Below are 57,671 nucleotides of genomic sequence, written 5' to 3'. Positions count from 1 at the left end.
CAAGCCGGAAGATCGACGCCCGTATCGCCCCGCGCGGCGCGAAGACCCCGATCCAGACCGGAGGCCGGTGGGTCGTCGAGCGCACGAACTCCTGGATGAACAACTTCGGCAAACTCCGGCGCTGCACCGAACGCCGGAAAGCAGCCGTCGAGTTCTACCTCGCCCTGGCAGCCACCCTCATCACCCTCCGCAGCCTGATCCGACACGCCTGGACCCTCTACCGCTGGAACACCCGCCCTCAAAGCCCACGGATCCGATGACCTACCGGCGGACGCCCTTAGGGCCTGTCTTCAATTGATCTTGAGTGGTGGATCATGGTCGGATGATACGTCGTCATGAATTGTCCGATGCGGAGTGGGAGTTCCTCCGTCCGCTGTTGCCCGGGGCTTCTCGTGGGCGGAAGCGCTTGGACGACCGGACCGTGCTCAACGGGATCGTGTGGAAGTTCCGGACGGGCACGGCCTGGCGAGATGTGCCCGAGCGGTACGGCTCCTGGCACACCTTGCACACCCGTTTCCGCCGGTGGGCCCTGGACGGCACCTTCGAACGGATGCTCCAGGCCGCACAGGCCCGCTCGGACGCGGCAGGAGAGGTCGGCTGGCTGGTGTCGGTCGACTCCACCGTCGTACGCGCCCACCAGCATGCGGCCGGGGCCCGAAAAGGGGGCACCGCGACCGGGCACTCGGACGCTCCCGAGGTGGGCTGACCAGCAAGATCCACCTGGTCTGCGACGCCTTCGGACGCCCGCTCGCCTTTGTCCTCACGAGTGGCAACACCAACGACTGCACCCAGTTCGCCGCCGTGATGGAAGCGATCAGGGTGCCGCGCGTCGGCCCGGGCCGCCCCCGGACGAGGCCCGCGCACGTGCTGGGCGACAAGGGCTACAGCTCCCGCGCGATACGCGCCTGGCTGCGACACCGAGGCATCAGCCACACCATCCCCGAGCGTGCCGACCAGATACGCAACCGGCTCCGGCGCGGCAGCCGGGGCGGCCGCCCGCCGATCTTCGACAAGCAGCTCTACAAGCAGCGCAACGTGGTCGAACGGTGCTTCAACCGCTTGAAGCAGTGGCGCGGCATCGCAACCCGCTACGACAAGACCGCCGAGTCCTATCACGCAGCCGTCACCCTCGCCTCGCTCCTGATGTGGGCGTGACATTTGAAGACACCGCCTAGGCCACGACTTCGTCGGGGGAACCGAGAACGGTCAGGGTGCCGACGTGGTCGAGCGCGACCTCGTCGTGCGTGGGCGTAATGGTGAACAGGCCCGGCTTCACCGCGTGGCCAGCGAGGGCGAGGTGGCCCCCGATCTCTACGGCATCCTGGACTACGTCCAGGGCGAAGGCGCGGCGACCGGCGGCCGCCGCGCTGTATCCGGCGCTCAGGAACAGGCTTGTGCGGGCCGAGGACCCGGTCGTGCCGGTGCACGTCACCGGGTCGAGCCCGGTCGCGGTACGGGCGAGGAGGCCGACGGCCGTGCGGCGCGCCCGCTGCACCGCCACGTGAGGCCATGGCCCGGGCCGCGTCCGCGAGGACCAGAGGGTTGCCCGAGGCACGCGTCGCTTTCAGCGCCCGGTCAGCGAGGGCTCCCGCTTCGCCCGACTGCTGCTTGACGGGCCAGGATGTACGGGCGGGCGACGGCGGCCTGCGCGCTCCCGAGCGCCCTCCGCTGCTCTCCCGCGAGACCTCCGCGACGGCGATGAGATGCGGCAGCATTCCCGCGAGCATCGGGTAGCGCACGCGGATAAAAAATCTCTGTACTTCTCCGAGGCCGCGACGAAGGTCGCGCACGGGCGCTGGGCGGACGGCCGGTGGGGGAGCGGCGACGACGGGCGCGCCGATCAGCCTCGCCCCCGCTCCCGTTGCCGTTGCCGCAACAGCCAACAGCGTGCGCCGATGCGTCGTCTCTCCTGCCCGCGATGTGTCGGCCGCCGAGGGGCGAGAGCGGCCAGCACGCATGTACCAACGGGAAGGCGGCCGGTGCTCAGCTCGCGACGGCCAGGGCGTGCCGAGTGCGCTCGGCGAACGCGGCAACGCGCTTGTCCCCCCTGTGGGGCCCCAGCGCGCACGTCAGGTCGTGCACATACCATGGGCCTTGCGGAGCGGACCTGCGAGAGGAGGTCCACCGAGCGGCCGGCGACCGCGAGGGACTGGTCCAGGTCGCCGTTGTGAAGGTGCGCGGACGCCTGGACTGCGAGGCGGATGCGCACCGCGCGCCTGTAGCGCGCGGACGGCATGGTCTGCGCCCGCCGGCTCCAGGCGAGCGCGTCACGAGGGCGTGCCAGGTCGCGGTAGATCTCCGTGGCGTCGGTGGCCAGACGCATGTGCGTGTAGTAGGCCATCCGCGCCGGGGCGGGACTCGTCCGCGCCTGGTCGAGCAGGTTCTCTGTGAGGACGAGCGCGGCCGTCGCCTCACGCGTCGACCCGGCACGGGCGTGAGCACGCACCTGCGTCAATTTCGCGAACGAGCACGCCTTCGCGGAACCGGGTACGTTCCCCGAGGAGACGCGCGTCTTGCGCCGCCTGCGCCTGCTCGGCGTCGAAGAGTCCCAGGGCGAGCGAGCCGAGAGCACCACCTACCACGTCAACGGCTTCGGCCTGCGCTACCAGCTCTCCGCCCTCAACGCCGCGATCGGGCTCGCGCAGCTCGGCCACTTCGACAAGACCGCCGCAACCCGCCGCAGCCTGTGGCGCACCTACCGCGCCGCCCTCACCGACGTGCCAGACGCGACCCTCATCGACGTCGACATCGACCGCGCGGTCCCGCACCTGTGCCAGATCCTCATACCGCGCCAGGACAAGGTCTTCGCGCGCCTGCGCACGGCGCACATCTGCGCGGGCGTCCACTACCCGCCCAACCACCTCCAGCCGGCCTTCGCGCCCTGGCACCGGCCGCTGCCCGCCACCGAGCGGACCAGCGCGGAGATCCTGAGCCTGCCCTTCCACCCGTACCTCACCAAGGACGACATCGCCCACGTCGTACGCGCCGTACGCGACGCGGTCACCACGGCTCCCAGCGGTACGTAAGCAGGACCGGGCAATCACCCGGATGCGGCGGCCAGCAGAATCTCCACCAACCTGTCCGCCGCGTCCGGGCGCCCCTGCGCCCGCGCCGCCGCCCCCATGGCCTCCCTGCGTACCGGGTCTTCCAGCAGCGGCGCCACCGCCGAGCGAAGACGCTCACCGTTGACATCCCCCACGAGCGCGACGGCCGCGCCGGACTCCTCCAAGCGCCGGGCGTTGTGCGCCTGCTCGTTCCCGGCCGCCGACGCCAACGGCACGAACACGGCGGGCTTGCCCAGGGCGGTCAACTCGGCGAGCGTGCCCGCCCCGCTGCGCGAGATCACCAGATCCGCCAGGGCCAGCACATCGGGCAACTCCGCCCCGACAAACGGCGTCACGTGGTACCGCATCCCGAGGCGACCAGGAAGCGCCGCCGCGCGCGCGGCCAGCGCCTCGTAATGGGACGCCCCGCACTGGTGCAGCACGTTGGCACGCTCCAGCAGCCACGCCAACTCACCGCCCACCACGTCATTGATCTGCTGCGACCCCTGCGCCCCTCCGGTCACGTACACCGTGGGCAACGTCCGGTCGAAGGCAAGTCCCAGGGCGACCAGGGCCTTGTCCGCGTGCCCACTCAGCACCTCGGGCCGCACCGGGTCCCCGGTCACGACCGCGAGCGCGCGAACGCTCACGGGCAGCAGCGGCAGGGTTGACTCCGAGGACACGGCGATCCGCGAGGCGCTACCGGCGAGCCTGCGGTTGGCGAGCCCCAGCCGCACGGTCTGTTCATGGAGCACCAGAGGGACCTTCAACATCCGGGCTGCCAACCCGGTCGGCACGGCCACGTACCCGCCCGTGGCCAGCACCACGTGCGCCTCGAAGTGCGCGACGGCCTTGCGCGCCTGGGCCACCCCCAGGGGGACCCGCGCCATGTCCCGCACATTCGCTGGCGAAACCATCCTCAACGGATTCGAGGAACGCCTCACCTTCCCGGTGGCCACCGCCGTGAAGGCGATCCCCTCCGCATCGGCGACGCGCGCCTCCAGACTGTCGGCACTTCCGATCCACAACACGTCCAGGGAACGCCCCTGCCTCATCAACCGCTCGCGCAACGTACGAACCGCGGTGAGAGCCGGATAGGTGTGCCCGCCCGTACCGCCCCCCGTGACGATCAGGCGGAAGACGGCCGGAGGTTGAGAGGAAGTAGCCACGCGGGCACTCTAACGGCCGAGGTCGGGCAGGGTGCGTGAATCGTCCGAGCCCGTGTACATGCCGCCTTGCGCCTACCTGCCCTTCTGGAACAGCCTGTCTCGCCGATACGCCCCTCGATCCGCTCACGGCCTCCTGGACCACCACCTTGGATGGCTTGCACCTGGACGTCGGCAGCGGACGCGCGCACTCCGACTGTGCCGCTCCAAGCAGCACAGCCAGCTCCGCCTCGTGGGCGCCGCGTCCGAGGGGGTCCGCGTGGATACGGAGGCGAGGCAAACGGCCAAGGCGACGGGGCCCAGGGCCTGTGGCCCAGTCGGCCGTCCCCCCGTCACGGACGAGTTCGACCAGGCTCCTCGGGCGCGACGGCGACGGGCGCGGGTGTCGCATCGACGGGCGGATTCGCCAGGTTCGAGCTCGCGCTGCTCATCGGTACCTTCCGTTCCACGCACAGGTGCAGATTCTGGATCGTCCCTCCTGCACTCGTCGATCTGGATCTTCGCGATCTCCCCGGTGGCCCGGGCCCACCGCGTACGCTCCGAGAGCCCCGGGCGAAGAGCGTGACGGCCTTCGCCCGGGGCTCCCGGGCCGCTCGTTCCCCCTCGAACGGGCGCATCGGCTAGCGGAAGGTGCCGCGCCTCCCGGCGAGCTTCGCGAGGTCGCACGTCGCGCTGCCAACGAGGCAAGTCAGGTTCGCGTACCGGCGCTTGTACACGTCCGTTACTTTGCCGCCGTTGTAAATGTAAATGTGGTGGTTCGGCATGAGTCGGTGCTCACCGGAGCGGATGGCCCAGGTGCCGCCCTTGCCCACCTCCATGGTCAGCGCCCCGTCGATCGCGCCCTTGATGCTGCCCAGCCCCTCGCAGAACGGGTTGGTGGCGTGCAGGACCATGCGGACATCGACGCGGTTCTTGCCCGACCCCGCCTTGCGTGCGCTCAGCTGCTTCGCGCTCGCCGTCCTCGTTCCGAGGAGCCGGCCGGTCTTCTTCACGTACACGTGCGTCGCGCTGACCGACCGGTTCTGCGTGACGCCCTTCTTCTTCCAGTCGATCGTGGCGTTCAAGGCCGCCCGGTACTTGTTCGACTTCCAGTCGAAGCCATGACCGTCGCCGCCGTACTGGACCTTGGCACCGTTGTACTCGCACCCCGTGAGGGGGCCGTCGATGCGCTTCTGTGGGATAAACGCCACCCATGTCACCGTGGTCGTCGACGTCGCTGCTGCGGCGCGCGCCCGGCTCGCGGCAGCGCGCCGCACATCCCGTACGGACCCCGACGCCGGGGTGACCGCCCGCACCCCCCACGTACGGGCCACCGAGGCCGCCCTCGAACCTGGAGGCAGGAGCGGCACGACCTGGTACTCGTACTCCCCGCCACCGCGCACCCCCGTATCGGTGAAGGAGCCCGCGCCCGGTGCCGTCGTTGCCACCTGCCTGCCTTCTCGGACGATCGAGTAGCGGACCTCCGGGCCGTACGGCCGCCAGGCCAGCGTCACGGAGGACTCCCCGGAGAGCGTGGTGAACCCCGCGTCCGACATCGAGGAATCCCGCACCACGAAACCGCGCCCGGACCGGGCCACCTCGTAACCCTCGGCCCGCATCACCCGGTCGAGGGCCGCCTCACGTCCCCATCGCGTCCCGCCCTCCGCCTCGGCCGCGCTCGGCGCAAGCCCGTAGAGCAGCGGCACCAGGAGCCCCGACACCATCACAGCCACCCTCGTACGCTTCATACGTCCCCCATCAGATGATTGAGGGGGCACACGCCAGCCTTCGAGGCACGGTCACCCCCGTAATGCATGAAGGTGACATTATGAGCAAGCTGGGCACTGGCGGATGTATGCCGCGCACGTAGCCATCGCAATCACAGGAGAACCATGGGCCGCACCGACACCCACGCCGACATGACGTACGCGCAGCCCGCGCCCTACCTAGGAGCCCTCAGCCTCCTCCTGGTCGCCCTCGGCTTCGTCGGCATCCCGACAGCGATCTTCGGCCTCCTCGGCGGCGCCGTCACCGTCGTCATCAGCGCGATCGCCCTCGCCAAGAACGAGAACACCCGCCGGTCGATGATCGGCCTGCTCGCGGGCATCCTCGCCTTTCTCGTGCCCGCCCTCGGGCTCTTCCAGATGGCCTGAGCGTCCGCACTCGAACCCACTGACGCCCGCGGAGGAGATCACGCCGCCGCCGAGAGCGCCCCGTTCGCCGCGCGAGGACGCTCGCAGCGCGAAAAGCCCAAAGCACCCCCGCGAGGCGGCACCGAGCCCATCCGGCCCCGATCGCAAGATCACCCGAAGGAAGCCGCCCGCTTTCGACGCTGACGCACCCGCCCGGGCCGCCCTGCCGTGACAGCGGTACACAAATCCCGGCCCGGCGCCCATCTCCGCGACCGGGAAAATGAGCCGCAGCGACCCTCCACGAGGCACTGCTCATCGTCCGCACCCCGTTGCGAGCACACCTCGAACTCGTCCCCTGCTTCGCGCACGACCGCATACCTCAGCCGGCCCGGGTCTCTCTGCGACAGCCGTCCCAGCAGCCTGAAACCGGCTGTCGCGGGCACCCCGGCACAGGCCTCGCGCTCCGCCCGGGGCTTCGGCCTCGGCCACGTCGGCGTAGAGGCCTCGCACGGCCGTCGGCCTCCTCACGATCGCCCGGACCACTGCGGCCACCCGCGCTCCCGCCGGTCGTCTCCCATCTGCCCCGTAGGGGCCGTCCTCCTCCCCCTCCTCCCCCTCCGCCTCGCGGGAGCGAGCGGCCGCCCGAGGCTGTGATGAAGCCGGGCGAAACTCGCGCCCAGCTCGCTGCGGCCAGACTCCTGCGGGCGTGCCCGACGAAGGCGTTGACGGACTTGTCACTCCGGGGGGCGCGAACGCGGTCGTCTGGTCGTGCACGCACCCGTGGGCCTGGCGAACCGGACCTTGGGCAGGAGGCGCACCGAGCGATCGCCGAGAGCCCTTGGCTCAGATCACCCACGTGCACCCCCGCGGCCTCCATCGTGAGCGGGTGGAGTGTGCGGAAGAGTTCATCCGCAAACTGTGGGGCTGAGGTATGGAGGCCGCCTGCCGAGGATCCGCTCGGCAGGCGCCTTGCCGTAGGCGGCTTCGACGGTCTCGGCGGCCACGAGCCGATTTGTATCGAGCTCTTCACCTAGCTCGTGGGAAGCGCCCAGACGCTGGCTGATCGGGGCGTGGCGGGTGTCCGACGTGTTGCTGTCCGGGTTCGTTCCCGCTCGGCTACCGTGAGCAGGTGAGCTACAACTACCCGGCCGACCTTCTCACCCTCCAGCGTGATCTGACTGCCGCGCGCGCCGAGCTCGGCGCTCTGCTGAACGCGCTGCCGTACAGCGTTGACCCCCTGGACGCATGGGAGCGGCCAGAGGGGTACTGGGCGGGGGCGCGCACGGTCCCGGCCTCGCCGGGCTGGACGCCCGAGCAGCAGCAGGAGGTCGCCGCGTTGCGCGAGCAGGTCCAGCACCTGGCGATCGAGGCGGTCACGCACCCGTACTGGGAGACACTCGACCCGGCCGACCGCCTGTCCGCGCGGGACGGGCTCAAGCACCAGGACGAGCCCGCGGCCGCGTGACCGCACGATGCCCGCCTGTCCTTCTGGGGTGGTGCTCGGAGCGGGACTCGAACCCGCACGGCCACAGGGCCGGGAGCTTTTAAGAAGTCATCTCATTTGGTGAGTCTGCGGTAGCAGATGAGGGTGCAGGCGATGCTGGTGAAGGCGAGGAAGTGGTCGGCTTTGCGTTCGTAGCGTCGGTGGAGTCGTCGGCAGCCGGCGAGCCAGGACATGGTGCGTTCGATGGTCCAGCGGTGTCGGCCGAGTCGCTGCGAGGTCTCGACGCCTTTGCGGGCGATGCGATGCCGGATTCCGCGTCCGGACAGCCATTGCCGCAGGTGGCGGTAGTCGTATCCCTTGTCGGCGTGGAGCTTTCCGGGTCGGCGTCGACGGGGGCCCCGGCGGGAGCTGATAGGCGGTATGCCCTTCACGAGCGGGATAAGGGCTTGGCTGTCGTGGACGTTGGCACCGGAGATTGCGACGGATATGGGCAGACCGGTCCGCTCGGTGATCAGGTGGATCTTCGACCCGTACTTGCCCCGGTCGACAGGATTCGGACCTGTCAGGTCCCCCTTTTCAAGGCCCGCATGTTCACCGAGTCGATCGCGCACCGCGACCAGTCCAGCTCCCCGCGCGTACCGAGCTCGTCGAGGACCAGGCGGTGGAGCTTGGCCCACACCCTGGCCTTCGACCACTCCGAGAACCGCCGGTGGGCAGTCGCTCCGGACGGGCCGAACGACGCCGAAGGCAGCTGCTGCCAGGTACAACCCGACGTGGCCACGAAGACGATCGCGGCCAGCACTTCCCGGTCACCGTGCCGACGCCGACCACCACCCTGCGGCCGCGACGGCGCCTCAGGCACCACCCGCTGGAACAACTGCCACAATTCGTCCGGCACCAGCCGCTCAACAAGCCCCACCATGACTCATAGACTACCGAGTCACCCAAATGAGATGGCTTCTAAGCATGCCCTGTCACGTTAAGTAGTCCGCAGAAGGGCCTTGGCCTGCCGAGTCCTTGATGACGCTGCGGCTTCGGCCAAGCCGGGCACCGATGCCAAGGCCAGGGATAGTCCAAGCAACTTTTAGCCGGTACGACGCTATTCGGCGGGGCGAGCCTCGTGCGCGAGCTTGGGGATGGCGGACTCAGCTTGCACGGCAGACCGATCGGGGATGGTCGGCGCGGCCCGGCGGAAGTCCAGGTCGTCGAATTCTCCTATTGCGTCGGCGAGCTGGTCGCCGATGATGTCGCGCAGCACCTTGATAGCCGTCACCAAGAGATACCTGTGTTCAGGGGTGAACAGATGGTCGAAGGCGGCCTCGGTGTAGGCGAGGTCGCCGCAGCATGCGTCGAAGCAAGCCAGTTCGGCGGTTTGGACGAGGTCCCGCGCAATCGCGGGGTTGGCTCGCAGCTTGGTGACCAGGTCGATGTAGCGGTCAAGCCACTCGGGTACTTCGGCGACAATGGATTTGAGGCTGGCGACGGCGATGTCCTGCCGGGTAGCGCCGCCCTTGGTGTAGCTGTCGTGGATGCTCCGGACTTGGTGTTGGACGAGTTCGTCTGCCTGGCTGAGAATTGCCAGGATCTGGCTGTTGTCGGGATCTCCGAGGGTGACCGCGCGGGCGGCCCGTTCCTTCAGGTCGCTGGCCGTGACAACATCCAGGCGGGAGGCGTCGCGGATTGAGGCCAACAACAGCACGATCAGGGCGTGGCTGGCCAGGATCTGTCAGGTCGGATTCGGGACAACGCCCTGGCGTGTAGCGGAGTTCAGCGCAACCAGCGCGTTAAGACATTCGGGCGAGTCGGCCAGCAGGCTATCGGCACGCAGAAACGCCACCAGTCCACCGGGGATGTTTTTGAGTCCCTTGAGCTGCGTGTCAGTGCGACGTTCCGCCTGTTCACAGCCCATGCCCTGGATATGGGCGAATCGTTCGGGTACCCAGGCGTGGCCCTCCTCCCTGGAGGCGAGGGTCTGCATGTCCATAATCTGCAGATCCAGCGCCTGGGCGATGGCCCGACCCCGGCGGGTGATGGTTTGGCGAACGAGGACGGCTCGTTGGGTGCCAGTCAGGCGCTGCAGTCCGGAGAGCCACAACAGCCGATCCGGCTCGCCAGCCTGTCCCTTGGTGGTCTTGCATTCCAAAACGGACAAGCTCGTCCGCAGCCGGCCGTCGATGTCGACCGCGAGCACGTCAAGGTCGGTCAGGATGTCGCGCCCCCGGTCGGCGGCTACCCGCAACGGGACCCGCAGGCGAGCTAGGGCGCCCTCAGCGAACTCGAGGCGTCCCACCCGCCGCTCCAGGTCCGCGCCTGGGTCCTCGGGACGAGCGCGGTTCGCCTGGGTCGCCGCCACTAGAAGTTCCTCCGGGCCGTCGTGTCGCGCAGTGCTGACATGAACCGCCGCGAGTCGGCGTCGTCCAATACGACTGCGGTGGCGACCTGGGCGCGCTCGCGTTCCAGGTGGTTGTACGAGCGTTGCTCGCCGATCCCGGCAAAAGTCGTGTTCTCGCCCCCAGCGGTGTTCCCGCGTGCGTCGAGGATCGCGAGCGCTTGCTCCGCGACGTCGGCCTGCAGCAGGCGCATCCGAGCATTGCGGCCGTCGCCTACGACTTCGATGGTTCCAGCGGTTTCGAGCATCGCGTAGTCCTCCGCGATGCGCTCGTGGCGGCCGGCTTCTCCATCGCGGATGAGGGTGTACAGGAACGCGCCTGGGCTATTGAGCTTCCAGGACGCGAACGTCGATGCGTAGATCATGCTGCCGACGAGCTGACGGATGTGGCCGGATGGGTCGCGGGGGTCGGTACAGAACGGGTCTCGATGCAGGTGTGGTGTAAAGAGGAGTTTCTTGTCGCTGGTGGCGACGACCTGGGACCGCTCGACCAACCCAGCACTGACGGCGAAGTCGATGTCACGTCATGCCAATAGCCTGCTCATCCTCTTCCCGGATGAGAGTGCGCAGCAGGGCGACGTGTTCGTTGGGTCCTGTGACCTCTTCGACGAGGTCACAGAAGCTGCCCAGGGCGTCGTGATCGCGCAGATCCGGTACCTGGCCAGGTGTTTTGAGGACCGCGCGCACGGTCGGCCAGCACTCCGCCCAACGCTTCAGATGCCAGGCGAGCAAGTCGTCGAGAAAGGCCAGCGCAAGGCCGGTGTCGTTCCAGTCCTGCTGTTTGGTGAGGGAGCCTCGGCTCATCAGAACGCGCTCGAAGCACCACGGCAGCGCGAAGTGCGCCTCCTGCACATCCAGGGCCTGGATGGTGGCCCCGGATCGCATTGGTACTCGAGAGCTACCAGGCCGCCATGCGGCGCATCGGGGTGTGACCGGGCGCAGCGGGCCTTGCGGGACTCCGCGACCGGCCACCTGTCTCTCGCCCACCCGCACGTCCATACAGCGGGCCGAGTCGCTGCACCGGCCTGCACGGTTGGATGAATTCGAGGCCAGGCACGCCGAACAGACGTCAGCCAGTCAGACGAACCCATCAACTGCCACGTTTACCCTGGCCGGAGAATCATGGCCCGCCGCACAAGGGGCTCGTCGGCGCCATCAACGCCGAGTCCGTGGGACGTTCGATGTTTAACGACTGCATCACAATCGTGATCCCAGCGGAGCCAAGAGGTGCGCCTGGCGTCGAGCGCGGACGCGCCACGGCTGACGTCGTATCAGGCATTTTGTACGAGAGTGTCAACGCGATCTCCCTCCCCACGGGGACCGCGGGTATGCCTTCCGGTCTGTCGTGTCAACCCCCTTAAAGGAATGTGGAGATGGTTTGTAAAGATTGTGATCTAGCTACAAGATTTCTTTCGTAGAAATTTGCGCTTGGATCTCCCCTTGGCGGCTCATGGTGCGCCGTCGAGTGATCACAGGAGTTGTGATGAGGCTCAAGGGGAGATGGGTCCCGGGCTCAGGGGGGCGGGCAAGACCCTCGCACGCTGCGCTGGGACGCACGGCGTTGGCGGTTGCCGTGGTGCTCGCGGCCGAGACGGCGCTGGTGTCGCTGGAGTCCGGGGCGGTGTTCGCTGCGGACTCGGGAACCACGGAGGTGACGGCGGCCTCGGATACGAAGTCGGCCGCTTCGTCGGCGGATTCGGTGGCGGCCGCACTTTTGATGGCCCGCCTGCAGGACCGGAAGATCGAGGTGACCTCGGAGCGCACGGAGACGTCAACGACGTACGCCCTGCCGAGCGGTGAGCTGCAGACGTCCATGTATGCCGGGCCGGTCCGGCAGCAGGTGGACGGCAGTTGGCGCGACATCGACACCACATTGTCGGACAGCGGCTCGGTGCTGGAGCCGGAGGTGACGGCTGCCGATATCCAGGTGTCGGACGGCGGGGACACGGCGCTGGCGTCGGTGGCCAAGGGCGACAAGTCCTTTGGCATGGGCTGGGAGTCGAAGCTGCCGACCCCGTCGGTGAAGGGCGACACCGCCTCGTACGACCTGGGGGGGCGACCAGACGCTGACGGTGACGGCTCTGGCCCAGGGTTTCAGCCAGAACGTGCTCCTGGACACCGCGCCGGAGGAGGCCCCGGAGTACCGCATTCCCTTGGATTTGAAGGGAATTGAGCTGTCTGTGGCCGACTCGGGCCATCTGCTTCTCAAGGACTCCGACGGCAAGCTGGTGGCCGAGGCGCCGGCGCCGATGATGTGGGACTCCTCCAAGGGCGACGCTTCCGGCGAGTCCGAGCATCAGGCGAAGGTAGCGACGAAGGTCGAGACCGCCGCCGACGGCAGCCAGACGCTCGTGCTGACCCCGGACGCCGACTACTTCACGCAGGATCTGACCTATCCGGTGACCGTGGACCCGACCTCGACCCTGGCGGTCACCACGGACACTTGGGTGGCCACCAACTACACCGACTCGCAGGTCTCGTCGACCGAGCTGAAGTCGGGTACGTACGACGCGGGCACTACGAAGGCGCGCTCGTATCTGAAGTTCGATGTGTCAGCGTTCAAGGGCAAGCACATCACCGACACGAACCTGGCGCTGTACTCGTACTACTCCTCGACCTGCCAGACCACCGGGGCGGGCACGCAGGTGCGGCGGATCACCTCGTCGTGGTCGTCGTCGGACATCACCTGGTCCGCTCAGCCGTCCACCACGGCCACGGGTGCGGTGACGAACACTGCGGCCAAGGGCTATTCGAGCACTGACTGCCCGGCCGGCACGATGAACTTCGACATCGACGCCATCGTGCAGGCGTGGGCGGACGGCTCGTCCAACTACGGTCTGCGGATCGCGGGCGCGTCCGAGACCGACTCCTACACCTGGCGGCGCTTCCGGTCGGCGAACTACGTCTCCGGTGACGGCTCGACCGAGCCGCACCTGACCGTGACGTACAACTCGTACCCGGCAAAGCCGAGTTCGTTGGCGATCTCGCCGTCGCAGGTCAACGCCTACAACGGCAATCGGTACGTCACCTCGCTCACCCCGACGCTGTCCGCGAAGGTGACCGACCCGGACGGCTCGAACGCCAAGGCCCAGTTCGAGATCACTGCCGACCCGGCGTACGCGGACACCACCTACACCTACACCGGCACCAGCTCCGCGGTGTCCTCCGGCTCGACGGCGAAACTGACCGTGCCCTCTGCCAGCGCGCTGCCGGCGGGCAAGCACCTGCGCTACCGGGTGCGGGCATACGACGCCACCGACTACGGCTCTTGGACCGGCTACACGACGTTTGTGCTGAACACCGCCAAACCGAATGCCCCGGCAGTCTCCTGCGACACGTACGAGGAGAACGGCTGGATGGCGAAGGCCGACGGCGCCGTGTCCTGCACCGTGGACACGGATTCCACCGACGGCGCGGGCTACCACTGGGGCCTGGACGACACGTCCATGCCGAACAGGAAGCTGGACACCACCAACGGCACCGGCGGCGACAAACTGACCATCAGCATCAACCCGGCCAACGGCTGGCACACCCTGTACGCCAAGACCGTCGACTCCGGGGGAAACCTTTCCGCAACCACCACCGCGTACTCCTTCGGTGTCGGCGCTGACGGCGCCGCGATCCTCTCCCCGCAGGACGGCGACGACACCGCCCGCCGCCTGACCCTGTCCGCCAAGGGCCTCACCTCCTACACAGGAGTGACCTGGCAGTACCGCCGCGGTGAGGAGGACTCCTGGCACGCCGTCCCAGTCGGCGACGTAACCGCCTCGGGTGACGCGGTCACCTCGTGGCCGGTGAAGGTTACCGACGGCACCGCCACCAAGCTCGTGTGGAACGTAACCGATTCGCTGGACGAGGACGGAGTGGTCGAGCTGCGGGCCGCGTTCAGCGACGGCACGAGCACCGGGCACTCGCAGACGGTCGACGTAACCCTCGACCGCGACGCCGGCTATGCGGCCTCCAGCGAAGTCGGGCCCGGTGAAGTGAACCTCCTCACCGGTGACTTGACACTGTCCCAGACCGACGCCGAGGCGTTCAACAGCGCAGTGGAGCGGACGTTCTCCTCCCGTGCCAACAACACGGACGACGAGGGCATGGCCGAGATCTTCGGCCCGGGCTGGACCTCCTCCGTGGTCGGCGACACGGCGGACGGCGATCACACGCAGATCCGAAAGACCTCGGACACCTCAGTAGAACTGCTGGCCGCTGACGGCAGCGCGATCGCCTTCACCGCGACCAGCGGTGGCGGCTGGGGACCCGAAGCAGACGCAGATGGCCTGACGCTGACCGGCAACCTGTCCGGCAACAAGTTCACTCTGACGGACACCGACGCGAACGTGACGGTGTTCGCCAAGGCGGACAGCAGCGCCTCGACGTGGACCTTCGCCTCGAGCGCGGCCGCGGTCGACGACTCCACCATCACGGTGGCCTCGGAGACAGTCACGGTCGGCGGTAACACGCTGACACGGCCCAAGTACGTGGTCGCGCCCGACGGCGCGGTGCAAGCGTCGACCTGCCAGACAGAGCCGTCGACCAAGGGCTGCCGGGTCCTCGAGTACGTATACGCCGACTCCACCACGGCCACCGACAGCTCCCTGGGGAACTACAAGGACCAGGTTCAGGCCATCAAACTGTGGACTGCCGATCCCGGGGCCAACAAGGCTACGGCCGAGACGGTCGCCCAGTACGTCTACGGCTCCTCCGGTCGTCTGCGCCAGGTGTGGGACCCCCGCATCAGCCCCGCGCTGAAGACCACCTACACCTACGACGCCGACGGCCGCGTCCAGACCCTCACGGATCCCGGTGAGCTGCCATGGACCTTCACCTACGGCAAGGCCGGTTCCGCGCTGACGGCCGGTGCGGGCATGCTGCTCAAGGCGTCCCGTCCCGCGCTGGCGGAAGGCTCGAAGACGACCACCTCCGGCACCGCGGCCACGACCGTGGTGTACGACGTGCCGCTGTCCGGGGACAAAGCGCCGTACCAGATGGACAAGGACAGGGTCGCCACGTGGGCCCAGGACGAAGCGCCCACGGACGCCACCGCCGTCTTCCCCGCCGACACCACACCTTCATCCAGCACCGGCAGCGACCTGAGTGCCGCCGCCTACGAACGCGCCACTGTCACCTATGTCAACGCCAACGGAGACGAGACCAACACGGCCTCCGCCGGCGGCGCACTGGACGTCACCGAGTACGACGTCTACGGAAACACCGTGGCCGTACTGTCCGCCGCCAACCGTGAACTGGCACTGGGCACCGCCGACGGTGCCGCGGCCAAGCTCGCCGAACTGGGCCTGACCGAACTGTCCACCGCCGAGCGGGCAGACTTCCTCGCCGATGTCTCGGTGTACTCGGCGGACGGTGAGGAACTCACCGACGAATACGGACCCTTGCGCCTGGTCACTCTGTCCGCGGACCTGGCGGGCACGGCCAGCGAGGCGACCTTGCCCGCGGGAACCGCAGTCCTGGCACGCAGGCACATGTCGTACGCGTACGACGAGGGGCGGCCGGACGATGCCGCGGTCTCCGGCCTGGCGACATCCACCACGACAGGGGCATACGTCGAGGGTTACGCGAAGGACGCGGACAGCCGCACCTGGGCTACTCGTTATGACTGGTCCAACGGCCACCAGACGGCTGCCATCGAGGACCCGAACGGCAAGGCACTGACCACGGCCACGACGTACGACTCCGACGGACGGGCCGCCTCCACACGCCTGGCCGCCTCCACGGGCTCGGACGCCGGCACTCTCACGTACGACTACTACACCGCAGACGGCAGTGGCACCTGTGCCAACCGGCCCGAGTGGGCGGGACTGCTGTGCCGGACCGCACCGGCCGCCACGATCACCGGCGGCGGAGGCAACCCGAGCGAACTGGTCACCACCGTCTACACCTACGACCGGTGGGGACAGGTAGCGACCAAGAAGGAGACCTCCAACAGCGTTACCCGCACCACGACCACCACGACCGACGCGGCCGGCCGAACCACGAACCTGACGGTCACCGGCGGCACCGGCGAGAACACACCCGCAACCGAGTACATCTACAGCAGCACCACCGGCAAGGTCACAGCGATCCGCTCAGGCGGACAGACCGTCTCCTACGGGTTCGACGACCTCGGCCGACAGGTCACCTACGAGGACGGCACCGGCAACACCACCACGGCCGCCTACGACAAGCTCGACCGCGTCGTGAAGGTCACCGACTCGGCACCGTCCACCACGACCTACACCTACGACAAAGCCGATCAGGTCAAGACCCTCACTGATTCGGTCGCAGGCACCTTCAGCGCCTCCTACGACGCCGACGGCACGCTCACCACCGAGTCCCTGCCCGGCGGCCACACCCTGGCCGTCACCACGAACACCGAGGGCACGGTCACCGCGAAGGAGTACACCGACGCCGACGGCACGACCGTCCTGTCCGACTCCGCGTCCTACACGGTGCACGGACAGCAGGCCGGTCACAGCCAGACCGACGGTTCCACCACCGACACGGACTACACCTACGACAGCGTCGGCCGCCTGACCCGGGCCGCCGACACCACGGCCGGCGGCTGCACCACCCGCGCCTACATCTTCGACACGAACAGCAACCGCACCCAGCTGGCCACCGCCTCCGACGACTGCGACAGCAGCACCGATGACGCGACCAGCGACACCACCGCCTACTCCTACGACAGCGCCGACCGCCTGATTGCCGACGGCACCGCGTACGACGCCTTCGGCCGCACCACCAAGACCGGCGACACCACGCTGACGTACTACACCAACGACCTGGTCCACTCGGAAACCGTCGGCACAAGTCGCAAGACCTGGTCTCTGGATGCCGTCGGACGTCTCCACAAGGCTGTCACGCAGGCCAAGGCCGACGACGGCACCTGGACCACGTCGTCGACCGACACCAGCCACTACGGTTCCAGCGGCGACAGTCCCACCTGGAGCAAGGGCTCGGACGGCACCGTGACCCGCAACGTCACCGCTCCCACGGGCGGACTCGCTGCGATCACCTCCGCCACCGGAGACACGGTCCTGCAGCTGACCACCCTGCACGGTGACGTCGCCGTCCGGCTCCCGCTGGACGACACGAAGGCGGCAGAAGTCCAGCGCTACGACGAGTACGGCAACACGCTCGACGGCACCGCAGGCGCCACGTACGGCTGGCTCGGCGGCTACCAGAGATCGGCCGACACACTCAGCGGCATCACCCTCATGGGCAGCCGCCTCTACAGCTCCGACACAGGCCGCTTCCTGCAGACCGACCCGGTCTACGGCGGCAACACCAACGCGTACGTGTACCCGGCCGACCCCGTCAACGCCTACGACCTGGACGGACGCTTCGTCATCGCCATCCCGGTCTTCATCGCGGCGGAATGGGCCATCACAGCACTCATCGCACTGGTCGCCGCGTCCGCCACAGCATGGATCTGCCACATCTTCGGCTGCACGGTCACCGTCTCGGGAACCGGTGTGAAAGTTCCCTGGCCGGACAAGAAATCCAAGACGGCGAAGAAATACAAGAACAAGACCTACTGGGGCTACAAGATCTACCGCAAGAAAGGCGGAAGGATCTACAAGTATGGAATCACCAGAGCAGGGAACAGTCGCCCCAAGTCGCAGCTGAGAACATGCGAGAGGTATTACAACAGGGCGTGCGGCTATAAGATGATCTGGCGTGGCAAAGGGTGGTACAACGCCCGAGCGTGGGAAGCCATGAAGATCACGAAGTACGTTGCTCACCACGGGCACTGCCCGCCCGGGCAGCTGAAGAGTTGCCGCTGATCCGACGGAGTTGAATGGGGGTGCCCCGGCTCGCCGGGGCACCCCCACGGACATCTGAGAGGAACGAACCGTGAAGGAATCCCAGTTCTGGGCTGCCATCGACGAGCTGGAAGGGTGCGCCGACGAGGCATCCGTTCATGAACTCCATGAGCTGCTTCTGGGGGAAGAGGACGAGGATGTGGTCGCGTTTCAGCGGTACCTTGAAAAACACCTTTCCGAACTCCGTCGGCGGGCAGAAGAGGCCGGGAATCCCCTGGGTGAAGCGGAAGCGTGCGCGGTCGTGGCCGCCGGGAAGAGTGTGTACACGCTCATTCTGAATGAGCCGGCAAAGTTCCATGAACGCGAGTGGGACTGCGAAGAGTCAATTCTCCTCGAGCGGGCGGCACCCGAGGTACTGGGATTCCTTCAGAGACTTCCTGAATCGCCGGAAAGGGGAGGCTGGCTGGATGTCCGCTTCGGATCAGACTTCACCATCCCGCCCATCTACGAGAAATCGATCGAGCGACTCAGAGATCTCATTGAAGATTCCCCGGAGTGGTCCCGTTGGTGGGAGGCTGCTGAATCGCCCAGACTGTTCATCATCCTTGAGTTGATGAAGTCGCCGGAACTGCGCGAGCCTCCAAGTCTGCGCCGCAGGCACGACATCGTGGAGTTCAGCATGAGCATCGACCCGCAGCGTGTCCGTCGGCTGCGCTTGCCTGGCAAGGCCAAGCAAGCGGCTGAAGTGGCTTGTGACGATCTGGCGGCCTGCCTGATGCACGTATCTGACGCGCTGTCTCTGGGAGCGATTCCGTCCTTTCCACGGGCCGCCGAAGGCTGACCTCGGTTCGTCAGCAGTGATTGCTGCCGGGCATGCCATACACACAGCGATGGCTGCCGACAGCACAGCCGCGACCGCGCTGAGCCAGCCACAGACCCTCGGTCTCCCAGCCTTCACGCGTTTGGTGTGGAACACTCGCACAGCAGCCGGGCTGGTTCCCAACCCCCGTGGGAACCAGCCCGGTTTGCTATGGCCGGTCGGCTATCCGTTGCCCTCCGGCGCCGCCAGACGGTAGGTGCGCGGCTTGTCGCTCACTTGCTCGGCGATGCCCTGCCGAGCGAGGGTGACCAGTGCGTTGGCGATGGCGCCCGAGGACTTCTCGATCATGCGGCTGATCTTGGTAGCGGTGAACGCCTCGCCGGGATGCGCCTCGAGGTGGTCGATGACCATGTGCCGTAGTGCTCCGGGCGCGAGCCGCTTCTTCTCACCCGGCAGGATGATCGCTTCCGTCGGCGTCGCCTGCCGCCCGGCGCCTGTCTGCGGGGCAGGGGGGTCTTCGTTCTTCGAGCCGTCGCTGGAGCCGTCTGTGGGCGGCTCGTTCTCGTCGGTGTCGTCGCCCTCGCTGTGTTCGGCGTCCTGCGGCGCCTCGGTTGCCGGGGCGGTGGGGGCGTCCATGGTGCCGTCGGCGGGTGCATCCTCATCGGCCGTGCTGTTTTCGATCGGCTCCGGGCTGTCCGTGTCGGGGGATTCCGGCTGGGTGCTGGCGGGTTCCTGACTGTGGGGGTCGTCGCCGTTGGTCTCGGGGGTGGGGGCGGCGCGCCAGTGGTCGGGGGTGCGGCGGGGGCCGTCGTGGCCGCCGGGGGTGCGTACGGCCAGGCCGTGCTCTTCCAGGGTGGTCAGGGCCTTTCCGGTGGTGGAGCGGCCCAGGCCGGCGGCGAGGGCGAGTTCGGCGGCGGTGGCGCTTTCGGTGAGGCCGGTCAGTTCGGTGTAGATCGCGGCGGGTGCGCCGGTCAGCTGGGCGAGCGGCTCGGGGGCGGGGGCGGCGTGGCGTGTACGGGTGCCGTCGGTCGTGGTGTCGGACATGAGGGAACCTCGTTCCGTGTGGATGTCGTGGTTGAGGTCCCCGGCCGGGGTGCGGGTCCGTGTGTGCGGTCCGCAGGGTTCGTCGGGCGCGTGCGCATCGCGGTTCTCCCGGGCGAACAGGGCCGTGGCACGAGCGGGTTGACGGTGGTCCGTGAGCCCGCTCGGGTCGTCGGCCACGACCATGGACGCTCGCTCGGCGAGGGAAGTCAAGCGGCCCGATCGTTTCCCGATCGGGCCAGCTCAGAGGGGCGTCACGGTTGCGGGCGACTGCGGGGTGAGGGGGTGCCGGGTCGATCGGCGAGGGGGGCGTCGTCAGATTCCGAATCCCGGATCCGGTGGGGCGGATCGGGCGGCGGACGAGGGCGGTTCAGCCGATCGGGAGCGGCGGGTCGGGGCGGCGGGCCAAGAGCTGCTCGCGGAGCTGGCGGGCGCGCCGAGGGCCGATGCGCAGATCGGTGCGCAGCCGCCAGATGCTCACCGGTTTCTTCGTCGCGGCGCGGGCTGCGTCGTCCAGGGCCACGGCGCGCGGCCACACGTCGGCGTCTGTCGCCAGGTCGCCGACCGGTCGGGGGCCGGGTCCCACGGGGCGGTCGTCGGGCGTGCTGTCGGCCATATGGGTTCTGTCCTGGCCGACGCGGGTGTAACCGGGGGTGCGGGATGAGGCGGGACCGGGATCCGGACGACCCCCTGAGAGGCGGGAGTTGAGCGGATCGCGATCGGTGGCGTCCGGATCGGTGTGCTCCCCAGCCGTTCGGGGTGCGGTGGAATCGGCGGGGCCGATCTTGTCCAGGAGGTCGGTGACGGTTCTTCGGTAGGCGGCGATCGTCTCCGCCAGGGCGATCAGGAGCAGCGCCGGGGTCAGGTGCAGCAGCACGGCTGCCGGATCGGCTCTGCGGGGCCAGCCGATCTGGCCGTCGGGCCACAGCGATTCCCAGGAGTTCATCAGGGCGGCGGTACAGCCGGCGCCCCAGCGCAGTGCGGTCGACCAGGCCGGTGGGCGGATACCCCAGGCGGCCAGACGGGCGTCGACATACAAGACGCCGGCCAGCGCGGTGCCGATCATCGGGTCGAGGAGGATGGCGATGGGGAGGGGGACGCCGCGGCTGGTGGCGAAGCGGGTGACGTTGACGGTGGTGAAGACCAGGGTCAGGATGCCGACCACGCACAGCACGCGGGTCATGGTCCTGAGCAGGCCGACGGCCTCGATCGCGGCGATCTGCTTCACCGGACACCACCGCCTGGCACCGCCGGCCTGGTCGCGCCCTGGAAGGAGGGGGCGTCGGTGTTCGCGGGGCCTTCGCGGACCACCGCGCCGGGGCGGGGTGCGTCGATGGTCTGTCCGTGGCCGGTGTAGAGCGAGACGTGGGTGATGTCGCGCGGGCTGGTGCCGAAGAACAGAAGGTCGCCCGAGGCCAGTTGGGCGCCCTTCGGTAGGCGCGGACCGCGGTCGTACTGGGCCTGGGCGACGCGGGGGATGGGGATGCCGGCGGCGTTGTAGGCGGCCTGGGTCAGGCCGGAGCAGTCGAAGCCGCCCTCGGCCGGGCCGTCCCCGCCCCACACGTACGGGGTGCCGAGCTGGGCGCGGGCGAAGGCAACCGCCTTGACGGCAGCCCCAGTTGGGGCGGGGGCGGCGGCCGCGTACCGGTCTGCGATCGTGAGGACCTGGGTGACGTAGGCGTCGGAGTGGTTGTAGTGCCAGATCGCCCGCCGCAGGTTCTTGCCGTTGCGGGCGCCGTTGGCGCACAGCAGCCGGGCTGCGGCGTGGACGGCGTCGACCGGGTCCCAGGGGGTGGGCGGGTTCTTTCCGCCGGGCGGTACGGGATGCGCGTACGCCTTGAAGGTGGAGGGCAGGAACTGCATCGGCCCCACGGCGCCCGCCGAGGAGCGCATGGTGGGGTGGCGTGCGTGGTCGGTCTCGACCTTGCCGATCGCGGCCAGGATGGTCCAGGACAGGCCGGGGCATTCGGGGGCGGCGCGCTGGTAGAGGGTGAGGCCCGGCCCATAAGCCTAACGGATAGCAACGTCTTTGCAGGCCCTGGGCCCGGCCCGCCAGCTGCAACCGGCCCGGCCACGCACACTGCCCGCCGCTCATCGCTCCAGCGCCCCGGTGGGTACTCCTTGCCCTGCCGGCCCCTGGTTGTGATCTTCGGCGTTTACAGAAATTCTTCAGCGGACGTGCCCCCGCGCCAGTTACAGGACGTTACCGAGAACCAGGTTGCACGCCCTGCAGTTGCGGATCGAGCACGGACCCCTCAGCCCAGCGGACAACACCTTCACCCCTTGTTGAACATGTCCGCACCCGCATAAGCAAGGTAGATGACCCCTAGTACTCCAGCAGCGGTTCGTGTCCTGAGCTGCGTTTTTGGTAGTGGCAGCGGCGGGCGGTGGCTTGGTGGTGTCTTCTCCAGGCTGACCACTTCAGTGCGTGGGTGACTGGGTCGGGGTGGGGTCGGGGGCGGGGAAGGAGAGTGTCCAGGAGGCGTCTGATTTCTGCCACGGTGAGCGGGGCGAGAGAGGTTCGTTTCCAAAGCCCCCTTTTTCGGGCTCGTCGGCGGCTTGGGCTGCGAGTGAGGTCAGGACGGCGTGGGCGAGCATGGCCAGGGTGATGTGCCGGTACCAGCCGACGTAGCGGCGGACCTCGTACTCGTCCAGGCCGCACTCGTTCTTCGCCGCCTGGAAGCATTCCTCGATCGCCCAGCGTGTGCCGGCCGCCCGCACCAGGTCGGCGACAGTGGTGCTCGTGGGCGCGTAGGCGAAGTAGTAGGCGGTCTCCTCGGGCCGTGCCACGCTGCGCCGGGCCAGCACCCATCGGTGGTGGGCTGACTCGTCGCCGTCGAAGAGGGCGATCGACGGCAGTCTCGCGCTCGCCCAGTCGTAGACCCTGGGGCCCTTGGCCCCGTTGCCGCAGGACAGCCGCTGCCAGGCATCCTGGGGCGCCTGGGCGATGAGCTCGTCGATCCGCCAGAACCCCGTCAAGCTCTTGACCTGCTGAGACTTCGGAACAGCGACGACGTAACCGACATCGAGTTCCTCCAGCAGGCGGCGGAACTTCCAGTCCTGCCCATAGGCCTCGTCCGCCGTCACCCACCGCGCCGGCAGACCGGCGGCCAGCGTCCGGGTAACCATCGCCCTCGCGAGTTCACCCTTGGTCGCGAACTCCCGCTCGTCGGGAACCTTCGCCGCCCGGCAGCGTTCCCGATCCCCTGTCCACGCCTTCGGGAGATACAGCTCCCGGTCGACCAGGGCACGTCCGCGAGACGTGGCGTAGGCGGCGAAGACCCCGACCTGACAATTGTCGATCTTGCCCGAGGTGCCGGTGTACTGCCTGCCCACACCCGCCGACGTGATCCCCTTCTTGATGAAACCGGTGTCATCGATGATCAGGACCCCGTCATCACCGAGCACCTCGGCCACATACTCGCGGACATCGTCCCGCACCGCGTCCGCATCCCAGACGCTGGAGTTCAGCAGCCGCTGGAACCCGTCAGGACTACGGTGCCCCGCCCACTCCGCGAGCTGCCAGCCGTTCTTACGCGCCACACGAGCCAGCAGACCCCGAACGTAATCCCGCATCCGCCACCGCAGATCCGCCCGAGCAAACCGACCCGCGACCCGAGCGAACACAGCCTCCAACTCCGCGGACCATACAGCTACTTCACCCAGCTCCCTCATACCAGGAGAACGACAAAGACCAGCTCAGGACACGAACCGCTGCTGGAGTACTAGGGAGCGTATTCGGTTGTGATCAAGAGGCTGCTCGTGTGAGGTCCTTGATCCAGATCATCGAGGCGCGTAGGTAGAGTCCGGCGAGGTAGCTGTCGGGGGTCTTGTCGTAGCGCGTGGCGATGCCTCGCCATGCCTTGAGCTTGTTGATCAGACGCTCGACGGTGTTCCGCTCCTTGTAGAGGTCTGCGTTGTGGCTGACGGGCCGGCCGCCGTGGGAGCCCTTCTTGTTCCGGTTGGCGGCCTGGTCCTTCTTCTCCGGGATGACCGCTTTGATACGGCGTTTGCGCAGGTGGGCACGGTTGCCGCGGGACGAGTACGCCTTGTCTGCGGCGACCGCGTCCGGCCGGGTGCGGGGACGGCCGACGAGCCCGCGGACCCGTACCTTCCCCAGCACTGGGATGAACTGCGGACTGTCGGCGGCCTGCCCCTCGGTCAGGATGAACGCCAGCGGGCGGCACCTCCGGTCGCCGGCGACATGGATCTTGCTGGTCTGCCCGCCCCTGGAGCGTCCGAGCAGGGCGGCCTTCAGCCGAAGTTTGCGTCGGCGCCGGACGCGCCGTCGTTCTTCCCGCGCGGGATCGCTTTCGGTCTCCTGCCCGGTTTGTTCGTCGCAGCCGCCCCCTTCGACCTGGCCTTCTCCGCCTCGGCGGCAGCCTTCTCCAGAGCGGTGAGGACCTCCTCGTCCAGGTGCATGCCGGCCGCGTCGTGATGGGCCCGCGCGGTGGTGGAGTCGATGCTGACCAGGGACAAGTCCACCTCACCGCGCTTCGCGGCTTCCGCGATCAGGCCCTCCAGCAGGGCCTCGAAGACCCCGGCGTCACGCCACTGCCGGAAGCGGTTGTGGACGGTCGACCAGGCGCCGAACTCTGCCGGTATCTCCCGCCACTGGCCGCCCGTCTTGAACCGCCAGATCACGCCCTCGAACTGCTGCCGCAGCCGCTCGGGGTACGGGCCGTACTCGCCGATCGGCAGGTACGGCTCAATGAAATCCCACTCCGGGTCGGTCAGTTGCACTCGCGTCACGTACGACGGTCTACCGGACCAGACCGTGCCACGAAGGCACATCCCGCAGATTGATCACGACTCGATACGCTCCCTAGTACTCCAGCAGCGGTTCGTGTCCTGAGCTGGTCTTTGTCGTTCTCCTGGTATGAGGGAGCTGGGTGAAGTAGCTGTATGGTCCGCGGAGTTGGAGGCTGTGTTCGCTCGGGTCGCGGGTCGGTTTGCTCGGGCGGATCTGCGGTGGCGGATGCGGGATTACGTTCGGGGTCTGCTGGCTCGTGTGGCGCGTAAGAACGGCTGGCAGCTCGCGGAGTGGGCGGGGCACCGTAGTCCTGACGGGTTCCAGCGGCTGCTGAACTCCAGCGTCTGGGATGCGGACGCGGTGCGGGACGATGTCCGCGAGTATGTGGCCGAGGTGCTCGGTGATGACGGGGTCCTGATCATCGATGACACCGGTTTCATCAAGAAGGGGATCACGTCGGCGGGTGTGGGCAGGCAGTACACCGGCACCTCGGGCAAGATCGACAATTGTCAGGTCGGGGTCTTCGCCGCCTACGCCACGTCTCGCGGACGTGCCCTGGTCGACCGGGAGCTGTATCTCCCGAAGGCGTGGACAGGGGATCGGGAACGCTGCCGGGCGGCGAAGGTTCCCGACGAGCGGGAGTTCGCGACCAAGGGTGAACTCGCGAGGGCGATGGTTACCCGGACGCTGGCCGCCGGTCTGCCGGCGCGGTGGGTGACGGCGGACGAGGCCTATGGGCAGGACTGGAAGTTCCGCCGCCTGCTGGAGGAACTCGATGTCGGTTACGTCGTCGCTGTTCCGAAGTCTCAGCAGGTCAAGAGCTTGACGGGGTTCTGGCGGATCGACGAGCTCATCGCCCAGGCGCCCCAGGATGCCTGGCAGCGGCTGTCCTGCGGCAACGGGGCCAAGGGCCCCAGGGTCTACGACTGGGCGAGCGCGAGACTGCCGTCGATCGCCCTCTTCGACGGCGACGAGTCAGCCCACCACCGATGGGTGCTGGCCCGGCGCAGCGTGGCACGGCCCGAGGAGACCGCCTACTACTTCGCCTACGCGCCCACGAGCACCACTGTCGCCGACCTGGTGCGGGCGGCCGGCACACGCTGGACGATCGAGGAATGCTTCCAGGCGGCGAAGAACGAGTGCGGCCTGGACGAGTACGAGGTCCGCCGCTACGTCGGCTGGTACCGGCACATCACCCTGGCCATGCTCGCCCACGCCGTCCTGACCTCACTCGCAGCCCAAGCCGCCGACGAGCCCGAAAAAGGGGGCTTTGGAAACGAACCTCTCTCGCCCCGCTCACCGTGGCAGAAATCAGACGCCTCCTGGACACTCTCCTTCCCCGCCCCCGACCCCACCCCGACCCAGTCACCCACGCACTGAAGTGGTCAGCCTGGAGAAGACACCACCAAGCCACCGCCCGCCGCTGCCACTACCAAAAACACAGCTCAGGACACGAACCGCTGCTGGAGTACTAATTGGCGACCCCGGTAGGCGTCCACCTGCTCGCGTATGGCCCTACCCGCCCAGGACCCACCACGCAGGCAAAACCCGCAGATTGATCACGACCAAATACGCTCCCTAACACTGGCTGTGAGCGGCGGCGAGCTGGGCGGCCAGGCACGGCACGATCAGCGCGCGAACGCTCGGTGCCGGGGACAACCAGGGTCTGCTTGGCGAGCGCGTCACAGATGGGCCCTGACCCTGGAGTTTGGACACCGGAGAGACTTGGATCTTGATGGTCCAGGAGAACGGAGTCCCTGTGGGGATGAAGCATTACCCCGCCGAGTTCAAGGCGGACGCGGTCGCGTTGTACCGGTCGCGTCCGGGAGCGACGATCAAGTCGGTCGCCGCCGATCTCGGAGTGAACACCGAGACGCTGCGGAACTGGATCCGGGCCGCCGACGGACGCCGCGCCGGTGCCCATTCCGCCCCCGCAACGGCACCGCAGCCTGCCGGTGACCCGGTTCAGGCGGAGCTGGCCGCCGCGCGCAAGAGGATCCGCGAGCTGGAGGAAGAACGCGACATCCTCCGCAAGGCGGCCCGGTATTTCGCGACGGAGACGCGCTGGTGAACCGCTGCCAGTTCGTTGAGGATCACCAGCGCCGATACGGCGTGAAGCGGCTCTGCGACATTCTCGGGATCGCCCGCTCGAGTTTCTATTACTGGCGTCGCACCGCCCCGGCTCGCATGGCCCGTCAGGCCGCTGACGACCGGCTCGCGGCCCGGATACGCAAGGCCCACAAGGAGTCCGACGGCACCTACGGAGTCCCGAGGATCACTGCCGAGCTCCGCGACGAGGGCGGCCAGGCGGTCAACCACAAGCGCGTTGCCAGGATCATGCGGACCATCGGCCTCGAAGGGGTCCGTCTGCGGCGCCGGCACCGCACCACCATCGCCGACCCGGCCACCGCGAAGGCCCCGGACCTGATCGGCCGCGACTTCACCGCGAAGGAGATCAACACCAAGTACGTCGGTGACATCACCTACTTGAGCGTCGGCGGCGGACGGTTCTGCTATCTCGCGACAGTGATCGACCTGTGCTCGCGCCGCCTGGCAGGCTGGGCGATCGCCGACCACATGCGCACCGAGCTCGTCATCGACGCCCTCGCCGCCGCGGAACGGACCCGCGGCAGTCTGAACGGGGCGATCATGCACACCGATCACGGAGCCCAGTACACCAGCGGGGCCTTCGCGGACGCCTGCCGCCGGGCCGGTGTCCTGCAGAGCATGAGCGCCGTCGGGTCCAGCGCGGACAACGCCGCCGCCGAATCGTTCAACGCCAGCTTTAAAAGGGAGACGTTGAAGGGCCGAAAGGGCTGGTCAAGCGAGCGCGAGGCACGACTCGACGCCTTCCACTGGCTGTCCCGCTACAACACCCGACGCCGTCATTCCCGGCTCGGCCAGCGAGCCCCGATCACCTACGAGATCACCGTCCACCCAACCTCAACTACCCTGGCCCGAGCCGCATAGACGTGTTCAAACTCCAGGGTCAAGGCCCGATCTCGATGGCGAGCTGGTGGGCCTTGCGCGAGCCGTGTGCTTTCAGCAGGGCCTCGCACCGGGTGCGGCTGAGCTTCTTCAGTCTGGCCGGGGAGCCGTGCCGCCAGAAGGGCCTGGACATACGAGTGGGCCAGGTGCGGACGGGCCTTGACTCTGAATGCTGAACACGGGTTATGCGGCTGGTGTCAGCGTAGTTGGTGGGAGGCGGAAGGCGTTCTCGAAGGCGATGGGTGATCGCTGTCCGAGACGGGAATGTCGGCGCCGGGTGTTGTAGCGGTTGAGTCATCGGAACGCATCGAGTCGGGCCTCGCGCTCGGTCGGCCAGGTCTTCGGGCCCTGCAGGGTTTCCCGTTTAAAAGTCGCGTTGAGGGACTCGGCGAGTGCGTTGTCCGCGCTGGACCCGACCGTGCTCACAGTCTGTCGGACCCCTGCTGACCTGCAGGCTTCGGCGAACGCCCTGCTCGTGTACTGAACGCCGTGGTCGGTGTGCATGATCGATCCCGCGAGACTGCCGCAGGTGCGGACGGCCGCAGCCCGGGCGGCGGCACCGCCTGCCGCCATGACAAACTGTCCACCCGTCTGCGCGCGGCCGGCCTCAGCGCGATCGCCGACCTAGGCTTTATCGTTCTCGACGACGTCGGCGGCCCGGACGCGGACCCGGCGATGATCACCGGCTACAAAGCGGCCCGCAACCGACCCCTGACCAGCGGCCAGCAGCTGTCCAACAAGGCGCTCGCCGCAGTCCGGGCTCCGGTCGAGCACGGCTTCGCGCATCTGAAGAACTGGCGAGTGCTCGGCAAGGGCCGTACCGACGACCCGCAGTGGGCGACCGCGCTGGTGCGGGCCCTCGTAGTCCTGACGAACCGGGAAGTCGCCCGCTGACCGACGATCTTCACCCGAGTCACTCGCCCACAACCAGCGTGAGCGCCCCGACACCGAGGCACACCAGGCCCGTGACCCGCCACTTCACGATGCACACCACTCATTTCATGAGGAGTTCTCAGTCCCGCGCCACACTGACTGCTCGTCGGAGGGTTTTCGCCAACTCGTCGGCAAGCCCCTCTCCCGGCTTCACGGCCGTCAGGTTCCCGCCGACTGCTTCCTGTCCGTCCGATTGCGGACCGACGACTACGAATTGCGTCTGCGGATGGCCACCCGCTTGCTCGCGAACGGTTCGGGTCTGCGCGGCCCCGGTCGCAAGGACCACGTCGCAGTCACGCTGTATCAATCCGTTGAAGTACGGGAGGGCGTTGGCGGCCGACTGCTTGCCCATCACCGGGACCTGGGAGACGCGGATCCGTGTTTCGGCGGAGACGCGCTGCATACCCTGCCAGACGGCGGTGGCGTCCCCGCTGGTGATGCCGGATTCCCCGGTAAGCAGACAGGCGTCGAACTCCCTGTACTGGCGGGCGCGTGAGTCCGGTGGCGGCGCGGTTTCCTCGTCGCCACCGAACGCCCAGAAGCCCACGAGGACGCCGACGACGAGCAGCCCCCCGGCGCCCGTCCACGCCCCGCGCCGCCCGCGCAGCAGCCCTGCGACCCGATGCACTGCCAACAGGATCCCGGACGCCCTGGACCGCGTGGTAACGGGGCCCTTACCTCGCCATGTACGCCGCGTCCTCATGCCGTGGCCTCCGGGGCAGGGCTGCCCGGCTGCCAAGGCCTCCAGGAGAGTAGGGCGTGCGCCGCCGCCCCTCCTGTGGCGACCAGCGCCGGCAGCAGCTCCGCCCCGCTTTTCGCGCCCCGAGTTTCCTCCGGGGCGAGCGCCGCCTGGAGCACCCAGGCCACGTTGGGGGCCGTGAAAGCGGCGCAGGCCGGCCAGTCGGCCATTCGCCGTCGCCGAACCGCGATGACGAGCGAGGGTATGGAAGACAAGATGCCCAGGGTGATGGCGGGCAGCGCCGCCAACAGGGCGGAGGCGGCGGGTGCCATCACTCTCGCCGGGCAAGGAGAGGCACCGGCGGCGCCGGACACAGCTGACTTCACGGTTTGTTCCTCAGGAAGAACTGTGGGGGCCTCGCTCAGCCCGCGCGCTGAGGCCGGGCGTGCTCGAATGGATGCCTGATCGAGGCGGACGCCGCACACTACACCGAAACTTCACAGGCCCGGCACGCCGGGATCTTGGCCGAGTACAGGCGCCCACGAGGAGGCGTTCCCGAGGCGGGGTCTGTCGAGCTGGTGGAAGCCCAACTTGGCGCCGACGGAACTCTTCTGGCCGGCATCGGTACGGTCCAGAGGGAAGACCGCGATCACGTTGACCGGGCCGCAGGGTGCTTCGTAGGGGTGAGGGCATCGATATGCCCGCGTGTCTGCCATTCCGCTCCTTTTTGCGCTCTCGGTGTCCGCGGAGGAGAAAGGCGAGCCGGGGCCGCGTCTGGCCGGGGCTCCGCTGTGGCTGGCCCTGGTCGCACGTTTCCGAGGGCGTACCACGTGGAGTGTGCCGCCAGGTAGCCCAGCTATCGCCTTACGGGAGTTTGGTGGACGCAAACGTCTCGAACGTCGACCGCGAGGTCCGGCTGAGCTTCGTGGGCCGAGCCGGGTCGCTCAGCCGGTCATGCCGCCACGCTCCGCACCGGGGCGAGCCGGACGAGGCTCTGCCGCGGGCGAGGCGGGGGCGTGCCCGCAGCGTGACATTTTCTTGTGCGGTGAGCGTGTGGGGTCGTCGCACACGACGGCGAACGGTCGGGGATCCGAGGGCGGCCCCGCGCGCCTCGCAGTCCGCATAAGCGTCCCGTGACTCTTCAGGCGGACGATCCAGAGGAGGGCGGGGCCGCCCTGCCCCGGCTGTGCGGGACGCAAAGAGCTTGCCGGAGGGGACGGACGGGTCGGACGTCGGCTGGGCACGTGGAAGCCAGATACACCCTGACTGTAGTGACCTCCCCTCAAGCCTTAGCCCGTATCTGGCATATGCATCGCAATGCAACGTGCCTGGTCTCAACCGTTTGTTTCCGGTTCGGTGCTTTACACATGCCAACAGCGCGTCAAGTTCGGGTACGAACGTCTTTTCGTTTCCTTCACAGGTGTGCGGATGCGGCGAGATCCTCTCCGTTTCCTGTGACCGGCCTGTCCTTCCCTTGAATCAGGCCCCTGCCGCCCGGAGCCCCTGTGCCGTCCCCCCGCCGCGCCCGCCGACGGCTCGCCCGTCGCGTCGCGCTCCTGGCCCTCACGGCCCTCGCCCTCATGCTGACGACTCAGCAGGCGGTCGCGGATGGGCGCGAGCTGCACGCTGTCGACCTGCCCTCGCTCTCCTCGATCGGCGGCTGGTTCAAGGACCCGCACTGGGGCAAACTCCCGCACCAGGACGGCGGCACGGCCGCAGGCCACCGGCACCACGTCCCCGCCGCCCGTACGGCCGCGCATCGTGGGGCCGGTCACGCGCGCGGCAAAGGGCGCGGCGAACTGTCCGCGTACAAGGCGCACAAGCCGCAGCTCGCGCACGGCCGCAGCGGTCACCCGCGCGGGCACTTCAACGCCGCGACGAGCAAGCGCAATGCCAAGTCCTCGTCCCGCACCGTCACCGTCTTCGACAACGCCGACGGCTCGCAGACCCGGCGTATCTCCCCTCAGGCGGTCAACTACCGTACGAAGAAGGGCACCTGGTCGCCCATTGACAGCGCCGTGCGCGCCGGGCCCGCCGGGCGCTGGTACGAGAAGGCCAATTCCCTCGCCGTCGACTTCGCGCCCCGTGCCACCGACCCGGCCGTGGTCTCCTTCGCCAAGGATGAGAACCACGGGCTCGCCTACGGGCTGAGCGGGGCCGCGCCCGTCACCGGCAGCCGCTCCGCGGACGGCTCCCACGTCACGTACCCCGGTGTCCTGCCCCACACCGATCTCCAGGTGGCCGCCACCGCCACCGGTGTCAAGGAAGCGATCGTCCTCGACGCTCCCGAGGCCGCCCACGAGTGGACCTTCCCGCTCCACCTCGACGGACTCACCCCCGTCCAGCTGCACGACGGCTCGATCGACCTGCGCGATGCCGCCGGAAAGACCGTGGAGCGCATCCCGCACGCCTACGCGTACGACGCGAAGGTCGACCGCCGCTCCGGCGACCCGGCGACGACCTACGATGTCGCGTACCGACTGCGCCACGGCACGGCGGGCTGGTCGCTCACGGTCGCTCTCGACCCCGCGTGGCTGCGCGACCCGGCCCGCCGCTTCCCCGTGACGGTCGATCCGACCGTCGTGGACGGCTGGACGACCACGTACGCCGAGTCCGGCTACGACCAGGACCACTCCTTCGAGCAGACCATCAAGGCCGGTTCGTACGACGCGGGCCCGCACTCCGCCGCCGCGTACATCAACCACTGGGACACCGCCTGGGACGGCTCCAAGGCGACCGTGACGGCGGCGAGCCTGCACCTCTTCGACACCTGGGCCGCGACCTGCACGGCCACCCGCTTCGACGTCGCCCTCGTGACCAAGGCATGGACCCCTGAGGGGGTTCACACCTACCCGGGACCCGCCTACGGCGCCTCGATCGGCAACGCGACCCCCTCCGTGCCGCACGCGTGTGCCAACACCGCGGCCGACCGCACCGTGGGCGACGACGTCACCGTCAAGCTCTCCACCTCCGCGATCCAGGGCTGGTTCAACGGCACCACGCCCGACTACGGGCTCGCGGTCTACGCGGCCACGAACGACACGGCCCACTGGAAGCAGTTCGGCTCCTTCAACGACCCCGGCAAGGGCCCCTACCTCGACGTCACCTACACCGGTACCACGCCGCCGCAGGTCTACGAGCAGTTCCCCGCCGACAACGCCGTTGTCCACACGACGACCCCCGAGCTGACCGCCTGGTCCGGCGGCGCCGACTCCCAGGCCAACACAACGACGAAGTACCTCTTCCAGGTCTTCGACGCGCAGGACAAGAAGGTCGCCGACTCAGGGCTCCAGGCGAAGGGCGACTGGATCGTCCCCGCCGGCAAGCTCAAGTGGAACACCGGCTACTACTGGACCGTCCAGGGCTACGACGGCGGCATGTACTCGGACGCCACGCCCTACTCGCTGAGCGTGCAGGTCCCCGAGCCCGTCATCACCTCAGGGCTCTCGCAGAACAGCAGCGACCACGGTTTCGACGCCTCCATCGGCAACTACACGAAATCGGACACCGACGCCTCGATCTCGACCGCCGGGCCCTCGCTCGACGTCGAACGCGACTACAACTCCCGCGACCCGCGCTGGAACGGCGCCTTCGGCGCGGGTTGGTCCTCGATCCTCGACTCCCGGGCCACTGAGCAGTACACCCCCGCCGGGGCGGTCGCCGCCGTCAACGTCACCTACCCGGACGGCTCCCAGGTCGGCTACGGGAAAAACAGCGACGGCACCTTCACCCCCGGCAGCGGACGTTTCGCCACCTTCAAGGCCGTGACCGGCGGGTACACGCTCACCGACAAGGACGACACCCTCTACACCTTCACGCAGTCCCTCGGCTCGGGCGGCTACGGGCTCACCTCCGTCACCGACGCCGACGGACAGGCCGTGAAACTCACCTGGACCTCCGGCCACGTCAGCCGCATGGCCTCCTCCGTCTCGGGGCGCGCCCTCGGCTTCACTTGGTCCACCCCCTCCGGCGCCGCCGCCGCGCACGTCGCCACCGTCGTCACCGACCCGGTCACTCCCGGAGACACGGCCACGGCCCAGACCTGGACGTACGGCTACAACGGTGACCAGCTGACCAAGGTCTGCTCCCCGCTCTCGGCGAGCAAGTGCACGACGTACGGCTACACCTCGGGTTCCCATTACCGCAACGCCTCCCTCGACCTCGACCCGCACGGTCTGTGGCAGCTCGCCGAGACCAGCGGCACCAAGGCCAAAGACGCCGTCCTGGCCAACCAGGGCACCAACGACGCGACCTACGAGCACGTGACCCTCGGCGCCGCCGGACCCTTCGCCGGCTCGCGCGGTGCCACGTTCGACGGCGCCACCTCGGACGTCGTCCTCCCCGACAACCTCGGCAACGACACCGACTCGGGCGCGCTCTCGCTCTGGTTCAAGACCTCGGCCGGGCCCGGCGTCCTCTACTCCTACGCCTCGCAGCCCATCACCTCGGGCGAGGCAGCGGGCTTCTACACCCCCGCGCTCTACGTCGGCAAGGACGGCAAGCTCAACGCCGAGTTCTGGTACAGCGGCGGCATCAACCCCATCGTGACCAGTGTCTCCGTCGCGGACGGCAAGTGGCACCACGTCGTCCTGTCGGCGGCTGGCAACTCGCAGACACTGTTCCTCGACAACGCCAAGGTCGGCTCCCGTACCGGGACCGTCTCGATCAAGTCCGCGACCGCCTTCGGCAAGAACCAGGTCTTCAACTACCTCGGCACCGGCTACCTCGGCGGCGACTGGCCCGACGCGCCCGCGCCCAAGAGCGCCGACGACACGGACGGCCACCCCGTCTGGTTCAAGGGCACCCTCGCCGACGCCGCCTTCTACGATCACCCGCTCGTCGCGGCCGATGTCAACGCCCTCTACCAGTACGGTAGTCACCCGGCCGCCCTGCTCAGCTCCGTCAAGCGCCCCTCCGGCAAGACCTTCGCCGCGATGACGTACGACGGCGACACCGCCGCGCTCACCCAGCTCACCGACGAGAACGGCGGCACCTGGAAGCTCCAGGCCCCCACCGTCGCGGGCTCCAGCCAGACCTATCGCGGGGCGGTCCTCGGCCAGAACCCCGCCCAGTACTACCGCCTCGGCGAGGCGGCGGGCGCAAGCACGGCGGTCGACGAGGTCCGCGGCGGCGACGCCACGTACACGAGCACGACCCTCGGCTCCGCCGGACCCTTCTGCGACGCCAAGGCAGCCACATTCAACGGCACGTCGTCGGTGCTCACGCTGCCCACCGGCGCGGTCCCCGGCGTCGGCGCCGAGTCCCTCAGCATGTGGTTCAAGACCTCCACGGCCAACGGCGGCGTCCTCCTCGGGACCTCGAAAGACGCCTTCGGCGCGACCACACCGACCCACTACACTCCGGTCCTCTACGTCGGCAGCAGCGGCAAACTCCACGGCGAGTTCTACTTCACCGGGGGTACGACCAAACCCCTCGCCTCCACCGCCTCAGTCGCGGACGGCAAATGGCACCACGTCGTCCTCGCGACCTCCGCAACCAGCCAGAGCCTCTATCTGGACGACAAGGCGGTCGGCGCCCAGACCGGCACCGCCGCGCAGTCGGGCCAGGACATCGTCACCCTCGGCTCCGGCTTCAACGGCGGCAGCTGGCCCGACGAACCCCACTCGTCCACGACCGTCTCCACGGGATACGCGAGCTACTTCAACGGCTCCATAGCCGACGTCTCCTTCCACCGCGCGCAGCTCTCCGCCGACGACGTGGACGAGCTGTGGGGCGCCGCGAAGAAGTCCGGCGGCCTCCTCCCCGCCGAGACGGTTAAGGTCACCACGCCCACCGGCTCCACGGCGACCTACACCTACGACGTCACGCACGGCGGACGCGCGCTTACCGAGACCGACGGCCTCGGCGCGAAGACCAGCTTCGGCTACGACACCGCCGGCTTCGAGCACACCGTCACCGACCCCAACGGAGTCGTCACCGTCACGGGCCACGACGTACGCGGCAACATCGTCTCCTCCACGACGTGCCAGGACCAGGCCAAGAACCACTGTTCGACCGAGTACTACACGTACTACCCGGACGACACGACCGCCCAGCTCACGACCGCCGACCCGCGCAACGACCAGCTCCTCACCTCCCGCGACGGCCGCTCCGCGTCCGCGAGCGACACGAGCTACCTGACCTCGTACACCTACGACGCGAACGGCGACCAGACAGCGATCACGGGCCCCGCCGTTCCCGGCTTCCCCGACGGGCGCACCACGACGACCGTCTACGCGGACGGCACGAGCGCCTTCCCCGCCACCGGCGGCGGCTCCGTCCCCAAGGGCCTCCCGGTGCGCACGGTGAGCCCCGGCGGCGCAGTGAATTCCGTCGCGTACTTCAAGAACGGGGATGTCGCCTCCACGACCGACGCGGGCGGCCTCGTCACCACGTACACCTATGACGGACTCGGCCAGGTCCTGAGTCAGAAGGCTGTCTCCGACACCTACCCGGACGGGCTGACCACGACATACGTGTACGACGACGCCGGGCAGGTCGTCGAGGAGCACGACCCGCAGCTGACCGACCGCGTCACGGGCGCCACTCACGCCGCCGTCACGAAGACCGTCTTCGACGAGGACGGCGATGTCCTCAGTCAGTCCGTCAGCGACGCGAGCGGCGGCGACAAGCCCCGTACCGAGGCGCAGACCTACGACGCCTACGACCGCGTCGCCACCGAGACCGACGCCAACGGCACCGAGGGCGCCGCCAACGGCGGCACGACGACGTACACGTACGACACCTCGGGCAACCGTGTCAAGGAGGTCGACTCGGCGGGCACCGAGACCCGCTACACGTACGACGACAACGGCGAACTGCTCACGCAGACGCTCATGACGACCGGCGACCCCGACCACCCGAGCGACCCCACGCCCCTGGTCGAGTCCTCGCGCGCCTACGACCCCTCCGGCCGGCTCGCCTCGGTGACCGACGCGATGGGCAACACGACCGCGTACACCTACACCGACGACGGCCTGACCGCGACCGTCACGCGGACCTCGGCGGACGGCAAGTCCTCCTACGTCCTGGAGTCGCACACCTACGACGCGGCCGGGAACACCCTGTCGACCACCGAGGACAACGGCGAGACCCTGACCACCTTCAAGGTCGACGCCGCCGACCGCACGACCGAGAGCGCCGTCGATCCCGGTGGCGTCAACCGCGTCAGCACCGTCTCCTACACCCCGGACGACGAGGTCGGCAGCGAGAACGACCACGACTCCTCGGGCTGGTCGCGCACCACGACGAGCACCTACGACGCCATGGGCAACGTCCTCAAGGAGACGCTCTACGGCGACGCCTCCGGGCACCCCGCCGGCTGGTGGAAGCTCGACCAAGACAGCGGACGCCACGTCACCGACGCCTCCGGTACCGGGAACACGGCCGCCGTCTCCGGCTCCGGCGTCACCTGGGGCGACGGCGCCGCGAACTTCAGCGGCGCGGCGGACGAGAGCATCGCCACGAACGGCCCGGTCGTCGACACGACCGCCTCGTACACCGTCTCCGCCTGGGTCAAGCTCTCCTCGCTGCCCACGAAGAACGCCACCGTCGTCGCCCAGTCGGGCAGCAACAACAGCGCCTTCATGCTCCAGTACAACTACGCGCACACCAGCGCCCCGCTGTGGAGCATGGAGCAGACCAACGGCGACGCGGCGAGCGGTGTCACGTTCCCCTCCGCCTACGGTTCCACGAGCACCAAGCCGACCACGGGCACCTGGACCCACCTCGTCGGCGTCTACGACTCCTCCGACAGCGGCATCAAGCTCTACGTCAACGGCTCCCTTGCCGGGAGCGGCACGAACACCTCCGCATGGAGCGCGAGCGGACCGCTCACCATCGGCCGCGCCCTGTACGCGGGCAACAGCACCGACCAGCTCCCCGGCTCCGTCGCGAACGTGCAGGTCTACCCGCGCACGCTGAGCGCGAGCGAGGTCACCTCGCTGTACGGCAAGGGCCGCGCGGGCGGCACGGTCGGCTCCTCCGGCGAGCAGACCACGACGTACACCTACGACAAGCGCGGGCTGCCCCTCACCGAGACCGACGCCGAGCACCACACCACGGAGTACGCCTACGACGAGGCCGGGAACCTCGCGACGACCACCGCGCCCGCCGTCCAGGCCGAGCCGGACGGCACGGAGGCCAACCGCGCCACCGTCCGCCCGGTGACCGCGAGCGGCTTCAACACCTTCGGCGAGGCGACCGAGGAAGAGGACCCGAACGGCCTCGTCACGACCACCGCGTACGACGCCAACGGCCAGAAGGTCTCCGAGACCCTGCCGCCCTACACGCCGGACGGCGAGTCCTCGGCGCTCCCCGGCACGACGGTCTACACGTACGACAGCGAAGGCAACCAGACCTCCGTCACGACCCCCGCCGGCCGCACCACGTCGTACGCCTACGACCGCTCCGGCAACCTCACCCGCACCACGCTGCCCGACGGCAGCAGCCAGCACGCCACCTACGACGCGGCCGGCGACGCCCTCAGCGCGACCGACGCCACCGGCGGCGAGTCCCAGGCGACCTACGACTTCCTGGGCCGCCAGCTCACCGCCACGACACTGGAACGCAAGCCGGTCGCCAAGTCCCTCACGACGACCAGCTCCTACGCCGTCACCGACGGCAACCCGTACGGCGCCCACCTCGCCATGACCACGAGCCCGGGCGGCGTGACAGCCTCGTACGGCTACAACCGCGCCGGGGACGTCACCTCGGTCACCGACGGCGCGGGCAACACGACCCGCTACACGTACGACTTCCAAGGCAACCAGCAGAAGACGACGCTCCCCGACGGCACCTGGACCGAGGTCGACTACAACGCCTCGGACGACCCCACCGACACCTACGCACACGCCGCCGACAACTCCGTCCTCACCCACACGTCGAACCAGTACGACGGCGTCGGCAACCTCACCGCCGCCACCGACGCCAACGGGCACACCACGCGCTGGACGTACGACGCCGCCGGCACCATCACGCAGCAGATCGAACCCGTCGACGCGAACACCTCCCTCACGACGAGTTTCGGCTACGACGCGGCGGGCAACCGCACCCGCTTCACCGACGGACGCGGCAACAACTGGCGCTACGCGTACACCCCGTGGGGCCAGCAGAGCACCGTCACCGAGCCGACGACGAGCCGCTGGACCTCGGCCGCCGACTCCACGACACGCTTCGTCTACGACGCGGACGGCCGCATGACCCGGGCCACGCTGCCCGGCGGCACCTCGACCTCCATGACGTACGACGACATTGGCCAGCTCACCCGCATGTCCGGACAGGGCGCCGACGCGGCCACGGCGAGCCGCGGCTTCACCTACGACAAGAAGGGGCGGCTCACCGTCGCCGACACCGACGAGGCCGGGATCGCCGGGGCCGTCGACCACCAGGCGGCGGCCCACGAGACCTTCGGCTACGACGACCGCGGCGACCTGCTCGACGCGGCGGGCTCGGCGGGCGCCTCGTCCTTCACATACAACGCCGACGCGCAGATGCTCACCCGCAAGGACGCGGCCGGGACGACCAGTTACAGCTACGACACGGCCGGCCGCCTCGCGAGCCTCGACGAACCGGCCACCGGCACCCGGCTCACCTACTCCTACGGCAAGCTCGACGAACTCCGCTCGATCAGCTACGGGAGCGGCGGCCAGACCCGCACCTTCTCCTACGACGACGACCACCAGCTCACCGGGGACATCCTCACCAAGGGCGCGACGACCCTCGCGAGCTTCGCCTACGGCCACGACCCCAACGGCAACCTGACCGCGAAGAAGACCACGGGCGTCACGGGCGCCGCCGCCAACACGTACACCTACGACTGGTCCGACCGGATCACCTCGTGGAACGACGGTACGAAGACGACCGCCTACAAGTACGACGCCTCGGGCAACCGCGTCCAGGTCGGCGCCGACGTGTACACCTACGACGCCCGCGACGAGCTCACCTCGGACGGGAAGACGACGTACGAGTACTCGGCACGCGGCACCCTGACCGCCGAGTCCTCGGCGACCGGCACCAACGCCCTCTTCCGCACCGATGCCTTCGGCGACCAGATCGTGGCCGGGGAGCAGTCCTACACGCAGGACGCCCTCGGCCGGAACCTGACCGACACGAACACGGCGGAGAGCGCGGGAGGCAGCCGCACATTCGCCTACTCCGGCGCGGACAACACGATCGCGTCGGACGACGACAGCACCTACACCTACGACCCGGCCGGCGGCCTCACCGGCGTCAAGGACGCCACCGGGGGCGTCCTCGCCCTCACCGACCAGCACAACGACGTCGTGGGCACCTTCGGCCAGAACGCGAGCGCGCTGACCGGCTCCGCCACCTACGACCCGCTGGGCAAGGTCCTCGCGAGCAACGCGATGAGCGGCCACCTCGGCTTCCAGTCCGGCTGGACCGAACCGGGCACCGCTCCGGGCGCCACGGGCGCGGCGGCGGACGACGACGGGACCGGGAACACCGGCAACGTCGGCACGGCCTCGCGCTGGTACGACCCGCACATCGGCCAGTTCCTCAACAAGGACAGTCTCGCGCTCGGCGCGATACCCGACTCGGTGGCGGCGAACCCCTTCGCCTACGTCGACGACAACCCGCTCGCCGGGACGGACGAGTCGGGCAACTGCTCCTGGTACGACGTCGTGTGCGGCGCCAAGAAGGTCGCGCACAAGGCGAAGAAGACCGCGAAGAAGGCCGTGCACAAGGCCAAGAAGGCGGCGCACAAGGTCTACCACGCGGCCAAGCACGTGGCCCGCAAGGTCGTTCACACCGTCAAGCACGCGGTGCACAAGGCCGTGCACAAGGTGCGGGACTACTACCGCTCCACGGTCCGGGTCGTGCGGCGCGTCTACCACTACACGGCGAGACATGTGAAAAAGGCGGCTCATCGCGTCGTGCACGCCGTGCATACCGCCTATCACAAGGTCAAGAAAACAGTGCACCGCATGGTCCACGCGGCGAAGAAGACCGCGCACAAGGTCGCGCACACCGTCAAGAAGGCGGCACACGCTGTCTCGCACGCGGCCCGCACGGCGTATCACGCGACGGTGAAGGCTGCGAAGAGCACGGCGACCTTCGTCAAGCACCACGCCGCGGCCATCACGTCGTTCGTCGTCTCGACGGCGGTCTTCGCGGGGTGCGAGGCGGTGACCGGCGGGGTCGGTTCGATAGGCTGCGCCGCCGTCGCGGGGGCCGCTGGCTCTCTCGTGACGCAGGGCTTCGCCTGTGCCCAGTCGGGTGGGGACGAGTGCTCGGTCGGCGCTTTCGCGGGCTCGGCGGCGGAAGGCGCGCTCGCCGGCGCGGCAGGGGGCCTGCTCGGCAAGGCGGGCGGCGCACTGCTCGCCAAGGCGGCCCCGAAGGCGATGAAGGTCGTCGGCGGCCTCTTCGGCCGGGGCGCCACGGACGCGGGCGAATCCGCGGCGGCGGACGCGACGGACCAGGCGGCGCTCGCGCAGGAGACACGCGGGGCCGTGTCGGAGTCGGGTTCCCGTCCGGGGTGTACGACCCCGCACAGCTTCACCGGGGCGACCCGGGTACTCCTGGCGGACGGCACGACGAAGCCGATCGATCAGGTCAAGGTCGGCGACACCATCGCCAACGCGGTACCGGGCCTGAAGGCCACCGAGGCGCACCAGGTCACGGCGGTCATCGTGACCCGTACGGACCGGGACTTCGTGGACGTGAAGGTGCGTAATTACGTGGCGAAGAAGCCGCGTACGTCCCTGTCGGAGCAGGCACGGGCGAAAGCCCGCAGGGCGGCGGTGACGCTGACAGCGCTGGGCGCCCTCGCGGGAGCGGCGGGCCCGGCAGCGGCCTCCGGACCGGCTTCCGCTTCGGCGCCGGTTTCGGCCCCGGCTTCCGCTTCCACTCCGGCCGAGCTGCACACCACCTTCCACCACCCCTTCTACGACGTCACCCGCTCCGCCTTCGTCGAGGCGAAGGACCTCCACAAGGGCGACCTCCTCCAAACCCCCACGGGCACGGCGGAGATCACGGGGGTCCGTCTCTACCACGCGCACAGCACGACCTACGACCTGACGGTCGGGAAACTGCATACGTACTATGTGCTGGCGGGGACCACTCCGGTCCTCGTTCACAACTGCAATGAAGTCTTTCATCGGGCGATGAGCGAGAAAGAATTCAACCAGCTGGGACCCAACGGCGAGATTACTGTCCGAGGTACCGAGAATTTTGTTACGCAGGACCGTGAGTATCTCGAAGGTCTGCGGTATCAGACCCACCGCAAGGGAGGCAGAAATGCCGAGAAGTACACGGTTCTGGTTCGCTACGAGATGTCCCCGGGTGCCCGCGACGCATTGATCGCGGTCGGTAAAAGTCCGGGTGAAATCGGTCACGATGTAAATGCTGTGCACCTGAAGTCGGAGCGTGGCTTCGACACGTACGGCCTCAGACCCGGATCGGTCGGAGTGTTCAATTCGAGAATCGTCGGATTCGGGAGAGTGGAGGACTGGTGACGTTCCACGGAGAGGAAAGATCTCAGGCTGATCTGGTTGAAGCACTTGCCGACGGCACGGGGCGGGATGCCAGGTCCATCGCGGCCGGGCATCCCGAGGTCACTCAGCTCATCGCATCCTGGATCCGGGAAGCCGCTCACGCGGGAAACTGGACAAGAGTCGACAAGTTCGCCAACCTGGCCGCCCCCTTGCGGGCGCCGGGCCTGGGCGGGGCTCTTCAGGAGATCCTTGATTCGGATGCCGTGGGATTCAACAAAGAGGATCTCGTGGAGATCCTCGGGGAGATCCGGGAAACGGACGCGGTCGCCTGCCTGTTCAGGGTGGCGGAAGGTTCGGTGGACGAGGACGCTCCGGCGTACTGGCTGTGCCAGAAGGTCATCTCCTCTCTGGGGGAGATCGGCACGCCGGAGGCCCTTGAACGCCTTCGCCGGATGACGTCCCAGTCGTGGCGCGACGTTGTCCGATGGCATGCGGCTGTCGAACTCGGGGTCGAGGACGAGCTCGGGTTTGACGAAGATCATATGCTGGGGTAGCCGGAGCCCCGGGCGCTGTTGAGATCCAAGGAGTTCCCATAGCGTTAGCGATAAGGAAGCCCCGCCAGATGTGGGCGGTTTCTGGGGGATCGTCGCAACACGTGGTCGGTTGTGTTATTGATCCGAAACGGTTCGCGTTCTGCGTCGTTGGTGGGGTGTGAGCGATCTGGTGGGGGACGCGAGGCATCTGTCGCCGTCGGCGCAGGAGGCCCTGCGGCTGCGGGCGGTGGCAGGGCGGGACCGTGAAGACGTGGCGGCGATGTTGGGGGTGTCGCTGAGGGCGGTCGACAAGTGGTGGGCGAAGTGGCAGGCGGGCGGCCGGGAGGCGCTGGTGATGCGGCCACGGGGCAAGCCGGTGGGGATGCATCAGGCGCTTGGCGAGGCCGAGCAGGCCGCCGTGCGCCAGGCTGTCCTCGATCACCGGCCCTGCGACGTGGGCCTGAGTGGGCAGTTGTGGACGCGGCGGCTGATCGGTGACCTGATCGCGAAGCTGTACCGGGTGCGGCTGACCGAACCGGGAGTGGGCAAGTACCTGAAGCGGTGGGGGCTGTCCTTCCAGCGCCCGGACAAGCGGGCCGTCGAACAGAACCCGGAGGCCGTCCGGCGCTGGCATGAGGAGGTCTGGCCGGAGATCCGCGTGAAGGCGAAGGTCGACGGTGGCGAGATCCTCTTCGCCGACCAGGTCGGCATCCGCTCCGACCAGGTCACCGGCCGCACCTGGGGCGAGAAGGGGAAGACTCCTGTGGTGCGGCGGAGCGGGAACCGGTTCTCCGTGAACGCGATGTCCGCGATCAGCGCCAAGGGCCGGATGCACTTCATGGTCTTCACCGAGAGCTTCACCGCCGAGGTGATGTGCCGCTTCCTGGACCGGCTCGCCGGCCACTTCGACCACAAGGTCCATCTCGTGGTCGACGGGCACTCCGCCCACCGCTCCAGGAGGGTCCGCGACTGGCTCGCCACCCACCCCGACGCCGTCGAGCTGCACTTCCTGCCCCCGTACTCGCCCGAGCTGAACCCCGACGAGGTTCCGATGGATCGCTTTACCGTCGAAGTCCCGTGGGGGATTTCGCGAATTGAATCGTCTGGTTCCGGAGTGGATATTCCCGAGGTGGATCCGGTAGAAGCTCCAGTCGGAGCAAATGAGCAATGTGTCGTTATGTCTGTGATTCATGGCGATGTTGGATTGGTCGCCGTGGACGTCGAATTCGGTGTCGGGGATGACCGCGGTATTCTCGTCTATGAGGGAACCCTGCAAGTAGGGGACTCTGGTGTAGATATTGCCGATGTGGTCGGAGATGACTTTTGTCGAAAATATCCAATTGACGGTGGGTGATTGGGGTTAGGGTTTGTGTAGATGATCCAGAAGAAGCCCAGGAAGTTCAGGTGCGCTTCATTCGGTAAGGATTGCCCGGAATTAATACGCAGGTTTGATCTTGTTTCTGTTTAGGCCGAGGAATCTGGCGATGTTGGTCGATGTTCGGAAGTGAGCGGTAGAGGAAGGGGCGTGAAAGTCGTGGGCTTCCAAAAGCGAGCGGACGCCTTTCGCGGCGCGGCTGATGGTCATGACGGTGGTGTTGGAGAGCTGGCCCAGGCGGTCCATGGTCGCGAGTTTTCGCAGGTGGAGCATGGTGGCCGGGGCCCGATCGGCTGAGGTGAGCTTGGGGTCGGCTCAAGCGTCAGGGGCCTCCAGGCGTTCGTGGCCCCTGCGGGTTGGGAGCACTTGCTCGCGTTGACCCGCCATCGCTGGAGTCAGCATGTCGATGAGCTTGTTGAGCTGCCGACGGGTCATCCCGGTCAGTTCCGAGTCCTGTAGCGAACGCCGCGTGAGGCGGGCCGGTCCGTCCGCCGGGGCCTCGCCCGGTGTGCTGGTGGTGGTCGCCGTGTCCGCCGTGAGCTTCCCGCGATCGAGAGGAATACCTTCCGCCTTCTGTGGCCACGTGCGACACGTCACAGGCTCGGGACCGCCGTGCGGCGGGAATCTTTGACTCGTGGGCCGTGAAGGGGATCTGGGAGGGATCATTCGATGACAGGGGAGCGAAAGCTGGCCGACTTTCGGCGGTGGACTCTCGGTGTGTTGGGCCTGCTCAGCGCAGAACCCGATCGTCAAGCTGAGTATTCGCAGGCGTCGGGAGTGGGGGCAGATGAAATCCTGCTTCAGTTCGACGACGTGCTGCATGTGGCTCGCGCCAGGGTGGGTGATCGTTCGCTGAGTCATGAGGAATACATCCTGCTTCAGTCGATCAATGGGCACGCGGATGCCGTGAGTGCAGCGCCTGAGTCGATTTGGACCGTGGCTGCGCTTGAAGAAAGAGTCGAATGGCGAGAGCTTCGGGCTGCAGCGAGGGCAGTGAAGGCGAGTCTCGAGAGATATTGGAGCCAAGATTCCGATATGTTTTCGTGATATCTCGATGGGGGATGCGTCACGAAACTGCTTACTGAGCCTTTTCAACTTGACCCCACAATGGTGAGGGTCCGACTGTCGTTGACAGCCGATCAACCTGCGCGATCGCGCTCAGCGCAGCCCACCCTTCGCGTCGGCCCGTCACCCGTCCGGTGCCCACTCTGAAAAGGCTCACTGAGCCTCTATCGTTCTGTGCTGGCGGGTGAACGGGCTGGTCAGCGGGTGTGGTGACGAGGCAGGGCCTCTCGTCGTTGGTGAGGTTCCCCCGAGCCGCGGGGGAACCTCAATCTCCACGCCCGACCTGCCGAACCGAGGTACCAGTCACCCACCGGGCCGGTTCGAGGTCGGGGCTGGTGAACGTGCCCGTAGCGCCCGGTGTCGGCGACGGGCCCGGCTCAGCCGCGGGGAAAGGCCGCCCATGCGGCGACGGCGAATCCGTCGCCGTCCCGCCCCTCGGCGGCCCCGTGTCCGGGCCAGTGTCCCGGGATGACGAGTTCTCGCTGCTCGGCGGCGCGTGAGAGGAAGGACGCGCGCGTCGTGGCCGCGCGCCTCGGGTCGTCGCAGAAGCAGCTGTTCCACGCGGGATCGAGGACCTGAACGGGGCTGTGCAGCATGTCCCCGACGAGCACGGCGTGGTCGGTGCCGGAGCGCAGGGTGAGAACGGAGGAGCCGGGGGTGTGGCCCGGCGCCGCTTCCAGCAGCAGGTTGCCGTCGATGCTGTGGGAGTCCTCCCACAGCATCGCCTGTCCAGCCCGGTGGACGGGGGCGATGCTGTCGTTGAAGACGAGCCGGCTGCCTTTCCAGCTGACGAGCAGCGTGTTAAGGGTGTCCGACGAATCCACCCAGGTACCCCCGGGGGGGGTGCGGTTTGGATGTCGAAGTAGAGCTCGAACTCGTGGGGGAGCGTGCGGAGCTGGATCGGGGCGATTACGGCCGTGCGTTTGTAGTCGATCCAGGTCTCGATGAGGTTGGAGGTGAAGACGCCGTCGGCCTGGAGGTACTCGTTGCCCGCTTTGAGGGCGTCGAGAACGGCGGGGAGCGAGGTCGGGACCTGGGGGACGCTCGCGTGCTCCTCGGGGGCCAGCTCGTAGAGGTCCTTGTCGATCGGCTCGGCCGGCTCGATCTTGTTCTTGATGCCGTCGAGGCCCGCGAGGAGGAGCGCCGAGAAGGCGAGGTACGGGTTCGAGGACGGGGCCGGGGAGCCATGCCACGCCAGATTGTCCGTGCCGAACCGACGTACGGCCGTGACGCTCATTTGACGCTCGGGGCGCCCGCTGGCCCTCATGCGGGATCCGAAAGCCTATCTGACCTGCTACTTTAACGCTTGCGTCCAGGCCGACATCCTTCCGATGACGCAGCACTTCGAGTGCGTGGCGATCCTGGAGCCGGTGGGGAAGGGCGCCTGACCTGGGGTTCGCCCCCTGCGCCTTATGTGTGGTGTGGGCGTTACGGGCGATATTTTGACGCCGAAATGACGCCCGGGATGCTCATTTGACGCTCGATCTGATGGGGTGTCAGGCGCATGTCGGGTAGGTCAGGGGGCGTCAAGGCTGCGAGTGACGAGGCAACGCCGAGGGCTGATGACGCTCAAAGCGGAGTCGCCGGGTCCTACAGACCAGATGTCGCGGAAGAGACCAGCGAGTGCGTGCCAGTGCTCGGAGGGTGGCCCGCCGTCAACAGCCGTGCTTGAGCCAGGCGTCGGCCTCTTGCCGCGGCCTTCCCTGGCAGGCATGTACTTCCGGACAGGAAAAGGGTGACGAACGCGCCATGGCGATGCGCGCGCCGCGCGGCCGCCGGTCGGCGAGCGGCCGTCAGGGTGCTGGACGCGGACCGGTGCGCCCCACGAGCTTCATCTCGTACGCCGTGATGACCAGTTGGACCCGGTCACGGGCCCCGAGCTTGGTCAGCAGCCGGGACACATAGGTCTTCGCGGTGGCCGTACTGATGTGCATGTGGTGCGCGAGTTCCGTGTTGGACAGGCCCTGCCCCACCAGGACCAGTACTTCACGCTCCCTGTTGGTCAGGCCGGTGGGCACCGGGGTCGGCGGTTCGGCCTCGGCGCGATGTGCGAACTCGCTGATCAGTCGGCGGGTGACCGTCGGAGCAATGAGCGCGTCCCCTGCCGCAACGACGCGAACGGCATCCAGGATCGCGTCCAGTGCCATGTCCTTGACCAGAAAGCCGCATGCCCCGGCCCGGAGCGCACCGTACACGTGGTCGTCCTCGTCGAACGTGGTGAGGACCAGGACCTTCGGGCCGTCGCCGCGCTCGGTGATGCGACGGGTGGCCTCGATTCCGTCCATCCCCGGCATCCGGATATCCATCACCATCACATGCGGCCGGGTACCCGCGGCCAGTCGGATCGCTTCTTCGCCGTTCGCGGCGTGGCCGACCACCTCCAGGTCGTCGGTTCCGTCGATCACCATTTCCAGTGCGGTTCGGATGAGGGGCTGGTCGTCGACGAGTGCGACACGGATGGTCATCGGGCTCCTGTGGGGTCGGGCTGTGCACCGGACGGGGCCGGGACCGGCGGAATCGGGAGGCGAGCCGCGACACGGAAGCCGCCTTCGGGGCGCGGCACGGCGCTGAATTCGCCGTGCAGGAGGGCCACGCGCTCGCGCATCCCGGTGAGACCGAATCCGGTACTCGCCGTGGAACCTGCGCCCGGGCCCCGGTCGGTGACCGAGATGGCGAGGCTCTGTGCGAGGTAGGCGACGGTCACCTCGCAGGTGTCGGTGCCGGCATGGCGTACCACATTGGTGACCGACTCCTGGATGATGCGGAACGCCGAGAGGTCGATCTCAGGTGGCAGGGGGCGACGCTCGCCCTCCCACCGCACCTCCACTTTCACTCCGGCCGCCGTGGTCTCCGCCGCGAGCCGCTCCACGTCGGCCACTCCCACAGCGGGTGCCAAAGGAGCCCCCAGCGCGCCTTGCCCGTTCTGCTCCTGCTCGTCGCCTGATTCTCGCAGGGCGACGAGCATGCGCCGCAGCCCGGCCAAGGTTTCCCGGCTCGCGCTCTCCACAGCCAGCATCGCCTGGCGAGCGCTCTCCGGCTGTGTGCCGACCACTCGTGCGGCAGCACCGGCTTGCAGCGCGATGATTCCGATGGTGTGGGCCACCATGTCGTGCAACTCCCGTGCGATGCTGAGGCGCTCGGCAGCCACCGCCCGAGCCGCGATCTGCACGGCGAGCTGAGCGCGGAGCTGTTCGTCGTACGAACGCGACTGATGAACCGAGTAGCCGATGAGCCACGCCACGGCGACGGCCACCGCCACGTAGGGCTCCGAGGCAGTGCCGTGCTCCGCGCCAAGGGCGAGGCGGACCGTCAGGAACGCGGTCAGTGCGCCGAGGGTGGCGCCCGCGAACGGAACCGAGGCACGGGGGGCCGGGTGGCGGCGAGGTAACCGACGGCCACATCGACGGCGAGGAACTGCAGGGGGGAGAGCTCTTGCTGCCGCCAGGCCACGGCGAAGGAAGCCGTGGCGATGAGCAGTGCCGTCAACGCGGCCCACGGGCGGCGTGCGAGCAGGACGCAGGCGCTCAGGACGAGCAGAGCTGACAGCGAGAGGAACAGCCCACCCCACAGGTTGTCCAGGGCGTTGGGCGCGGGGCCTTCTCGCCCGGCGTCCGCGCTGGGGGGCCAGATGATCGGCTGGAGGGCGGCGATGCACCAGATGGCGCCTGTCCAGACGCCCGGCGGCACTCGCTTGTGGAAGAAGCGGCGAGGGATGACCATCGAACGATCGTAGCCACGCGGCCCCGATTCGGGATCGGACCGGCGTTGTACAACCAGGGGTGACAAGGGTGTTCAACCAGTGTCGACTGCGGACTGACGACATGCGGCGGGGGCGCTGGCCAAGATGAGCTGCATGATCGAAGTCAGGTAACTCACCAAACGATATGGCTCGAAAGCCGCCGTCAGCGACCTCAGCTTCACCGTGCGGCCAGGCCGCGTCACCGGATTCCTCGGACCCAATGGTGCGGGCAAGAGCACGACGCTGCGCATGATGCTGGGACTGCACCGGCCCACGAGCGGGAGCGTCACCATCGACGGCCACCGCTTCGCGGACCAGCCGCGGGGCATGCGCCACGTCGGGGCGCTCCTGGACGCACACCAAGTACACGGCGGCCGCACCGCCCGGGCCCACCTGACGGCACCGGCCGTCAGCAACCGCCTGCCGCGCCGCAGGGTCGGCGAGGTGCTGGAGGAGGTCGGCCTCGGCGACGTCGGCCACCGTCGGATCGGAGGCTACTCGCTGGGCATGAAGCAGCGCCTCGGCATCGCCACCGCCCTGATGGGGGACCCGCCGGTCCTGCTCTTCGACGAGCCGCTCAACGGCCTCGACCCCGAGGGCGTCAAGTGGGTGCGCGGGCTGTTCCGCCGCCTGGCCGCCGAGGGCCGCACCGTCTTCGTCTCCAGCCACCTCATGTCCGAGATGGAAAACACGGCAGAGCACCTCGTCGTCATCGGCAAGGGGCAGCTGATCGCCGCGGAGAGCCTCAAGGACTTCGCCGCGCGCGGCAGCCGCCAAGGCGTCACCATTCGCACCCCCGAGGTGGACACGCTGCGCACCGCGCTGAGCGGTGCGGGTGCCGTGGTGGAGCAGGACGGCCCTCACACGCTGCTGGTGACAGGTCTCAGCGCGACCCGAATCGGTGACCTCGCCTTCCAGAACATGGTCCCCGTGCACGAACTCACCGCACACAACGCCTTGTTGGAGGCCCCTTTCATGGAACTCACCGCCGACAGCGTCGAGTACGCCGCAGGAGACGCCCGATGACAACGACATCCACTCCCCCCACCGGTGTCGATGTGCCCTCCGCTGTCGAGCCTGCGCCCCGCGCCCGCTTCACGGACCTCGTCCATGCCGAGTGGATCAAACTGTGGTCGCTCCGTTCGACCGTGTGGACCATCGCGATCGGCACCGTGGCCATCGTCGGATTCAACGTCTTCACCGCATACGGCGACTACAGCAACTGGCCGACATGGGGCGCCGACCAAAAGGCCGACTTCATGCCCAACTGGGCGATGCTCGACGCCTTCACCGACGCGGCCCTCCTGTGCCTCATGCTGATCGCGAGCGCCATGGGCGCACTCACCGTGGTCGGGGAGTACACCACCGGACTGATCCGTACGACCTTCACGGTCGTACCCGCCCGCCGCTCCGTGATGGCCGCGAAAGTCCTCGTCATCATCGCCGTGACCACCGCACTCGGCCTCCTCACCGCCGGCGGGTCCTTCTGGGCGACCCAGGCGATCCTCTCCGGCCGTGACACCGGTCTTTCCCTCGGGGATCCGGGCGTCGTGCCCGCCCTGCTCGCCTCCGCTCTGGCCGCGCCCGTGGCCGCACTCGTCGGCATGGCCGTCGGCACACTGATCAGGGCCAGTGCCGCCACCATGGGCACCAGTTTCGCGCTCCTGCTGCTCGTTCCCATGGGCGTCAGCGACGACCACTACGGGACGGCCCTCATCGACCACGCCCTGCCGTACAGCGCCTGGGCGCGGCTGGTGCAAGTGGTGGAGAAGCCCGTCGACTTCCCCTGGTCCACGGCCGGAGCCTGGACCGTGTACGCGGTGTGGGGCGCGGTGGCCGCCGCCATCACCATCTTCGCGGTCCAGCGCCGCGACCAGTAGAAATCGAGAATTCCCCAGAAGCCGCTGCGGGGACCACGGCAGCGGCTTCTGCGTGCTCAAGCAGCCTTTCCGTGCCCGGTGTTGAACCAGGGCTTCGGCGAAGTCGCAGGACGTCCCTTTCGCGATCATGTGAGACCAAGTGTCAAGCCCCGGGTTTCGTGGAGAGTGAGTTAGCTGGTTTTCTGGAGTGACGCAGGGGGTTCGGCCGCGTAATAGGCGGCCTCGAACTCGGCCGGGGTGACGTGTCTGAGCTCGCCGTGCAGGCGTCGCTGGTTGAACCAGTCGACGTACTCGGCGACCGCGATCTCGACGTCGTTGATGGACGTCCAGGGGCCCTTGTTGCGGATCAGCTCGGCCTTGAACAGGCTGTTGAACGCCTCGGCGAGGGCGTTGTCATACGAGTCGCCCTTGGAGCCGACCGAGGCCACGGCCGCCTTGTCGGCGAGGCGTTCGGTGTAGCGAATGGCACGGTATTGAACTCCGCGGTCCGAGTGATGTGTGAGGCCGGCGAGGTCGGCACCGGTGTGCCGGCGGCGCCAAATCGCCATCTCCAGCGCGTCGGGCGCGAGGTCGGTGTAGAGGCTGGTGGCGACCTGCCAGCCGACGACCATGCGGGAGAACACGTCGATGACGAAGGCCGCGTAGACCCGGCCGGCGAAGGTCCTGATGCAGGTGATGTCGGCAACCCACAGCTGGTTGGGTGCAGTTGCGGTGAACTGCCGCTCGACCAGGTCGGCCGGGCGGTCGGTCTCCGGAGCGGGGCGGGTGGTGCGCGGGCTCCTGGTCCGGATCACCTCGCGAAGTCCTGCCTGCCGCATGAGGCGTTCGACCGTGCAGCGGGCCACCTCGACTCCTTCGCGGACCAGGGCGGCGTGGACCTTGCGAGCCCCGTAGACACCGTAGTTGTCGGCGTGGATCCGGCGTATGTCCTCGGTCAGTTCGCCATCGCGCGGGCTGCGGGCCGACGGCGGACGGTTGTGGGCGGCGTAGTAGGTGCTCGGCGCGATCGGCGCGTCCGTCTCGGCGAGGACGTCGCAGATCGGCTGGACGCCGAACGTCTCCTTGTACTGGTCGATGTAGGCGACCTTCATCGCGGTGGACGGTCCAGCTCCGCTGCGAAGAAAGCCGAGGCGGACTTCGATATCGCGTTCGCCCGCCGCGGTTCCTTCACCTCCCGCTCCAGCTCCGCGATCCGGGCGGCCTCCGCGCTGGTGGTGCCGGGCACGGTGCCCTCGTCGATCTCGGCCCGCTTGACCCAGCCCCGCAGAGCCTCAGGGTGCACATCCAGCTGGTCGGCGATCCGCTTGATCGCGCCGGCCCGGCCGACCGGGTCCTCGCGGGCCTCGACGGCCAGACGTGTCGCGCGTTCACGCAGTTCATCGGGGTACTTACGGGGAGCAGCCATGATCGGCATCCTTCCGGGTCTTGATGGTCTCCATCAAACCCGGGGCGGTTCAGTTCCCTTTTGCGTACTCCGATGCGTTCGGACAGTGCGCCCAGCCGGTGACCCTTCGTGGCGGGCACGACGTCACTGGCTTCGTTGGCCGTGAAGGGGGTTGAAGCGGCGGGGCGTGGGGGCATCCTCGCGTGGTTTTTTCCTCGCGGCAGTTGCTCGTGGCGGTTTCGCTGCCGCGGGGGCCGTGCGGGCATGTGCTCCGCTCGTGGCGTCGTTCTCGTTCAGCGCATCGCCACTGCCTCGATCTCGATCAGCATGTCTTCGTCGGACAGCGCGCTCACCTCTGCCAGCAGGCTGGCGGGTCGGCAGTCCACCGCCGCGAGTGCGTCCAGGAGGACGGCGTAGCGGGCCTTGCACGTGGCGAGGTCGGTCGTGGAGACGCGGATCTGCACCACGTCCGCCATCGTCATACCGCCCTCCGCCACGGTCTCGCCCAGCCGTCGCAGTGCCAGCTTCATCTGTCCGGCCATGTCGCCCCGGTGCGCGAGCCGCCGTCGTCGTCGCGCGCCTCGTGGCCCGAGACGAACAGCCAGTTACGCGGCTGGTCGACCCTGACGGCCCGGTTGTACATCAGCCGTTCCCCGGCCATGCGGGCGCCGATCTCGTTGGTCGTCATCAGGTTCCGTTCTCCGTTCTCCGCTCGGCCGGTCCACAGAGGACTCTCACCGATACCTGCCGCGCGACGCCGATCGCCACGCCGCTGTGGCCCGTACCCAGCGGCACCCTGCCCTCAGCGCCGTACCCCGTGACGCCGGCACCGACCGGCGGAGGCCCGTGCTCCTGCCCGCTCCCGTGGCAGGGCGAGGGACTGCGTCGCGTCCGTCCGCCCGGTGATGGCCGGTATCGGCACCGTACGGTTCGGCCCCGAACCAGCGGTCGTGGCAACAGGGGGAGCCTGGGCCTCGCAGACAGCGAGGACGGTTCTCAGGGCGCGGGTGCACCGCGCTCCGACGCGCCAGTTCGGGGCCACCGAGAGCGCCGCCACCGGGAACGCCCCACCGCCACGGCCGATCGACCGACCGGGTGGCACGACGCACGCCCTCACCACCCCCGTCCCCACTGCCCGCGACCGCTCCCGCGACACCGCGCGGCCCGCGACACCGCGAAGGCGCCCCCAGCCCCAGCCACAGCCGAGGCCGCAGGCGCCTTCGCGCCGCCCCCCGGTCCGGCCCATCGGGGCCGGACCGGCGGGGGAGTGGTTCAGCTCGTCCGCTCTGGCAGCGGCTTGGTCGTGAGGGCCACGTCGAAGAGGTGCATGACGCCCTTGTCGGTGGACTCGGGCAAGGTCACGGACCGTACCCGCTTCGCCGGGTTCAGGGCCTCGGGGGCCGTGCCGAAGACGACCGTGCGGGTCGTGTCCGCCGTGCCGTCCGCGCGGTTGCGTCCCGTCGTCTCCACGAGCGGCACGTTGCCGAAGCGGTAGTCGGTGCCGGGGGTCCAGTCGGTGAGGGCCACCGTCACGTCCTGCGTGGTGCCGTCCGTGTACCTGACGCGTGCCGTGCCCTGGGCCGGGCCGTTGGTGGCGAGGCCGAGGAAGGAGATCCCGGTCGCCGCCGTGCCCTCACGGCCGCCGAGCGCGAGGCGCTGGCCGTGCGGAATCCAGTTGTCCGGCTCGCCGGCGGCCGTGCGCGGCCACGTGAAGGCCACGCCCGTGTCGCCGAGCGGGAGCTTCGCGCCGGGAGCGGCACCCGCCGCCGAAAGGCGCTCGCGGGACAGGGAGTTGTCGCTCAGGTCGAGCGAACCGGCCGACTTCGCGCCGTCCGCCGTCGTCCCGACGTCGTTGCGCGCGTCGGAGCCCGCGTCGTACGACGGCGGTACGTCACCCGCCCGCGTGCCCCAGTCGCCCGGCTTCGCGGCCATCGTGAAGTCGAGCGTCCCGCCGCGCCGCGCGAAGTCCTCACCGACCCAGTTCGCGCCGCTCGTACGGCCGTTGACCTTGAGGGAGCGCACGTAGGGGCGGTCGCCCGTGGTGCCGCGCGCGGTGAGGCGCAGCGTGCGCGCGCTGTCCTGGCTGCGGATCGTGACCTTGTCGAAGAGCGGGGCGCTCAGGACCAGGTTCGCGGTGCCGTAAACGGTCGGGCTGAGGCCGAGGTTGGCCCACACGTACCAGGCGGAGAGCGCGCCGAGGTCGTCGTTGCCCGGCAGGCCGTCCGGGCCCGTGCCGTACAGCTCGCTCGTCGCGCGGCGCAGTGTCTCGCCCGTCTTCGCGGGCTGCCGCAGCCAGTTGTAGACGTACGGCGCCGAGAAGCTCGGCTGGTTGGAGAGGTAGGCGCCCTTCGTGCCGTACACGCCCGCGTCCAACTGGGTCAGGTGCGCGTCGAGTTCCGCGCTCACCTTCGCCTCGCCGCCGCGTGCGGCGATGAGGCCGCCGACGTTCTGCGGGACCATCCAGCCGTACTGGTAACCGGTCGCCTGGTCGAACTGGTTGCCCCGCTGGCCGAGGTCGAAGGAGCGGTCGAAGCCGTTGCGCGAGCGCGGCCGGATCTCCTGGGTGACCGGGTCGAAGACGTTGCGCCAGTTCTGGGCGCGCGCCATGAAGCGGCTCTCGGTGTCCTTCTCGCCTAGCCTGCCCGCCAGTTGGGCGATCGCGAAGTCGTCGATCGCGTACTCCAGCGTCTTCGACGTCGCCGAGTCGCCCTTCGCGTTCTCCACGAAGCCGGTCCCGAAGTACTGGAGAGCGGCCGTGCGCCGCGTGTTCGTGGCGGGGAGCGACTGCGTCCGAACCATCGAGCGCAGCGCGCCCGCGCGGTCGTAGTGCGTGCTGCCGAAGGCGTCGATCGCGGAGAGCACCGCCTGGAGCGAGTCGCCGGTCATCTTCTGCTGCGCCTGGTTCAGGTGCGGCCAGTTGGGCCAGGTGCCGGTCTGCTCGACCATGTCCACGAGCGACTGGTTGACGTCGTCGCCGACCTTCGGGAAGAGCAGCGCGAGCAACTGCGCCTGCCCCCGGTAGGTGTCCCAGCCGGAGTACGTCGTGTAGACGTGGTGGCCGCGCGCGACGGTGTGCGTCTTGCCGTCGTAGCCCGGGTAGCGGCCCGAGACGTCGTCGGTGATGTTGGGGTGCAACTGCGCGTGGTAGAGCGCCGTGTAGAACTTCGTCCGCTCCGCCGCCGTGCCGCCCTGGACCTGGACGGTCCCGAGGTTGCGTTCCCAGGCGCGGTGGGCCAGGGCGCGCACGGTGTCGAAGGAGCGGCCGGCGCTCTCGGCGCGTACGTTGCGCGCCGCGCCGTCCACGTCCACGTAGCTCAGCCCCGTGTGCGCCGTGACCTTCGCGCCGCGCGCGAAGCTCAGCCAGGCGCCCGCGCCGTGCTTGCGGTCCGTGCCGCTCGCGCTGTCCGCGCCGGGTGTGACGTCGTCGCCCTGCCAGGTCCCGTGGGCGGTGAAGGGCTTGTCGAAGGTCGAGGAGAAGTACGCGCGGTAGTGGCCGCCGCCCTCGCACACCGAGGCGGCCTCGACCCAGCCGCTCACCGTCCGCCCGGAGACGCTGACATGGCTGTCGTAGACCTTGTTGTTGGAGCCCGCCACGTCGAGCAGCAGCGTCGCGCTCTCGCCGTCGCGCGGGAAGGCGTAGCGGCTCACGGCCGAACGCGTCGTCGCCGTCAGCTCGGCTGTCACGCCGTTGCCGAGGCCCGCGCGGTAGTAGCCGGGGGCGGCGTCCTCGTCGGCGTGGTCGTGGTCGAGGTAGTACGAGGTGATGTCGGCGGCGGGACTGCGCGGCAGGCCGCCGTCCGGCAGGGCGCCCGTGTACGGCAGGACGGGGAAGTCGAAGGCACTGAACCGGCCTTCGCAGCCCGTGCCGGAGAGCCGCGTCATGCCGAAGCCGCGCAGCTTGTCGGCCGTGTACTCGTAGCCGCCCTTCTGGTCGCCGTCCGAGGTGCGGTACGTCGTCGGGCTCGACTGGACCATGCCGAAGGGAAGGGCGGCCCCCGGCCAGGTGTTGCCGTAGGCGCTGTTGCCCTTGTTCTGCGTCGTGTCGAGCTTCGTGCCGATGAAGGGATCGACGGAGTCGTAGGCGCTCGCCGCACGTCCCGGCACGGGACGGGCGTGGGCCTCGGCCGCCGGGACGCTCGCGGCGACCAGGCCGAGCGAGGTCAGGGCGGCGAGGAGGAGGCCCGCTCCCCGGCGCCGTGCGGGCGGCGCCGGTTCGCGGGCGGGTGTACGGGGGGTGCGCATGGCGCTTTCCCTTTCGGCGCGGTGCCCGGCGCGGGGGAGCGGACCGCTCCCCCGGGCGTCGGACAACGTTGTCAGGTCGAGACAGGGCGACCGTATCCCGCAGGCGGCCGGCGGGGGTAGGGGCCGGCGGGGGAATTCTTGGCGTCCGCTGTGGAAAGCCCGCACGAGCCCGGGCGGCGAAGACCAGCCGGTACGGGGCCAACTCGGCCCGGCACCCGCAATGTTGCGGCCTTGACAAGCCGCGCTGCGAGCCGTTCCCTGGCCCTGGCACGTATCGGTCACCGGCAGGAAAGGCGTGGCGAGGATGAGAAGGATCGCGGGCTCCGGGAGGGCCGCGCTGCTCGGCTGTCTGCTCGTCACCACCGCGCTGACGGTGCCCGCCACGGCGGCGCACGCGGCCGGGCAGGTGTGCGACAAGTTCTGCGACGCCCGCGACCCGGCCGCCGCCGGCGGGGAGCGCACCCCGGTCAAGGCCGCGCTCTACGGGAGGACGATCACCCTTCACCTGTCCGACAACGATGTCATGGGCTGGGGCTCGATCGAGAACGGCAGCCCCGGTGACCAGGTGTGGCTCGACCGCTCCTTCGACGGCGGGCGGAGCTGGTCCTCCGGCAGCAAGCTCGGCGCGACCGCCGTCCCGGACGGGCGCAAGAGCTGGCGCACCCTCATGTACAACGTGGACGAGTGGAACACCGGCGCGATCGGCGCCCTGCGCGCCTGCGGCAAGGCGGGCGACCGCACCGAGGTCGTCTGCACCGGCTGGGCGCGCACCGACTGGAACGCCTGGAGCCGCAGCACGGCGGCGGCGACCGCTCTCATGGCCACGTACGACAGGGGCAGCGGGAAGTTCGCCGGCTGGTGGACCTCCGCGACCGCCCTCACCTCCGTCGCCGACAACATCCGCGTCAGCGGGATGCCCAGCTACAAGTACGCCCTCTCCACCACCTGGGAAAAGCAACGCGGCGCCGAGGGCGGCGACTTCACCAACAGCTACCTGGACGACACCGGCTGGTGGGGCCTCGCCTGGGTCGCCGCGTACGACGTGACGCACGAGCAGCGCTACCTCGACACCGCCCGCAAGGACGCCGACCACATGGCCGCCTACTGGACGGGCACGTGCGGCGGCGGCGTCCAGTGGGCGACCGACAAGCCGTACAAGAACGCCATCACCAACGAGCTGTACCTCCAGCTCAACGCGGCCCTGCACAACCGGCTCGACAACGACACGACGTACCTCAAGCGGGCGCAGGACGAGTGGTCCTGGTTCAAGGGCAGCGGGCTCATCAACTCCGGCCACACCATCAACGACGGCCTCAAGGACTCCTGCGCCAACAACGGCGACACGACGTGGACGTACAACCAGGGCGTCGTCCTCGCCGGCCTCGCCGAACTCCACCGCGCGACGGGTGACGCGGGCCTGCTCGACAGCGCCCGCACCCTCGCCGACGCCTCCACCTCCTCGGGCTACCTCAACCCGGGCGGCACCCTCCACGAGCCCTACGAGCCGGACGGCACCGGCTGCACCTCCAACGGCGACTCCTTCAAGGGCGCCTACGCGCGCGGCCTCGGCATCCTCGACAAGGAGCTGCCCGACCACCCCTACCGCGCCTACCTCGACCGCCAGGCCGACACCGTCTACGCCAAGGACCGCGACAGCTTCGACCGGTACGGGCCGCACTGGGCGGGCCCGCTGACCGCCACGGGCAACGGCTGCCAGCACAGCGCGCTCGACCTGCTGAACGCGGCGGAGGACTGAGGCGGCCGACGGCTCGGTGAGGGACGGCGCGCGCCCCGAGTCTCGGCGAGCACCCCGGCCACGCCCCCGGGGAGGCCGTCCCAACCGCGCCCCCGCCCCCGTGTCCCCCGC

General features: G+C 68.6%; 33 protein-coding genes, 9 pseudogenes and 1 other annotated feature (1 of these 43 cut by a window edge). Of the genes and pseudogenes, 18 read left to right on the top strand and 24 right to left on the bottom strand.

What is annotated here, in order from left to right; genetic code table 11:
* Both SSBG_RS05410 and SSBG_RS30720 read left to right on the top strand, forming a co-directional pair.
* Window positions 1–260 carry the final stretch of an IS5-like element ISStsp9 family transposase gene (locus SSBG_RS05410; RefSeq protein WP_008745198.1) on the top strand. 592 nt of this gene lie to the left of the window's left edge, so only the last 260 of its 852 coding nucleotides appear in the window; its start codon lies beyond the left edge, outside the window; it ends in the stop codon at window positions 258–260.
* A 62-nt stretch (window positions 261–322) separates the two neighbouring features.
* Window positions 323–1,155 (top strand): annotated as a pseudogene (locus SSBG_RS30720) (IS5 family transposase).
* A 16-nt stretch (window positions 1,156–1,171) separates the two neighbouring features.
* On the opposite strand, the gene SSBG_RS05395 reads toward SSBG_RS30720, so the two are convergent.
* Complete coding sequence (locus SSBG_RS05395; protein ID WP_008745195.1) at window positions 1,172–1,501, bottom strand: hypothetical protein; 330 nt, start codon at window positions 1,499–1,501, stop codon at window positions 1,172–1,174.
* Between the two features lie 1,012 nt (window positions 1,502–2,513).
* Between SSBG_RS05395 and SSBG_RS05390 the strand changes: the two genes are divergently transcribed.
* Complete coding sequence (locus tag SSBG_RS05390) at window positions 2,514–3,026, top strand: DegT/DnrJ/EryC1/StrS family aminotransferase (RefSeq protein ID WP_008745193.1); 513 nt, start codon at window positions 2,514–2,516, stop codon at window positions 3,024–3,026.
* Between the two features lie 14 nt (window positions 3,027–3,040).
* On the opposite strand, the gene SSBG_RS05385 is transcribed toward SSBG_RS05390, so the two are convergent.
* Both SSBG_RS05385 and SSBG_RS05380 read right to left on the bottom strand, forming a co-directional pair.
* The gene (locus SSBG_RS05385; protein WP_008745192.1) at window positions 3,041–4,213 is read right to left on the bottom strand and encodes a UDP-N-acetylglucosamine--N-acetylmuramyl-(pentapeptide) pyrophosphoryl-undecaprenol N-acetylglucosamine transferase; all 1,173 of its coding nucleotides are present in this window, start codon (window positions 4,211–4,213) and stop codon (window positions 3,041–3,043) included.
* A gap of 617 nt (window positions 4,214–4,830) precedes the next feature.
* Window positions 4,831–5,913, bottom strand: coding sequence for a hypothetical protein (locus tag SSBG_RS05380; protein ID WP_106429306.1), 1,083 nt, complete (start codon window positions 5,911–5,913; stop codon window positions 4,831–4,833).
* A gap of 168 nt (window positions 5,914–6,081) precedes the next feature.
* On the opposite strand from SSBG_RS05380, the gene SSBG_RS05375 reads away from it, so the two are divergent.
* Both SSBG_RS05375 and SSBG_RS05370 read left to right on the top strand, forming a co-directional pair.
* Window positions 6,082–6,342, top strand: a complete 261-nt coding sequence (locus SSBG_RS05375; protein ID WP_008745190.1) for a hypothetical protein — start codon at window positions 6,082–6,084, stop codon at window positions 6,340–6,342.
* Between the two features lie 1,108 nt (window positions 6,343–7,450).
* Complete coding sequence (locus SSBG_RS05370; RefSeq protein ID WP_008745189.1) at window positions 7,451–7,786, top strand: hypothetical protein; 336 nt, start codon at window positions 7,451–7,453, stop codon at window positions 7,784–7,786.
* 92 nt (window positions 7,787–7,878) lie between these two features.
* On the opposite strand, the gene SSBG_RS32045 is transcribed toward SSBG_RS05370, so the two are convergent.
* The 5 genes from SSBG_RS32045 to SSBG_RS05340 all read right to left on the bottom strand — a co-directional run bounded on the left by SSBG_RS32045 (window position 7,879) and on the right by SSBG_RS05340 (window position 11,006).
* Window positions 7,879–8,687, bottom strand: a protein-coding gene (locus SSBG_RS32045) for an IS5 family transposase (protein WP_106429290.1) whose coding sequence is annotated in 2 segments (ribosomal slippage) — window positions 7,879–8,339 and window positions 8,339–8,687 — 810 coding nt in all. Because the reading frame shifts where the segments join, the coding sequence is not laid out codon by codon here.
* Between the two features lie 177 nt (window positions 8,688–8,864).
* A complete protein-coding gene (locus SSBG_RS05355) occupies window positions 8,865–9,464 on the bottom strand; it encodes a hypothetical protein (RefSeq protein WP_037869007.1) in 600 nt (199 codons plus the stop codon).
* Between the two features lie 27 nt (window positions 9,465–9,491).
* On the bottom strand, window positions 9,492–10,118 hold the full coding sequence (locus SSBG_RS05350; RefSeq protein ID WP_037869005.1) for a hypothetical protein: 627 nt from the start codon (window positions 10,116–10,118) through the stop codon (window positions 9,492–9,494).
* Window positions 10,118–10,648, bottom strand: a complete 531-nt coding sequence (locus SSBG_RS05345) for a hypothetical protein (protein WP_008745188.1) — start codon at window positions 10,646–10,648, stop codon at window positions 10,118–10,120. Before SSBG_RS05345 ends, SSBG_RS05350 begins: the two co-directional genes overlap by 1 nt.
* A gap of 25 nt (window positions 10,649–10,673) precedes the next feature.
* Entirely contained in the window at window positions 10,674–11,006 is a 333-nt protein-coding gene (locus SSBG_RS05340; RefSeq protein WP_158677745.1) for a hypothetical protein, read from the bottom strand.
* A gap of 709 nt (window positions 11,007–11,715) precedes the next feature.
* Between SSBG_RS05340 and SSBG_RS34265 the strand changes: the two genes are divergently transcribed.
* From SSBG_RS34265 to SSBG_RS05330, 3 genes are all read left to right on the top strand, one after another.
* The gene (locus tag SSBG_RS34265; protein ID WP_234010385.1) at window positions 11,716–12,327 is read left to right on the top strand and encodes a hypothetical protein; all 612 of its coding nucleotides are present in this window, start codon (window positions 11,716–11,718) and stop codon (window positions 12,325–12,327) included.
* Window positions 12,227–17,938, top strand: coding sequence for a DNRLRE domain-containing protein (locus tag SSBG_RS05335; protein WP_234010383.1), 5,712 nt, complete (start codon window positions 12,227–12,229; stop codon window positions 17,936–17,938). Before SSBG_RS34265 ends, SSBG_RS05335 begins: the two co-directional genes overlap by 101 nt.
* Before the next feature lie 70 nt (window positions 17,939–18,008).
* Window positions 18,009–18,758 (top strand): hypothetical protein, encoded by a 750-nt coding sequence (locus SSBG_RS05330; protein ID WP_008745185.1) that lies wholly within the window; start codon window positions 18,009–18,011, stop codon window positions 18,756–18,758.
* A 201-nt stretch (window positions 18,759–18,959) separates the two neighbouring features.
* On the opposite strand, the gene SSBG_RS05325 is transcribed toward SSBG_RS05330, so the two are convergent.
* The 5 genes and pseudogenes from SSBG_RS05325 to SSBG_RS30710 form a co-directional block, all read right to left on the bottom strand.
* Window positions 18,960–19,781: a hypothetical protein gene (locus tag SSBG_RS05325; protein WP_158677744.1), complete on the bottom strand. Its 822-nt coding sequence runs from the start codon at window positions 19,779–19,781 to the stop codon at window positions 18,960–18,962.
* A 367-nt stretch (window positions 19,782–20,148) separates the two neighbouring features.
* Window positions 20,149–21,006: a hypothetical protein gene (locus SSBG_RS05320; protein ID WP_008745183.1), complete on the bottom strand. Its 858-nt coding sequence runs from the start codon at window positions 21,004–21,006 to the stop codon at window positions 20,149–20,151.
* Window positions 21,003–21,734: an NlpC/P60 family protein gene (locus SSBG_RS35640; RefSeq protein WP_078491219.1), complete on the bottom strand. Its 732-nt coding sequence runs from the start codon at window positions 21,732–21,734 to the stop codon at window positions 21,003–21,005. The genes SSBG_RS05320 and SSBG_RS35640 overlap by 4 nt, the downstream gene beginning before the upstream one ends.
* A gap of 465 nt (window positions 21,735–22,199) precedes the next feature.
* Window positions 22,200–23,453, bottom strand: coding sequence for an IS701 family transposase (locus SSBG_RS05310; RefSeq protein ID WP_037869003.1), 1,254 nt, complete (start codon window positions 23,451–23,453; stop codon window positions 22,200–22,202).
* 73 nt (window positions 23,454–23,526) lie between these two features.
* Window positions 23,527–24,530 (bottom strand): annotated as a pseudogene (locus tag SSBG_RS30710) (IS5 family transposase).
* A gap of 127 nt (window positions 24,531–24,657) precedes the next feature.
* Here SSBG_RS30710 and SSBG_RS05295 point away from each other — a divergent pair.
* Together SSBG_RS05295 and SSBG_RS05285 are read left to right on the top strand one after the other, a co-directional pair.
* Entirely contained in the window at window positions 24,658–25,911 is a 1,254-nt protein-coding gene (locus SSBG_RS05295) for an IS701 family transposase (RefSeq protein WP_037869002.1), read from the top strand.
* 379 nt (window positions 25,912–26,290) lie between these two features.
* Window positions 26,291–27,501, top strand: a protein-coding gene (locus tag SSBG_RS05285; protein WP_086023026.1) for an IS3 family transposase whose coding sequence is annotated in 2 segments (ribosomal slippage) — window positions 26,291–26,582 and window positions 26,582–27,501 — 1,212 coding nt in all. Because the reading frame shifts where the segments join, the coding sequence is not laid out codon by codon here.
* A 19-nt stretch (window positions 27,502–27,520) separates the two neighbouring features.
* On the opposite strand, the gene SSBG_RS35375 is transcribed toward SSBG_RS05285, so the two are convergent.
* On the bottom strand, window positions 27,521–27,652 hold the full coding sequence (locus SSBG_RS35375; RefSeq protein WP_008745178.1) for a hypothetical protein: 132 nt from the start codon (window positions 27,650–27,652) through the stop codon (window positions 27,521–27,523).
* Between the two features lie 425 nt (window positions 27,653–28,077).
* Here SSBG_RS35375 and SSBG_RS30700 point away from each other — a divergent pair.
* A pseudogene (locus tag SSBG_RS30700) lies at window positions 28,078–28,413 on the top strand (transposase family protein); the annotation flags it as partial.
* A 118-nt stretch (window positions 28,414–28,531) separates the two neighbouring features.
* Here SSBG_RS30700 and SSBG_RS05270 read toward each other — a convergent pair.
* Window positions 28,532–29,080 (bottom strand): BMP family ABC transporter substrate-binding protein, encoded by a 549-nt coding sequence (locus tag SSBG_RS05270; protein ID WP_234010379.1) that lies wholly within the window; start codon window positions 29,078–29,080, stop codon window positions 28,532–28,534.
* Window positions 29,081–30,636: 1,556 nt separating this feature from the next.
* Here SSBG_RS05270 and SSBG_RS05260 point away from each other — a divergent pair.
* The 3 genes from SSBG_RS05260 to SSBG_RS30135 all read left to right on the top strand — a co-directional run bounded on the left by SSBG_RS05260 (window position 30,637) and on the right by SSBG_RS30135 (window position 43,473).
* On the top strand, window positions 30,637–41,607 hold the full coding sequence (locus SSBG_RS05260; RefSeq protein WP_050776721.1) for a LamG-like jellyroll fold domain-containing protein: 10,971 nt from the start codon (window positions 30,637–30,639) through the stop codon (window positions 41,605–41,607).
* Complete coding sequence (locus tag SSBG_RS05255) at window positions 41,604–42,140, top strand: HEAT repeat domain-containing protein (protein ID WP_008745174.1); 537 nt, start codon at window positions 41,604–41,606, stop codon at window positions 42,138–42,140. Before SSBG_RS05260 ends, SSBG_RS05255 begins: the two co-directional genes overlap by 4 nt.
* A 157-nt stretch (window positions 42,141–42,297) precedes the next feature.
* Window positions 42,298–43,473 (top strand): IS630 family transposase, encoded by a 1,176-nt coding sequence (locus SSBG_RS30135; RefSeq protein WP_234010377.1) that lies wholly within the window; start codon window positions 42,298–42,300, stop codon window positions 43,471–43,473.
* An 81-nt stretch (window positions 43,474–43,554) separates the two neighbouring features.
* Here the strand turns inward: SSBG_RS30135 and SSBG_RS36035 are convergent.
* Window positions 43,555–44,025: pseudogene (locus tag SSBG_RS36035) on the bottom strand (ISAzo13 family transposase); the annotation flags it as partial.
* 186 nt (window positions 44,026–44,211) lie between these two features.
* Between SSBG_RS36035 and SSBG_RS33080 the strand changes: the two are divergent.
* Complete coding sequence (locus SSBG_RS33080; RefSeq protein WP_158677741.1) at window positions 44,212–44,541, top strand: hypothetical protein; 330 nt, start codon at window positions 44,212–44,214, stop codon at window positions 44,539–44,541.
* A gap of 395 nt (window positions 44,542–44,936) precedes the next feature.
* On the opposite strand, the pseudogene SSBG_RS05240 reads toward SSBG_RS33080, so the two are convergent.
* From SSBG_RS05240 to SSBG_RS34250, 5 genes and pseudogenes are all read right to left on the bottom strand, one after another.
* Window positions 44,937–45,350, bottom strand: a pseudogene (locus tag SSBG_RS05240) (MBL fold metallo-hydrolase); the annotation flags it as partial.
* A 62-nt stretch (window positions 45,351–45,412) separates the two neighbouring features.
* Window positions 45,413–45,742, bottom strand: a pseudogene (locus tag SSBG_RS30695) (type I glutamate--ammonia ligase); the annotation flags it as partial.
* Between the two features lie 610 nt (window positions 45,743–46,352).
* Window positions 46,353–47,024 (bottom strand): response regulator, encoded by a 672-nt coding sequence (locus tag SSBG_RS05235; protein ID WP_008745170.1) that lies wholly within the window; start codon window positions 47,022–47,024, stop codon window positions 46,353–46,355.
* Window positions 47,021–47,818: a sensor histidine kinase gene (locus SSBG_RS34255; RefSeq protein WP_234010376.1), complete on the bottom strand. Its 798-nt coding sequence runs from the start codon at window positions 47,816–47,818 to the stop codon at window positions 47,021–47,023. The genes SSBG_RS05235 and SSBG_RS34255 overlap by 4 nt, the downstream gene beginning before the upstream one ends.
* Before the next feature lie 62 nt (window positions 47,819–47,880).
* Window positions 47,881–48,279, bottom strand: coding sequence for a hypothetical protein (locus SSBG_RS34250; RefSeq protein ID WP_234010374.1), 399 nt, complete (start codon window positions 48,277–48,279; stop codon window positions 47,881–47,883).
* Between the two features lie 133 nt (window positions 48,280–48,412).
* Here SSBG_RS34250 and SSBG_RS05225 point away from each other — a divergent pair.
* Together SSBG_RS05225 and SSBG_RS05220 are read left to right on the top strand one after the other, a co-directional pair.
* Window positions 48,413–49,324 (top strand): annotated as a pseudogene (locus tag SSBG_RS05225) (ABC transporter ATP-binding protein).
* Window positions 49,321–50,178, top strand: a complete 858-nt coding sequence (locus SSBG_RS05220; RefSeq protein ID WP_008745167.1) for an ABC transporter permease — start codon at window positions 49,321–49,323, stop codon at window positions 50,176–50,178. The pseudogene SSBG_RS05225 and the gene SSBG_RS05220 overlap by 4 nt, the downstream one beginning before the upstream one ends.
* Window positions 50,179–50,348: 170 nt before the next feature.
* Here SSBG_RS05220 and SSBG_RS05215 read toward each other — a convergent pair.
* The 3 genes and pseudogenes from SSBG_RS05215 to SSBG_RS05200 form a co-directional block, all read right to left on the bottom strand.
* Window positions 50,349–51,583: pseudogene (locus tag SSBG_RS05215) on the bottom strand (IS3 family transposase).
* Window positions 51,177–51,305: a sequence feature (AL1L pseudoknot), on the bottom strand. (Overlaps the previous pseudogene by 129 nt.)
* A gap of 272 nt (window positions 51,584–51,855) precedes the next feature.
* Window positions 51,856–52,250: pseudogene (locus tag SSBG_RS05205) on the bottom strand (Rid family hydrolase).
* Between the two features lie 584 nt (window positions 52,251–52,834).
* Entirely contained in the window at window positions 52,835–55,804 is a 2,970-nt protein-coding gene (locus SSBG_RS05200; RefSeq protein ID WP_037868998.1) for a GH92 family glycosyl hydrolase, read from the bottom strand.
* A gap of 304 nt (window positions 55,805–56,108) precedes the next feature.
* On the opposite strand from SSBG_RS05200, the gene SSBG_RS05195 reads away from it, so the two are divergent.
* On the top strand, window positions 56,109–57,560 hold the full coding sequence (locus SSBG_RS05195) for a glycoside hydrolase family 76 protein (RefSeq protein WP_037868997.1): 1,452 nt from the start codon (window positions 56,109–56,111) through the stop codon (window positions 57,558–57,560).
* Window positions 57,561–57,671: the final 111 nt, after the last annotated feature.

Source organism: Streptomyces sp. SPB074 (genome assembly GCF_000154905.1).
GTDB lineage: Bacteria > Actinomycetota > Actinomycetes > Streptomycetales > Streptomycetaceae > Streptomyces.
The sequence above is the reverse complement of the archived record's forward strand: the minus strand, read 5'-3'. Positions and strand labels throughout refer to the sequence as shown.

Coding starts and splice junctions, on each gene's coding strand:
- SSBG_RS05375 (WP_008745190.1), top strand. CDS start 6,082: ATGGGCCGCACCGACACCCACGCCGACATGACGTACGCGCAGCCCGCG.
- SSBG_RS05235 (WP_008745170.1), bottom strand. CDS start 47,024: ATGACCATCCGTGTCGCACTCGTCGACGACCAGCCCCTCATCCGAACC.
- SSBG_RS05310 (WP_037869003.1), bottom strand. CDS start 23,453: ATGAGGGAGCTGGGTGAAGTAGCTGTATGGTCCGCGGAGTTGGAGGCT.
- SSBG_RS05295 (WP_037869002.1), top strand. CDS start 24,658: ATGAGGGAGCTGGGTGAAGTAGCTGTATGGTCCGCGGAGTTGGAGGCT.
- SSBG_RS05200 (WP_037868998.1), bottom strand. CDS start 55,804: ATGCGCACCCCCCGTACACCCGCCCGCGAACCGGCGCCGCCCGCACGG.
- SSBG_RS05220 (WP_008745167.1), top strand. CDS start 49,321: ATGACAACGACATCCACTCCCCCCACCGGTGTCGATGTGCCCTCCGCT.
- SSBG_RS05195 (WP_037868997.1), top strand. CDS start 56,109: ATGAGAAGGATCGCGGGCTCCGGGAGGGCCGCGCTGCTCGGCTGTCTG.
- SSBG_RS35375 (WP_008745178.1), bottom strand. CDS start 27,652: ATGTCCAGGCCCTTCTGGCGGCACGGCTCCCCGGCCAGACTGAAGAAG.
- SSBG_RS05325 (WP_158677744.1), bottom strand. CDS start 19,781: ATGTCCGACACCACGACCGACGGCACCCGTACACGCCACGCCGCCCCC.
- SSBG_RS05380 (WP_106429306.1), bottom strand. CDS start 5,913: ATGGTGTCGGGGCTCCTGGTGCCGCTGCTCTACGGGCTTGCGCCGAGC.
- SSBG_RS34250 (WP_234010374.1), bottom strand. CDS start 48,279: ATGGTCATCCCTCGCCGCTTCTTCCACAAGCGAGTGCCGCCGGGCGTC.